The 44,056-nt window shown below is 71.9% G+C and carries 45 protein-coding genes (1 of these 45 running past the window's edge); 14 read left to right on the forward strand and 31 right to left on the reverse strand.

Annotation, left to right across the window (positions count from 1 at the left end):
• Positions 1 to 222, forward strand: the end of a protein-coding gene (locus tag LNK82_RS12555; RefSeq protein WP_230567124.1) for a hypothetical protein. It extends 1,161 nt beyond the left edge of the window; only the last 222 of its 1,383 coding nucleotides appear in the window; its start codon lies beyond the left edge, outside the window; its stop codon occupies positions 220 to 222.
• A gap of 85 nt (positions 223 to 307) precedes the next feature.
• Here LNK82_RS12555 and LNK82_RS12560 read toward each other — a convergent pair whose 3' ends face one another.
• Complete coding sequence (locus LNK82_RS12560; protein WP_230567125.1) at positions 308 to 2,080, reverse strand: sigma-70 family RNA polymerase sigma factor; 1,773 nt, start codon at positions 2,078 to 2,080, stop codon at positions 308 to 310.
• 68 nt (positions 2,081 to 2,148) lie between these two features.
• Positions 2,149 to 2,751 carry a LysE family translocator gene (locus tag LNK82_RS12565; RefSeq protein WP_230567126.1) on the reverse strand — a complete coding sequence of 201 codons (603 nt, stop codon included), beginning with the start codon at positions 2,749 to 2,751 and terminating at the stop codon, positions 2,149 to 2,151.
• Between the two features lie 59 nt (positions 2,752 to 2,810).
• Between LNK82_RS12565 and LNK82_RS12570 the strand changes: the two genes are divergently transcribed.
• Complete coding sequence (locus tag LNK82_RS12570; RefSeq protein ID WP_230567127.1) at positions 2,811 to 3,317, forward strand: Lrp/AsnC family transcriptional regulator; 507 nt, start codon at positions 2,811 to 2,813, stop codon at positions 3,315 to 3,317.
• An 11-nt stretch (positions 3,318 to 3,328) separates the two neighbouring features.
• Positions 3,329 to 4,714: an aminotransferase class V-fold PLP-dependent enzyme gene (locus tag LNK82_RS12575; RefSeq protein WP_230567128.1), complete on the forward strand. Its 1,386-nt coding sequence runs from the start codon at positions 3,329 to 3,331 to the stop codon at positions 4,712 to 4,714.
• On the opposite strand, the gene LNK82_RS12580 is transcribed toward LNK82_RS12575, so the two are convergent.
• Genes LNK82_RS12580 through pyk form a run of 3 tightly spaced genes read right to left on the reverse strand, consistent with a single transcriptional unit; the run spans position 4,704 to position 7,668 of the window.
• Positions 4,704 to 5,264, reverse strand: a complete 561-nt coding sequence (locus LNK82_RS12580) for a Uma2 family endonuclease (RefSeq protein ID WP_230567129.1) — start codon at positions 5,262 to 5,264, stop codon at positions 4,704 to 4,706. The two genes, LNK82_RS12575 and LNK82_RS12580, sit on opposite strands and share 11 nt — an antisense overlap.
• Before the next feature lie 47 nt (positions 5,265 to 5,311).
• Positions 5,312 to 6,235, reverse strand: a complete 924-nt coding sequence (gene tesB / locus LNK82_RS12585; protein ID WP_372470472.1) for an acyl-CoA thioesterase II — start codon at positions 6,233 to 6,235, stop codon at positions 5,312 to 5,314.
• Between the two features lie 8 nt (positions 6,236 to 6,243).
• The gene (gene pyk, locus LNK82_RS12590) at positions 6,244 to 7,668 is read right to left on the reverse strand and encodes a pyruvate kinase (protein ID WP_230567130.1); all 1,425 of its coding nucleotides are present in this window, start codon (positions 7,666 to 7,668) and stop codon (positions 6,244 to 6,246) included.
• Positions 7,669 to 7,774: 106 nt separating this feature from the next.
• Here pyk and LNK82_RS12595 point away from each other — a divergent pair, with 106 nt between their 5' ends.
• On the forward strand, positions 7,775 to 8,101 hold the full coding sequence (locus tag LNK82_RS12595) for a VanZ family protein (RefSeq protein ID WP_230567131.1): 327 nt from the start codon (positions 7,775 to 7,777) through the stop codon (positions 8,099 to 8,101).
• A gap of 91 nt (positions 8,102 to 8,192) precedes the next feature.
• Here the strand turns inward: LNK82_RS12595 and LNK82_RS12600 are convergent, their stop codons facing one another.
• Complete coding sequence (locus LNK82_RS12600; protein ID WP_230567178.1) at positions 8,193 to 8,849, reverse strand: DUF2461 domain-containing protein; 657 nt, start codon at positions 8,847 to 8,849, stop codon at positions 8,193 to 8,195.
• 92 nt (positions 8,850 to 8,941) lie between these two features.
• On the opposite strand from LNK82_RS12600, the gene LNK82_RS47660 reads away from it, so the two are divergent.
• Positions 8,942 to 10,894 (forward strand): helicase-associated domain-containing protein, encoded by a 1,953-nt coding sequence (locus tag LNK82_RS47660; protein WP_230567132.1) that lies wholly within the window; start codon positions 8,942 to 8,944, stop codon positions 10,892 to 10,894.
• 103 nt (positions 10,895 to 10,997) lie between these two features.
• On the opposite strand, the gene LNK82_RS12610 is transcribed toward LNK82_RS47660, so the two are convergent.
• The 3 genes from LNK82_RS12610 to dctA all read right to left on the reverse strand — a co-directional run bounded on the left by LNK82_RS12610 (position 10,998) and on the right by dctA (position 18,765).
• The gene (locus LNK82_RS12610; protein WP_230567133.1) at positions 10,998 to 12,503 is read right to left on the reverse strand and encodes a glutamate synthase subunit beta; all 1,506 of its coding nucleotides are present in this window, start codon (positions 12,501 to 12,503) and stop codon (positions 10,998 to 11,000) included.
• Positions 12,496 to 17,034 (reverse strand): glutamate synthase large subunit, encoded by a 4,539-nt coding sequence (gene gltB / locus LNK82_RS12615; protein ID WP_230567134.1) that lies wholly within the window; start codon positions 17,032 to 17,034, stop codon positions 12,496 to 12,498. The genes LNK82_RS12610 and gltB overlap by 8 nt, the downstream gene beginning before the upstream one ends.
• A 360-nt stretch (positions 17,035 to 17,394) precedes the next feature.
• Positions 17,395 to 18,765, reverse strand: coding sequence for a C4-dicarboxylate transporter DctA (gene dctA, locus LNK82_RS12620; RefSeq protein WP_230567135.1), 1,371 nt, complete (start codon positions 18,763 to 18,765; stop codon positions 17,395 to 17,397).
• Positions 18,766 to 18,905: 140 nt separating this feature from the next.
• Between dctA and LNK82_RS12625 the strand changes: the two genes are divergently transcribed.
• On the forward strand, positions 18,906 to 19,850 hold the full coding sequence (locus LNK82_RS12625; protein WP_230567136.1) for a TAXI family TRAP transporter solute-binding subunit: 945 nt from the start codon (positions 18,906 to 18,908) through the stop codon (positions 19,848 to 19,850).
• Between the two features lie 719 nt (positions 19,851 to 20,569).
• Here the strand turns inward: LNK82_RS12625 and LNK82_RS12630 are convergent.
• Positions 20,570 to 21,937, reverse strand: coding sequence for a sensor histidine kinase (locus LNK82_RS12630; RefSeq protein WP_230567137.1), 1,368 nt, complete (start codon positions 21,935 to 21,937; stop codon positions 20,570 to 20,572).
• A 76-nt stretch (positions 21,938 to 22,013) separates the two neighbouring features.
• Here LNK82_RS12630 and LNK82_RS12635 point away from each other — a divergent pair, with 76 nt between their 5' ends.
• Positions 22,014 to 22,547, forward strand: a complete 534-nt coding sequence (locus LNK82_RS12635) for an AMIN-like domain-containing (lipo)protein (RefSeq protein ID WP_230567138.1) — start codon at positions 22,014 to 22,016, stop codon at positions 22,545 to 22,547.
• Here the strand turns inward: LNK82_RS12635 and LNK82_RS12640 are convergent, their stop codons facing one another.
• From LNK82_RS12640 to LNK82_RS12675, 8 genes are all read right to left on the reverse strand, one after another.
• Positions 22,548 to 23,222 carry a response regulator transcription factor gene (locus LNK82_RS12640; protein ID WP_230567139.1) on the reverse strand — a complete coding sequence of 225 codons (675 nt, stop codon included), beginning with the start codon at positions 23,220 to 23,222 and terminating at the stop codon, positions 22,548 to 22,550.
• A 6-nt stretch (positions 23,223 to 23,228) separates the two neighbouring features.
• Positions 23,229 to 24,263, reverse strand: coding sequence for a prolipoprotein diacylglyceryl transferase (lgt, locus tag LNK82_RS12645; protein ID WP_230567140.1), 1,035 nt, complete (start codon positions 24,261 to 24,263; stop codon positions 23,229 to 23,231).
• Between the two features lie 5 nt (positions 24,264 to 24,268).
• On the reverse strand, positions 24,269 to 24,844 hold the full coding sequence (locus tag LNK82_RS12650) for a Uma2 family endonuclease (protein WP_230567141.1): 576 nt from the start codon (positions 24,842 to 24,844) through the stop codon (positions 24,269 to 24,271).
• A gap of 150 nt (positions 24,845 to 24,994) precedes the next feature.
• On the reverse strand, positions 24,995 to 25,780 hold the full coding sequence (gene trpA / locus LNK82_RS12655) for a tryptophan synthase subunit alpha (protein WP_230567142.1): 786 nt from the start codon (positions 25,778 to 25,780) through the stop codon (positions 24,995 to 24,997).
• A complete protein-coding gene (gene trpB / locus LNK82_RS12660; protein WP_230567143.1) occupies positions 25,777 to 27,000 on the reverse strand; it encodes a tryptophan synthase subunit beta in 1,224 nt (407 codons plus the stop codon). The genes trpA and trpB overlap by 4 nt, the downstream gene beginning before the upstream one ends.
• A gap of 21 nt (positions 27,001 to 27,021) precedes the next feature.
• A complete protein-coding gene (trpC, locus tag LNK82_RS12665) occupies positions 27,022 to 27,831 on the reverse strand; it encodes an indole-3-glycerol phosphate synthase TrpC (RefSeq protein ID WP_230567144.1) in 810 nt (269 codons plus the stop codon).
• Between the two features lie 210 nt (positions 27,832 to 28,041).
• Positions 28,042 to 28,521 carry a Trp biosynthesis-associated membrane protein gene (locus LNK82_RS12670; RefSeq protein ID WP_230567145.1) on the reverse strand — a complete coding sequence of 160 codons (480 nt, stop codon included), beginning with the start codon at positions 28,519 to 28,521 and terminating at the stop codon, positions 28,042 to 28,044.
• Positions 28,514 to 30,055, reverse strand: a complete 1,542-nt coding sequence (locus tag LNK82_RS12675; protein WP_230567146.1) for an anthranilate synthase component I — start codon at positions 30,053 to 30,055, stop codon at positions 28,514 to 28,516. Before LNK82_RS12675 ends, LNK82_RS12670 begins: the two co-directional genes overlap by 8 nt.
• A 96-nt stretch (positions 30,056 to 30,151) precedes the next feature.
• Between LNK82_RS12675 and LNK82_RS12680 the strand changes: the two genes are divergently transcribed.
• On the forward strand, positions 30,152 to 30,766 hold the full coding sequence (locus LNK82_RS12680; RefSeq protein WP_230567147.1) for a TetR/AcrR family transcriptional regulator: 615 nt from the start codon (positions 30,152 to 30,154) through the stop codon (positions 30,764 to 30,766).
• 4 nt (positions 30,767 to 30,770) lie between these two features.
• Here LNK82_RS12680 and hisI read toward each other — a convergent pair whose 3' ends face one another.
• Genes hisI through hisF form a run of 3 tightly spaced genes read right to left on the reverse strand, consistent with a single transcriptional unit; the run spans position 30,771 to position 32,271 of the window.
• Positions 30,771 to 31,124, reverse strand: coding sequence for a phosphoribosyl-AMP cyclohydrolase (gene hisI, locus LNK82_RS12685; protein WP_230567148.1), 354 nt, complete (start codon positions 31,122 to 31,124; stop codon positions 30,771 to 30,773).
• Positions 31,121 to 31,498: a hypothetical protein gene (locus LNK82_RS12690; protein ID WP_230567149.1), complete on the reverse strand. Its 378-nt coding sequence runs from the start codon at positions 31,496 to 31,498 to the stop codon at positions 31,121 to 31,123. Before LNK82_RS12690 ends, hisI begins: the two co-directional genes overlap by 4 nt.
• A complete protein-coding gene (gene hisF, locus LNK82_RS12695; RefSeq protein WP_230567150.1) occupies positions 31,498 to 32,271 on the reverse strand; it encodes an imidazole glycerol phosphate synthase subunit HisF in 774 nt (257 codons plus the stop codon). Before hisF ends, LNK82_RS12690 begins: the two co-directional genes overlap by 1 nt.
• A gap of 331 nt (positions 32,272 to 32,602) precedes the next feature.
• Here hisF and LNK82_RS12700 point away from each other — a divergent pair, with 331 nt between their 5' ends.
• From LNK82_RS12700 to LNK82_RS12710, 3 genes are all read left to right on the forward strand, one after another.
• Positions 32,603 to 32,806 carry a cold-shock protein gene (locus LNK82_RS12700; protein ID WP_033437808.1) on the forward strand — a complete coding sequence of 68 codons (204 nt, stop codon included), beginning with the start codon at positions 32,603 to 32,605 and terminating at the stop codon, positions 32,804 to 32,806.
• A 79-nt stretch (positions 32,807 to 32,885) separates the two neighbouring features.
• The gene (locus tag LNK82_RS12705) at positions 32,886 to 33,251 is read left to right on the forward strand and encodes a PPOX class F420-dependent oxidoreductase (protein WP_230567151.1); all 366 of its coding nucleotides are present in this window, start codon (positions 32,886 to 32,888) and stop codon (positions 33,249 to 33,251) included.
• Positions 33,252 to 33,300: 49 nt separating this feature from the next.
• Positions 33,301 to 34,026 (forward strand): Clp protease N-terminal domain-containing protein, encoded by a 726-nt coding sequence (locus LNK82_RS12710; protein WP_230567152.1) that lies wholly within the window; start codon positions 33,301 to 33,303, stop codon positions 34,024 to 34,026.
• On the opposite strand, the gene priA is transcribed toward LNK82_RS12710, so the two are convergent.
• Genes priA through LNK82_RS12735 form a run of 5 tightly spaced genes read right to left on the reverse strand, consistent with a single transcriptional unit; the run spans position 33,989 to position 37,496 of the window.
• Positions 33,989 to 34,723, reverse strand: coding sequence for a bifunctional 1-(5-phosphoribosyl)-5-((5-phosphoribosylamino)methylideneamino)imidazole-4-carboxamide isomerase/phosphoribosylanthranilate isomerase PriA (priA, locus tag LNK82_RS12715; protein ID WP_230567153.1), 735 nt, complete (start codon positions 34,721 to 34,723; stop codon positions 33,989 to 33,991). The genes LNK82_RS12710 and priA overlap by 38 nt on opposite strands.
• 9 nt (positions 34,724 to 34,732) lie before the next feature.
• Positions 34,733 to 35,368 carry an imidazole glycerol phosphate synthase subunit HisH gene (gene hisH / locus LNK82_RS12720; protein ID WP_230567154.1) on the reverse strand — a complete coding sequence of 212 codons (636 nt, stop codon included), beginning with the start codon at positions 35,366 to 35,368 and terminating at the stop codon, positions 34,733 to 34,735.
• 56 nt (positions 35,369 to 35,424) lie between these two features.
• A complete protein-coding gene (locus LNK82_RS12725; RefSeq protein WP_230567155.1) occupies positions 35,425 to 35,895 on the reverse strand; it encodes a hypothetical protein in 471 nt (156 codons plus the stop codon).
• A 9-nt stretch (positions 35,896 to 35,904) separates the two neighbouring features.
• Entirely contained in the window at positions 35,905 to 36,804 is a 900-nt protein-coding gene (locus tag LNK82_RS12730) for a transketolase family protein (protein WP_230567156.1), read from the reverse strand.
• Entirely contained in the window at positions 36,801 to 37,496 is a 696-nt protein-coding gene (locus tag LNK82_RS12735) for a thiamine pyrophosphate-binding protein (RefSeq protein WP_230567157.1), read from the reverse strand. The genes LNK82_RS12730 and LNK82_RS12735 overlap by 4 nt, the downstream gene beginning before the upstream one ends.
• Before the next feature lie 71 nt (positions 37,497 to 37,567).
• Here LNK82_RS12735 and soxR point away from each other — a divergent pair, with 71 nt between their 5' ends.
• Both soxR and LNK82_RS12745 read left to right on the forward strand, forming a co-directional pair.
• Entirely contained in the window at positions 37,568 to 38,011 is a 444-nt protein-coding gene (soxR, locus tag LNK82_RS12740) for a redox-sensitive transcriptional activator SoxR (RefSeq protein ID WP_268996310.1), read from the forward strand.
• A gap of 51 nt (positions 38,012 to 38,062) precedes the next feature.
• Positions 38,063 to 38,578: an RNA 2'-phosphotransferase gene (locus tag LNK82_RS12745; protein ID WP_230567179.1), complete on the forward strand. Its 516-nt coding sequence runs from the start codon at positions 38,063 to 38,065 to the stop codon at positions 38,576 to 38,578.
• On the opposite strand, the gene LNK82_RS12750 is transcribed toward LNK82_RS12745, so the two are convergent.
• From LNK82_RS12750 to hisD, 5 genes are all read right to left on the reverse strand, one after another.
• Complete coding sequence (locus LNK82_RS12750) at positions 38,550 to 39,140, reverse strand: TetR/AcrR family transcriptional regulator (protein WP_230567159.1); 591 nt, start codon at positions 39,138 to 39,140, stop codon at positions 38,550 to 38,552. The genes LNK82_RS12745 and LNK82_RS12750 overlap by 29 nt on opposite strands.
• A gap of 198 nt (positions 39,141 to 39,338) precedes the next feature.
• The gene (locus LNK82_RS12755; protein ID WP_181319930.1) at positions 39,339 to 39,494 is read right to left on the reverse strand and encodes a CG2302 family histidine operon protein; all 156 of its coding nucleotides are present in this window, start codon (positions 39,492 to 39,494) and stop codon (positions 39,339 to 39,341) included.
• Complete coding sequence (hisB, locus tag LNK82_RS12760; RefSeq protein ID WP_230567160.1) at positions 39,495 to 40,094, reverse strand: imidazoleglycerol-phosphate dehydratase HisB; 600 nt, start codon at positions 40,092 to 40,094, stop codon at positions 39,495 to 39,497.
• Positions 40,091 to 41,194: a histidinol-phosphate transaminase gene (locus tag LNK82_RS12765; RefSeq protein WP_230567161.1), complete on the reverse strand. Its 1,104-nt coding sequence runs from the start codon at positions 41,192 to 41,194 to the stop codon at positions 40,091 to 40,093. The genes hisB and LNK82_RS12765 overlap by 4 nt, the downstream gene beginning before the upstream one ends.
• Positions 41,191 to 42,507 (reverse strand): histidinol dehydrogenase, encoded by a 1,317-nt coding sequence (gene hisD / locus LNK82_RS12770; RefSeq protein ID WP_230567162.1) that lies wholly within the window; start codon positions 42,505 to 42,507, stop codon positions 41,191 to 41,193. Before hisD ends, LNK82_RS12765 begins: the two co-directional genes overlap by 4 nt.
• 171 nt (positions 42,508 to 42,678) lie before the next feature.
• On the opposite strand from hisD, the gene LNK82_RS12775 reads away from it, so the two are divergent.
• On the forward strand, positions 42,679 to 43,992 hold the full coding sequence (locus LNK82_RS12775; RefSeq protein ID WP_230567163.1) for a M14 family metallopeptidase: 1,314 nt from the start codon (positions 42,679 to 42,681) through the stop codon (positions 43,990 to 43,992).
• Positions 43,993 to 44,056: the final 64 nt, after the last annotated feature.

The following is a 44,056-nucleotide window of genomic DNA, read 5'->3' on the forward strand; positions in this document are numbered from 1 at the left end:
GGCCTGGACAGCTCGGGCCGCAGCCGCGGCGCGGTGAGCGGCGACCCGGCGTCGCACGGCGCGTACTGGCGGCAGCACGAGTACTTCGTGCACTCGGGCGGGATCGACGACAGCGCGAGCCGCGAGGTGGGCGTGTGGCTGCCGCCGGGCTGGCACCTGGCCGCGAGCGGCGGCTTCGACGGCCGGTGGCAGCCGCTGTTCGACGACCGGCCGACCGCCTGAGGGGTACCCGGCCCGCCGCTGCTCGACCAGCGGCGGGCCGGTACCGCGGAGCGCCCGCGCCGCACGACCGGCGGCGGGCGCTCGCCTAACCGGTGGCGCGATACGCCACGCCGGCCCGGTTCGGCGTCCCTCCCGGCACGTACAGCCCCGTGCCCGGTTTGTCGGCGGGGAGCGCGAACCACGCGTAGCGCTCCAGGTAGGGCAGGCCTTCGAGCATCCGGGACGACGCGCCGGCGAAGTCGGCCAGCTGCCGCTCGTCCGGGTAGCGCACGCCGCCGCCGGAGAAGTCCACCAGCGAGTACTCGGTCAGCCAGACGGGCAGGCCGTAGCGGGCGTGCACGGCGTCCAGGTAGTTCCTCAGGTGGCCGACGGCGGCCGGTCCGAAGTCCGAGCCGTACCAGTGCAGCGTGATGAAGTCGACCCTCAGCCCGCGCTGCCGTGCCCCGGCCAGGAACCGGTCGAGCCAGCCGCCCGCCTTGTCGGCGCTGTGCGCGACGGCCGGGCTGCCCAGGCGCATCCCGGTCGCCTGGAGCTGCGGCCACAGTTCCAGCGCCTGCTCCACGGTCATGTTCGACTGCTCCGCGAGGTCCGGCTCGTTGAAGCCGAGCAGGGTGGCGCCCTGGCCCTGCACCGCGGCCAGGTTCGCCGGGGTCACCGTCTTCGCGCCCCAGATCATCGGCACGTACTCGACGCCGGGCGGCGCCTGCACGTTCTCCCTGGTCGGGGCCCAGTTGTAGAACCAGCCCGCGCCCACGTCGGACAACGCCGCCGTGACGCCGTCGAAGTGCCAGGTGCTGACGCCCTTCTTGACGGACCTGGCGACCGGCTGCACGACCGGCGCCGGTTCGGTCGGTGCGGCCGGCGTTGTCGTGGTGGTGGTCGTGGTCGTAGTCGTCGTTGTGGTGGCCGGGACGGTCGAGGGCGCCCGGCTGGTGGTCGTCACCGCGACCGGGGCGGCCACCGGCGTCGGCGCCCGGTCGACGGGCAGCAGCACGACCGCGCCCGCCACCGCCGCGACAGCCACCGCCGCGATCAGCGGTTTGGTCGCCGCGTTCGCCCAGAAGCCCTTCTTCACCACCGCGATCACGGGCTCGGCGGCGGCCAGGTCGAACCCGACGGGCAGCGGCACGAGCGGGATCCTGGCCAGCAGGCCGTCCACCGCCGCCAGGTCGTCGAACCCGCGGGCGCAGCGGGCGCACTCGCGCGCGTGCCGCACGATCCGCTTGCGCCACAACGCGTTCGGCTGCCCGTCCCAGTCCGCGATCACCCCGGCCAGGTCACCGCAGCGCGGCAGGGCGAGCACCCGGACGACCACGCGCGCCCCGTCGAGCTGCGCCTTCATCCGCTGCACCCGCACCGCCGCGTGCTGCGGCGTGAGGCCGAGCGCCTCGGCGAGCTCGGCGCGGGTGATCCGGCCGACCTGCTCCATCCACCACAGCGACAGCAGCTCGCGCTCGTCGTCGCCGATCCACCGGGTGGCCGCGACGACCTCGCGGCGTTGGCCGGTGAGCTGCAGCCGGGTGATGGCCAGGTCGGCGAAGTCCGCGCCGGGGTCGGCGAGGTCGGCCGGCTCGGCGTCGGCGCGCGGCGGCCCGGTCCGGTGGTGGTCGCGCACCTGGTTCAGCGCGATGGCCAGCAGCCACGACCGGAACGCCTCGGGCTCGCGCAGCTTCGACAGCCCGTCCACCGCGCGGAGCATGGTCTCCTGCACCACGTCGTCGGTGTCCGGGTGGCCCGCCAGTGCGCGTCCCACCACGTTGTAGACCAGCGGCAGGTAGGCGGCCACCAGCGCGTCCAACGCGCCCGGCTCGCCCCGCTGCGCGGCCGTCACCGCCGCGGCGTCCCCTGGTGTGCGCATACCGTTCCTCTCGGCCGAGTCGGGCTTACCCCACCGGAGACTCCTCGGCCGCGACACGATAACGAGAATTACGCGGCGAGCACCGAAGCCGCCATGCCGATCAGGGCCGTGCCGCACAGCCGCTCGAACACCGGCCGCACCTTCGGCCGCGACAGCAGCGCCGCCAACCGGCCCGCCAAGGGCACAACCACCGCCCAGAAGCACGCGAACACGCCCACTGCGACCGCCGACAGCAGCGCGGCCTGCGGCAGCGGCGGCGACGCCGGGTCCATGGCCTGCGGCACGAGGCTGAGGAACGTCAGCATCACCTTCGGGTTGAGCAGGTCGCACAGCAGGCCGCGCAGGAACAGCGACCGGTCGGACTTCGGCGCCCGCCTGATCGGCCCGCCGCGCCGCGCCGCCAGCAACGTGGCGACGCCCAGGTGCACCAGGTACAGCGCGCCCACCGCCTTGACCGCCAGCAACGCCGCCGGCGCCGCCGCGACCAGCGCGGACAGCCCCACCGTGGCCAGCAGGGCGTGCACGAGCAACCCGGTCACCACGCCCGCCGCCGTCAGCGCCCCGTACCGCACGCCGCGCACGGCGTTGCCGGTGACCAGCACGAAGTCCGGGCCGGGCACGACGGTGATGACGACGAGGGCGAGCAGGAACGAGGTCCAGGCGATGTGCACGGCCGCATCCTGGGCGATCCGTTCGGGTGTATTCCACCCGACGGCTACAGTGTTCGGTTGTGAGCGAGACAGCCGAACTGGATTCGGTCGACTGGCTGATCCTGGAGGCGTTGCAGAACGACGCGACGCTGCCGAACCGGAGCCTGGCCGAGCAGGTCGGGATCGCGCCGTCGACCTGCCTGCACCGTGTGCGGCGGCTGCGCGACCTCGGGGTGATCACCGGGTTCCACGCCGTGGTCGACCCGCGGACCACCGGCCTGCCGCTGGAGGCCGTCGTCTCGGTCAACGTGCGACCGCACACCAGGCCGGTGGTGGCCGCGTTCCGGCGGTTCGTGATGGCGCAGCCGGAGACGCGGTCGTTGTTCCACGTCAGCGGCCAGGCGGACTTCCTCGTGCACATCGCGGTGGCCGACAGCACGCACCTGCAGGCGTTCCTGATGGACAAGATCGCCTCGCGCACGGAGGTGCGGAACCTGACCAGCTCGGTGGTGCTGGAACGGGTCGAGACGCGGGCGCTGACACCGCCCGACGATCAGCGGCCGACCCACCGCAGGCGACGCGTATAGATTGCCCGGGCATGGACCCTGACGAGTTCCGCCGGATCGGCCACGAGGTGATCGACTGGATCGCCGACTACCGCTCGCGCGTCGAGGACTTCCCGGTCTCCTCACCGGTCGAGCCCGGCTGGGTGCGTGGGCGGCTGGCCGGGCTGCCCGAGCGCGGCGAGGGTTTCGACGGGCTGCTCGCGGACCTCGACCGGGTCGTGCTGCCGGGGACGACGCACTGGCAGCACCCCGGGTTCTTCGCCTACTTCCCGTCGAACGCCTCGCTGCCGTCGGTGCTCGGCGACCTGCTGTCGTCGGGCCTGGGCGTGCAGGGCATGTTGTGGTCCACCTCCCCCGCCGCGACCGAGGTCGAGCAGCACCTGATGGACGAGCTGGTCGGGGCGCTCGGCCTGCCGTCGTCGTTCGTCGGCGGTGGGGTCATCCAGGACACCGCGTCGTCCGCGGCGCTGGTCGCGATGCTCGCCGCGCTGCACCGGGCGTCGGGCGGGGAGTGGCGGCAGTCCGGCGTGGACGGATCCGAGACCGTGTACGTGTCGTCGCAGACGCACTCGTCGCTGGAGCGGGCCGCCCGGATGGCGGGACTGGGCGGGCAGGCTGTGCGAGCGGTCGGGGTGGACTCCCGGCTGGCCATGCGGGTGGATGACCTGGCCTCGCTCGTCCGATCCGATGTGGACGCGGGCCGGCGGCCGGTGCTGGTGTGCGCGACCATCGGCACCACGGGCACCGGCGCGGTCGACCCGGTGCGCGAGATCGCCGCGGTGTGCGCCGAGCACGGGATCTGGCTGCACGTGGACGCGGCGTGGGCGGGCGCGGCGGCGTTGTGCCCGGAGTTCCGGCACCTGTTCGACGGCGTGGACCTGGCCGACTCGTTCACCGCGAACGCGCACAAGTGGATGCTGACCGCGTTCGACCTGTCCCTGTTCTGGACCGCGCACCCGGACGTGCTGGTGGACGCCCTCGCGATCCTCCCGGAGTACCTGCGCAACACCGCGACCGACTCGGGCGCGGTCGTGGACTACCGCGACTGGCAGGTCCCCCTGGGCCGCCGCTTCCGGGCCCTGAAGCTGTGGTCGGTGCTGCGGTGGTACGGCCTGGAGGGCATCCGCGACCACCTGCGCGGCCACGTCGAGCTGGCCGCCCTGCTCGAATCGTGGGTGGACGCGTCCGACGACTGGGACCTCGTCGTCCCCCGCTCCCTGTCCCTGGTCACCCTCGCGCACCGCTCCGGCGACGACGCCACCCGTGCCGCGATGGACCGCGTCAACGCCACCGGCGACGCCTTCATCACCCACACCGTGGTCGACGGCCGCTTCGCCATCCGCGTGGCGATCGGCGCGGAAGCGACCAAGGAACACCACGTGCGGGCGCTCTGGGACGCCCTGCGGATCAGGGGTTGATCAGCGTTGTCAGGTCCACGGTGATCGGGAAAGGCTCGGGAACCTCGATCTTGCCGCTCCCCTGTGCGATCTGCTTGTACCCGCCGGCGACCAGGCTGAACGCGATGAGCGTGGCCGGCTCGTCCAGCTCCACCACCCAGTAGTGCGGGATTCCCACCTTGGCGTACTCGATCGGCTTGAACACGCGGTCTGTCCGACCGGTTCCCGGCGACACGATCTCCACTGCCAAGTGCAGGTCATCGGGGTTGAACCGGCTCGGGTGCTCCCAGTAGCGCTCGGCAGGCACCACTACGACGTCGGGTGCGCGCAATGAGAGCGGAGGCCCCGGGTCGATCACGACGTCGACGTCCTGGACCGCCACCACCCCGGCGGGCAGTTGCTCTTTGAGGCAGCTCCGGAGGTTCGCCACCGCCACTTGGTGCTTCGGTGCCAGCCTTGGCGCCACCAGCAAGACTCCTTCGACCAGCTCGAAGTGGCGCGACTTGTCCTCTGGAAGCGCGTCCCACTCCTCAAGCGTGAGCAAGTGGTCAGGCCAGGGCAACGTGCTCATCGCGGCCACCTCTCTTGCTCCGTTGATCGCGCAGCGTAGCCGGTCGATTACAGGACCCGGAGCAGGCCCTCCTGGACCACGGTAGCCACCAAGTGGCCGTCCTGGCTGTAGAAACGGCCCGTCGCGAGGCCCCGAGCGCCGGAAGCCGAAGGTGAGGCGCAGTCGTAGAGGAACCACTCGTCGGCGCGGAACCGGCGGTGGAACCACATGGCGTGGTCCAGGCTCGCGCCCAGCACCTTGTCGGTTCCCCAGTACACGCCGTGCCTGACCAGCACCGAGTCGAGCAACGTCATGTCCGACGCGTACGCCAGCACGCACACGTGCAGCAGGTCGTCGTCCGGCAGCTCGCCGTCCGCCCTCATCCACACCTGGCTGCGCGCCTCGCCCGGCCCGTCCTCCCGCGCCCGCCACGGCGGCTCGGTCACGTACCGGATGTCGATAGGCCTCGGCAGCCGCGCCATGCCGACCTTCTCCAGGTACCCGGCCGCCGACTCGGCGTAGGTGGGCAGCGAGGACGGCGCCGGCACCGCCGGCATGGGCTCCTGGTGGTCGAGACCCGGCTCGTCCAGCTGGAACGACGCCGACAGCGCGAAGATCGCCTTGCCGTGCTGGACCGCGACCACGCGCCGGGTGGTGAACGAGCGCCCGTCGCGGATCCGGTCGACCTCGTACACGATCGGCACGGTCGGGTCGCCGCCGCGGATGAAGTACGAGTGCAGCGAGTGCACCCGGCGCTCACGGGGCACGGTGCGGCCGGCGGCTACCAGGGCCTGGCCGGCGACCTGCCCGCCGAACACCCGGACGGGCGACTCGGCGGGTGACACACCGCGGAAGATGTTCTCCTCGACGCGCTCCAGGTCGAGCAGCGCGACGAGTCGGTCGAGCACGGGCTGCCCGTGGGGCACGCCGTCGGCGTCCAGTGGAACGTCCGAGAACTCGGCGGTCGCCGCGGCACGGGCAGCCTCGGTCACGTCATCTCCTAAGCGTGGTCGTCCTCCCCCAGGCGGTGCACCCGGATGAGGTTCGTCGAGCCGATGGTGCCAGGCGGCGAGCCTGCCACGACCACGACGAGGTCGCCCGGCTGGTACCGGCCGATGTCGATCATCGACAGGTCCACCTGGCGGACCATCTCGTCCGTCGAGTCCACCTTAGGCACCAGGAACGTCTCGGTGCCCCAGGTGAGAGAAAGCTGACTGCGCACGCTGGGCTCCGGCGTGAACGCCAGCAGCGGCAGCGGGGTGTGCAGGCGGGCGAGCCGCCGCACGGTGTCGCCGGACTGGGTGAACGCGACCAGCGCCTTCGCGTTCAGCCGCTCGCCGATGTCACGCGCCGCGTAGGAGATCACGCCGCGCTTGGTGCGCGGGACGTGCGTCAGCGGCGGGACCACGGTGGACTCGGTCTCGACGGCCACGATGATGCGGCTCATGGTCTTGACCGACTCGATGGCGTAACGGCCGACCGAGGTCTCGCCGGACAGCATCAGCGCGTCGGCGCCGTCGAGCACGGCGTTCGCGACGTCCGAGGTCTCGGCGCGGGTCGGCCGGGAGTTCGTGATCATCGAGTCGAGCATCTGGGTGGCCACGATGACCGGCTTGGCGTTCTCGCGGGCGATCTGGATGGCCCGCTTCTGCACCAGCGGCACGTGCTCCAGCGGCAGCTCCACGCCCAGGTCGCCGCGGGCGACCATGACGCCGTCGAAGGCGAGCACGATCGCTTCGAGGTTGTCGACCGCCTCCGGCTTCTCGATCTTGGCGATCACCGGCTTGCGGCCGTGGCCCACGCGGTCCATCACCTGGTGGACCAGGTCGATGTCCGCGGGCGAGCGCACGAACGACAGGGCGATGAAGTCCACGCCCAGGTTGAGGGCGAACTCCAGGTCCTCGATGTCCTTCTCGGACAGCGCGGGCACGGACACGTCCATGCCGGGCAGCGAGAGGCCCTTGTTGTTGCTGACGGGGCCGCCCTCGGTGACCTCGCAGACCACGTCCGGCCCGTCGACCTCGGTGACGGTCAGGCCCACCTTGCCGTCGTCCACCAGCAGCCGGTCGCCCGCCTTGGCGTCCTGCGCCAGCTGCTTGTAGGTGGTGGAGACGCGGTCGTGGGTGCCCTCGACGTCCTCGACGGTCACCCGGACGATGTCACCGGTGCGCCACTCGACTGGGCCGTGGGCGAACCGGCCGAGGCGGATCTTGGGGCCCTGCAGGTCGGCCAGGATGCCGACCGCGCGGCCCGACGCTTCGGCCGCGTTGCGGACGAGGTCGTAGACCTGCTTGTGGTCGGCATGGCTGCCGTGGCTGAAGTTCATCCGGGCAACGTCCATACCGGCCGCCACCAGCTCGTTGACCTTGTCCTCGGTCGCGGTGGCAGGACCCATCGTACAGACGATCTTCGCGCGTCGACTCACGTCTAGTCAGAGTAGTCCCTGTCACTGGACCGATCAGGATGTACCGGGAAGTAATCTCCGCGAAACAGGCAGAATCTGCACCGTGGGCCCCAGAATCCTTCCGTTCGTGGTCACGGTGTTGCTCAGCGTCATCGTGCTGTTCACCCCGGCGTCAGGTGTGCCCACCGCACCCCCGGGCACCGACAAGGTGGTGCACTTCGTGCTGTTCGCCCTGCTCATGGGCGCCGGGAGGTACGCGCGACTGCCGTCCGGACCACTGGTCATCGTCCTCTTGGGTTACGCCGCGGTCTCGGAAGCGTTGCAGTGGCTCATCACCGCGCTGAACCGCGGCGGGGACGTCCTGGACGCCCTCGTGGACGTGGCCGGCATCGCCTTCGGCGCCCTGGTCGCGCGGTCGACGGCCCGAAAACGCCGCACCCCTCTGGGGGAGTGAGAACAGGCCGGCCGCACCCGGCTGGAGCCGTCGATCGGCCGGACCGAGCCGCCCTGCCCGAAATCGTGCACCTTCACGGGCGACACCCTGGTCAGCGCCGGAAGCCGACCTCGGTGAGCCCGATGTGGTCGGCGCACCAGTCCACGAACGGCGTGATCTGCCGCCAGCCCTCGCGGACCCGGTCCAGGCAGCCCGGCTCGTGCAGCACGTCGTCGGGCGGCCACACCTTCGCCACGTAGAGGCGCTTGTGCTTGAGCAGCTCGATCCGGGGGTGCTCCGGGTCCAGCCCGCGCGGCGCGCGCTTGAGCTTGTCCCCGCGCAGCTCCCAGCCGGCCTTGGCGAGCTTCGCGAGCAGCTTCTCCAGCGCACGCCCGCGCACGTCGTCGGCGACCGACTCGCGGTAGCGCGCGAGCTGGTCGGACGCCATGGCGAACGACCCACCGGCCACGAACAACCCTTCGGTCCCGATCTGCACGTAGTGCGCGCCACCGCCGCGACCGAGCTCGACCACGCCGCCGCAGTGGTCTTTGTACGGCGTCTTGTCCTTGCTGAACCGCACGTCCCGATAGGGCCGGAAGACCTTTCCTTTGCCGAACTCGGGCTCGAGCGCGGCGAGCAACGTCTCCATCGGGGTGCGCACATCGCGCTGGTAGACGTGCTTGTGGTCGTCCCAGTAGGCCTTGGAGTTGTCGGCGACGAGCCCGTCGTAGAAGTCGATGGCGTGTTCGCCGAACCCGGTGAATTCCACGGCGCACAGCTTACGTTCGTCCATTCGTGGCTCATTCGAACGCTCTATCGCAACGCATCACCGAGCGGTCACGTTCTGTGCATAATCGCCGGGTGGGTAGGAAAACGGCGCTGGCCGGCTGGCTGCGCGAGCTCGACGCGGTGGAGCTCCGGGACATCTTGGCGCTGCGCAAGGACGCCGCCGATCGCAGGCCCCACTCGTTGCGGGCGCTGGCGGACGAGCTGACCACGACGGCGTCGCTGCGCGCGGCGGTCGACGGGCTCGACCAGGCGTGCCGGGACGTGCTGGACACCGTGCTGCGGCTGGGTGACGAGGCGGGTGTGGAGGCGCTGGCGGAACGGTTGCGCTGCAACGGGAAGGCGTCGCGAGCGGAGCTGAAGCGGGCGTTGGGCCAGTTGCGCGCGCGGGCGCTGGTGTGGCCGGCGGCCGGGCGGTTGGTGAGCTCGCCCGGGTTGCGGCTGCTGGAGGAAGAACCGCCGCGCCGCATCACGCCCGCGCCGCGCACGCCCCGCCGCGCGCCGCAGAACCGGGGTTTCGCGGACCGGGCCGCGATCACGCCCGCTACGTCCACTGTGGACGGTGTGACGCGGCTGGTCGACCTGTGCGACGTGGAGCAGGTGACGTGCCGCGCGGTGCTGGGGTTGCGGGAGCTGCGGCGGCTCGCGGGCGTGCTGCGGTCGGACGAGGGCCGGACGCGGTTGTGGGTGGGGTTGGCCGTCGAGGCGCGGTTGCTCGCGGTGGACGACGGCAGGCTGGTGCCGACCGTCGGCGCGGACGCGTGGCGCGCCGCGTCGCCCGCGGAGCGGCTGACCGCGTTGGCGCGCGCGTGGCCGCGGCTGACGTGGACGCCGGGCAAGCAGCGTCCCGCGTCGGCGGAAGCGTCCTCGTCGGACTCGGGCGACCGGACCAGGCGCGGCCTGCTGGAGGGGTACGCGCGGCTGGACGAGGACGAGGCGTTCGAGCACCGGCACGAGGTGGTGGCCGAGCTGGTGTGGACGCGGCCCGCCGTGCACGGGCGTGCGGCGACCGAGGCGGCGCTGGTGGAGGCCGAGTCGGTGGGGTTGGTGGCGTTGGGCGCGGCGACCGCGCTGGGCCGCGCGGTGCTGGCGGGCGGGGTGGACGAGGTGGCGGGTCGGTTCGTGCCGCCCGAGGCGGTCACCGCGCACCTGCGGCCGGACCTGACCGCCGTGGTGGCCGGGCTGCCGTCGCGCGAGCTGAGCGGGGTGCTGGAGCTGGCGGCGGACGGCGCGGCGGGCGGGTGGCGGTTCAGCGGCGCGAGCGTGCGGCGGGCGTTGGACGCGGGGCACGAGCCGGACGCGTTGCTGGCCCGGTTGGCGTCGGTGGCCGAGCACGGCGTGCCGCCGACGTTGGCGCACCTGGTGCGCGAGGTGGCGCGGCAGCACGGGCGGATCACGGTGACGCCGGTGGCGTGCTGCGTGCGGACCGAGGACCCGGTGCTGCTGGGCGAGATCGCCGCGCACCCGTCGTTGGCGCCGCTGTCGTTGCAGCCGCTGGGGCCGACGGTGCTGGCGTCGGCGAAGCCCGCCGCGGAGACGTTGGCGTTGCTGCGGGCGGCCGGTTACGCGCCGACGACGGCCGCCGTGGACGGCATGGCGGTGGTGGAGCGGGTGCCGCGACGTCGCGTCGAGCCGCCGCCCGTGCGTGCGGCGACGGGCGGGTGGCGCACGCCGTTGACCGGGCACGAGGTGGCGAAGCTGGCGGCGGCGCTGGTGGAGCGGGAGCGGCCGAGGCCGCGGTTCGTGCTGCCGCCGGTGGAGTCGCAGCGGATCGGCACGGTGCGGCTGCTGCGCGACCAGTCGCTGGTGCTGCCCGACTCGGAGGTCGTGCTGCTGGCGGACGCGCTGGTGAGCCGGACGTCCGTGGAGATCGCGGTGGCGAACGGCCCGCGGAGCACGGTGAAGCACGTGATCACCCCGGTCGACCACGCCGCGGGCAACCTGAAGGCCAACTGCGCGCCCCGCGGCGAGCACCGCGAGTTCCTGGTCAGCCGCATCCGCTCGGTGCGCGCGGTGACCGGCGTCTGACAGCACGCGGCCCTGGTCCGCGGGTCGGGGTCGCGCGAGCAAGAGGCCGCCCCGACGTCGTTGTCGGGGCGGCCGGGCATCCAGCGAACGGCGGTCTAAGGGGTCACACCACGGCCAGCGGCAGCATGTTGGGGATGACCGGGGACGGCAGGTCGGACGAGCCGGTCAGGTAGCGGTCCACCGCGTTGGCCACCGAACGGCCCTCGGCGATCGCCCACACGACCAGCGAAGCGCCCCGGTGCGCGTCACCGCAGACGAACACGCCGGGCGACTGCGTCTGCCAGTCCGAGCCGCACGAGATCGTGCCGCGCGAGGTGAGCTGGATGCCCAGCCCGTCCAGCAACGGCATGTGCTCGACGCCCTCGAAGCCGATGGCCAGCAGCACCAGGTCCGCCGGCAGCACCTCGACCTCCTCGGACGTCGGCACGACCTGGCGGCGGCCGGAGGCGTCCTTCTCCACCCGCACCTTGCGCAGCTGGATGTGGCGCACGTGCCCGTCGGAGTCGCCGACGAACTTCTCCACCGCGACCGCGAACTTCCGCTCCCCCGCCTCCTCGTGCGCGGGGTAGGTGCGCAGGATCCACGGCCACACCGGCCACGGCGACTTGCCGTTGTCCCGAGTGGACGGTGGCATCGGGTACTGGTCCAGCTGCAGCACGGAAGCCGCGCCCTGCCGGGACGCCGTGCCGTAGCAGTCCGCGCCGGTGTCGCCGCCGCCGATGATCACGACGTGCTTGCCGGCCGCGTCGATCTCCGCCGGCCCGTCGCCCTCGCAGGCGCGGTTGGCGGGCACGAGGTGCTCCATCGCCAGGTGGATGCCCTGCAACGAGCGCCCCGGCGTGGTCGTGTCGTCACGGCCGCGCAGCGCGCCCACCGCGAGCACCACCGCGTCGAACTTCGCCCGCAGCTCCTCGACGGTCAGGTCGACGCCGACCTCGCAGCCGGTGACGAACTTCGTGCCCTCCTTGCGCAGCTGCGCGAGCCGCCGGTCGAGGACCTTCTTCTCCATCTTGAACTCGGGGATGCCGTAGCGGAGCAGCCCGCCGAGCCGGTCGTCCCGCTCGAACACGGTGACCTCGTGGCCCGCGCGGGTGAGCTGCTGCGCCGCCGCCAGCCCGGCCGGACCGGAACCGACGACCGCCACCCGGCGGCCCGACGACACCTGCGACTGCGACGGCCGCACGAGCCCCTGCTCCCACGACACGTCGGCGATGGCCTGCTCGACCCGCTTGATCGCGACCGCGCCGCCCGCGTCGTGGCTGATCGACAGCACGCACGCCGCCTCGCACGGCGCGGGGCACAGCCTGCCGGTGAACTCGGGGAAGTTGTTCGTCGCGTGCAGCCGGTCCGACGCCGACTCCCAGTCGCCCCGGCGCACCAGGTCGTTCCACTCGGGGATCAGGTTGCCCAGCGGGCACCCGGCCGACCCGGAGTGGCAGAACGGGATGCCGCAGTCCATGCACCGCGTCGCCTGCGTGCGCACCTCCGCGTCCCGCTGCTCGGCGGGCACGTCGAGGTACACCTCGTCCCAGTCGCTGAGCCGCTCGGCGGCGGGCCGCTTCTTCGGCTCGGAGCGGGAGTGCTTGAGGAAACCGTACGGGTCAGCCACGGGAGGCCTCCATGATCGCCTGGTCGACGTCCCTGCCTTCCGCGCGGGCGAGCCTCATCGCTTCGAGCACGCGCTGGTAGTCACCGGGCATGACCTTGGTGAACGACGCGGAACGCCGGGGCCAGTCGCCGAGCAGCGACGCGGCCACCGCCGAACCGGTGAGCTGGTGGTGGCGTTCCACCACTTCGCGCAGCCAGCGCAGGTCTTCCGCACCGGGCCGCTGCAACTCGACCATCGCGGTGTTGACCGCCGCCGGGTCGAGTTCCAGCACGTACGCGATGCCGCCGGACATGCCCGCGGCGAGGTTGCGGCCGGTCGGCCCGAGCACCACGGCCCGGCCGCCGGTCATGTACTCGAACGCGTGGTCGCCGACGCCCTCGGCCACGGCCAGCGCGCCCGAGTTGCGCACGCAGAACCGCTCGCCGACCCGTCCGCGCAGGAAGATCTCGCCGGACGTGGCGCCGTAGCCGATCACGTTGCCCGCGATGACCTGCCGCTCCGCCGCGAACGGCGCGTCCGGGTGCGGTCGCACGACGATCCTGCCGCCGGACAGGCCCTTGCCGACGTAGTCGTTGGCGTCGCCGATCATCTCCAGCGTGACGCCGCGCGGGATGAACGCGCCCAGCGACTGGCCGGCCGAGCCGGTGAACGTCACGTGGATCGTGTCGTCGGGCAGGCCGTCGCCGCCGAACCGGCGCGTGACCTCCGCGCCGAGCAGCGTGCCGACGGTCCGGTTGACGTTGCGCAGCGGCAGTTCCAGCCGCACCGGGCGGGCGTCGTTCAGCGCCGCGTCGGCGAGCTGGAGCAGCGTGCGGTCCAACGCCTGCGCCAGGCCGTGGTCCTGCTCGCGGACCTTGCGCTTCGCCGTGCGGTAGGGCGTCTCGGGCACCTCGAACACCGGCGTCAGGTCGAGGCCCGCCGCCTTCCAGTGCTCGATGGCCTCGTCGGTCTTGAGCAGCTCGGCGTGGCCGACGGCCTCGTCGATCGTGCGGAAACCCAGCGACGCCAGCAGTTCCCGGACTTCCTGGGCGATGAAGTGGAAGAAGTTCACCACGTGGTCGGCCTGACCGGTGAACCGCTTGCGCAGCTCGGGGTTCTGCGTGGCGATGCCGACCGGGCAGGTGTCCAGGTGGCAGACCCGCATCATCACGCAGCCCTCGACGATGAGCGGCGCGGTCGCGAAGCCGAACTCCTCCGCGCCGAGCAGCGCGGCCACCACCACGTCGCGGCCGGTGCGCATCGCGCCGTCGACCTGCACGGTGATCCGGTCGCGCAAACCGTTGAGCAGCAACGTCTGCTGGGTCTCGGCGAGGCCGATCTCCCACGGCGTGCCCGCGTGCTTGAGCGAGTTCAGCGGCGACGCGCCGGTGCCGCCGTCGTGGCCGGAGATCAGCACCACGTCCGCGTGCGCCTTCGCCACGCCCGCCGCGACCGTGCCGACGCCGACCTCGCTGACCAGCTTCACGTGCACGCGGGCCTGCTCGTTGGCGTTCTTCAGGTCGTGGATCAGCTGCGCCAGGTCTTCGATCGAGTAGATGTCGTGGTGCGGCGGCGGGGAGATCAGGCCGACGCCCGGCGTGGAGTGCCGGGTCCGCGCGATCCACGGGTACACCTTGTAGCCGGGCAGCTGACCGCCCTCGCCCGGCTTCGCGCCCTGCGCCATCTTGATCTGGATGTCGCTGGCGTTGACCAGGTACTCGGAGGTGACGCCGAACCGGCCGGACGCGACCTGCTTGACCGCGCTGCGCCGCTCCGGGTCGTACAGGCGCTCAGGGTCCTCGCCGCCCTCGCCGCTGTTGGACCGGCCGCCGAGCCGGTTCATCGCGATGGCCAGCGTCTCGTGCGCCTCGGCCGAGATCGACCCGTAGGACATGGCGCCGGTGTTGAACCGCTTGACGATCGAGGAGATCGGCTCGACCTCGTCGATCGGGATCGGCGTGCGGCCCTCCGCGTTGAACGAGAACAGGCCGCGCAGCGTGCCGCCCTGCCGGGACAGCCGCTCCACCTCGTCGGTGTAGCGCTTGTACACGTCCTGCTTGCCGGTCTTGGTGGCGTGCTGGAGCAGGAACACCGTCTCCGGCGTGAACAGGTGCAGCTCGCCCTCGCGGCGGTAGGCGTACTCGCCGCCCACCTCGAGCCTGCGGTGCACGCGGTCGGTCGGGTTGTCGGGGTGCGCGCGGCGGTGGCGCAGCGCGACCTCCTCGGCCAGCACGTCCAGGCCCGCGCCGCCGAGCTTCGACACCGTGCCGGTGAAGTACTCGCCCAGCAGCTCCTCGGACAGGCCGACGGCCTCGAACACCTGCGCCGCCGTGTACGCGCCGACGGTCGAGATGCCCATCTTCGACATGATCTTCAACGTGCCCTTGACCAGCGCGGTCACGTAGTTCCGCACGGCCTTGCGCGGCTCGATGCCGGTCACCGCGCCGGTGCTGATCATGTCTTCGATCGTCTCGAACGCGAGGTACGGGTTCACCGCGGCGGCGCCGTAGCTCAGCAGCGCGGCGATGTGGTGCACCTCGCGGGCGTCACCGGTCTCCACGACCAGCGCCACGCGCAGCCGCTCCTTGGTGCGCACCAGGTGGTGGTGCACCGCGGAGACCAGCAGCAGCGACGGGATCGGCGCCATCCGGTGGTCGGAGTCGCGGTCGGACAGCACGAGCGTGCGGGCGCCGTTCGCGATCGCCTCGGACGCCTCGCGGCGCACCCGCTCGATCGCCGCCGCGAGCGCCGCGCCGCCACCGTCCACTTCGTACAGTCCGGACAGGACGGTGCACGCGAAGCCGGGCAGGTCGCCGTCGTCGTTGATGTGGATGAGCTTGGCCAGCTCGTCGTTGTCGATCACCGGGTAGGTCAGCTTGATGTGCCGGCAGCTGACCGGGCCGGGCTCGAGCAGGTTCTGCTCCGGGCCCATCACCCGCGACATGCTGGTGACGATCTCCTCGCGGATCGAGTCCAGCGGCGGGTTCGTGACCTGGGCGAAGTTCTGCACGAAGTAGTCGTAGAGCAGCCGGGAGCGCTGCGAGAGCGCCGCCACCGGCGTGTCGGTGCCCATCGAGCCGAGCGGCTCCGCGCCGTTGGTGGACATCGGGGCGAGCAGGATCCGCAGCTCTTCCTCGGTGTAGCCGAACGTGAGCTGGCGGCGCACCACGGACTCGTGGCTCTGCACCACGTGCTCGCGGTCGGCCAGGTCGGCCAGCTCCAGCAGGCCCGCGTGCAGCCACTCGTCGTAGGGCAGCTCCTCGGCCAGCTTCGACTTGACCTCGTCGTCCTCGACCAGGCGGCCCTCGACCGTGTCGACCAGGAACATCTTCCCGGGCTGCAACCGGCCCTTGGCCACGACCTGGTCGGCGGGCACGTCGAGCACCCCGGTCTCCGAGGCCAGCACCACGCGGCCGTCGGCGGTCTGCCACCAGCGGGCCGGGCGCAGGCCGTTGCGGTCGAGCACCGCGCCGACCAGCGAGCCGTCGGTGAACGTCACGCACGCCGGGCCGTCCCACGGCTCCATCAAGCTCGCGTGGAACTCGTAGAACGCGCGGCGCTTCGGGTCCATCGAGGTGTGGTTCTCCCACGCCTCGGGGATCATCATCAGCACCGCGTGCGGCAGGCTCCGGCCGCCCAGGTGCAGCAGCTCCAGCACCTCGTCGAAGCTCGCCGAGTCCGAGCCCTCCGGGTGGCAGATCGGGAACAGCCTGGTCAGGTCGCCCGGGATCAGGTCGGAGGCCAGCAGCGCCTCGCGGGCCCGCATCCGGTTCCGGTTGCCGCGGACGGTGTTGATCTCACCGTTGTGGGCGACGTACCGGAACGGGTGCGCCAGCGGCCACGACGGGAACGTGTTGGTGGAGAAGCGGGAGTGGACCAGGGCGATCGCGCTGGCCAGCCGCTCGTCGCGCAGGTCGGGGAAGAACGCGGGCAGCTGGCCCGTGGTCAGCATGCCCTTGTAGACGATCGTCCGGGACGACAGCGACGGGAAGTACGTGCCGACGTCCGCCGCCGCGCTCTCGTGCTCGACCCGCTTGCGCAGGGCGAACGTGAGGCGGTCCAGGGCGACGTCGCGCCGGTCGGTCTCGCCCTTGACGAGCAGCATGGCGAAGTGCGGCATCACCGACCGGGCGGTCGGGCCCACGCCGGCGTGCTCGGGCGCGGTCGGTACGTCGCGCCAGCCCAGGACCACCAGGCCCTCTTCGGCGGCGATGCGCTCGGTCAGCGCGACGGCCTTGGCGCGCGGCTCCTCGTCGGAGGGCAGGAACGCGATGCCCGCCGCGTACGCGCCCGGCTGCGGCAGCTCGAAGTCCAGCACCTGCCGCAGGAACGCGTCCGGCAGTTGCAGGAGGATCCCGGCGCCGTCGCCGCTGGTCGGCTCGGCGCCGGCGGCGCCTCGGTGCTCCAGGTTGGCCAGCGCGGTGAGCGCGTCGACGACGATGTCGTGCGAGCGCCGGCCTCGGATGTCGGCGACCATCGCCACACCGCAAGCGTCACGTTCCGCGGCGGGGTCGTAGAGCCCCTGCGGGGACGGGATGGCGGAGAAGATCACTGCGCAGACCTCCTTCGTCGTCCTTGGTGAAAGAACGAGTCCTCGTGTCCAGGTCCTGGAATCCGGGTGCTGGGCACGGGACGACGATGGCCCGCGTGTTGACGAGACTTTAACAGTCGCGAAACGGATCCACACCATCCTTCGGGTGATCTCGATCGGCGACCGGTAACGATTCGGCCGGTTCGAGCGATACCCCGGCCGGCTTGTTACGCGTTGTTAAGCATAACGGAGGGACCGCCCTCGCGCGCGCCGGTGAGATTCGGCCGACACTGCGCCCTCCGCCACGATTCCGGACGAACTCGCAGGTGAGCCCCCGTGCCGCCGCCTCGTGGGCGACGACCGGGGGCTCAGGTGCGCGTCTCAGCGGGTGCCGGCGCCCACCGGCTCACGCTCCGTGACGTAATCGTCACCGTGCTGCTGTTCCATCAGGGCATCCACGTCCACCTGCCCGGGGTTGTCCATCACTTCGCGCAACCGGTCGCGGTCCAACTGGCCCTGCCAGCGCGCCACCACAAGGGTGCCGACGCCGTTGCCGATGACGTTCGTGATCGCCCGCGCCTCGGACATGAACCGGTCGATGCCCACGATCAGCGCGATGCCGACCGCCGGGATCGCGCTGTTGCCCTCGAACGCGCTCAGCGACGCCGCCAGCGTGACCAGGCCCGCGCCCGTGACGCCCGCCGCGCCCTTGCTGGCCAGCAGCATGAACAGCAGCAGCCCGATCTGCGTGCCCAGGCCCACCTCCGTGCCCGTCGCCTGGGCGATGAAGATCGCGCCCATGGTCAGGTAGATGCACGTGCCGTCCAGGTTGAACGAGTAGCCGGTCGGGATCGTCAGGCCCACCACCGACTTGTCCGCGCCCGCCGCCTCCAGCTTCACCAACATGCGCGGCAGCACGGTCTCCGACGACGACGTGCCGAGCACGATCAGCAGCTCGTCCTTGATGTACCGGAGGAACTTGAAGATCGAGAACCCGGCGTACAGCGCCACGCCGCCCAGCACCACCAGGATGAACAGCAGGCACGTCGCGTAGAACGAGCCCATCAGCCACGCCAGCTTGCCCAGGATCGAACCGCCGAACTTGCCGATCGTGTAGGCGATGCCGCCGAACGCGCCGATCGGCGCCGCGTACATGACGATCTTGATGACGCCGAACATCACCTTGGCCGTGGTGTCCAGCGCGGACACGACCTTCTCGCCGCGCTTGCCCATGCCCGCCACGGCCACCGCGACCAGGATCGCGACCACCAGCACCTGGATCAGCTGGCCGTCGGTGAACGCGCCGAGGAACGACTTCGGCACCAGGCCCAGGATGAAGCCCGTGACGCCGGTTTCGGCGGTCTTGGCGTCGGCGAGCGTCTTCTCCGCCGCGCCGTCGTTGATCGGGATGGACGCGCCGTGGTGGCCCGGCTGCACCAGGTTGACCACGATCAGGCCGATCGCCAGCGCCACCGTCGTCATCGCGGTGAAGTACAGGATGGTCCGCAGCGCCAGGCCGCCCGCCTTGGCGAGGTTGCCGAGGCCCGCGATGCCGACCACGACCGTGCAGAAGATCGTCGGTGCGATGACCACCTTGACCAGCGCGATGAAGAAGTCGGCCATCCACTTCATGCCCGACGCCTGCGCCGGGAAGGCGTACCCGACGACGACGCCGAGCACGATCGACACCAGCACCCAGAAGTAGAGGTGCTTGTAGATCGGTTTGCGCTCACGGGCTTGCGCGCTGACCACGTCTCCTCCAAGGGGGACCGTTGGGAGTTGGTTCGTGATCCTGAGCACAGGCCGTCGTCGCGACAAGGAGCGCGCCGGAAACTTCAGATCCCTCTGACGTAACACTCCGTTCACCCGGTGGTGGGGTTACCCTGCTGTTCGTGCGGGTGTCCCGGCGTTCGGTGCTGCGATCCGCCCTGGCGGCGGGCGTGCCGGCGTGGCTGTCGGCCTGCACGTCGAGCAGCCCGCCCGCGCTCGGCGAACTGGTGCTCGCGACCGGGCCGGACGGTGCGGTGTTCCGCGAGATCGGCGGCGCGCTGGCGGCGGCGCTGGCCGACGAGCTGCCCACGACCCGGGTGGTGGAGCGCCAGACCGGCGCGTCGGTGGAGAACGTGCGCCTGCTCCGCGAGGGCGAGGTCCACCTTGGACTGTCCTCTTTGGATCCGCTGGTGGCCGGTGCCCTGCTCAGCGCCGAAGACCCGGGCGGCATCAGTGCGGTGGGCCGGCTCTACGACAGCTTCATGCAGATCGCCGTGCCCGCCGACTCGCCGCTGCGGACGTTGTCGGACCTGGCCGGGCGGACGGTCTCGTTCGGGCCGTCGGAGTCGGGCACGGAGTTCACCGCGACCAGGCTGCTGTCGTTGCTGGGCATCGAGGTCGACGCGCGCCGGATGGCGCACGCCGACGCGGCCGAGGAGCTGACGACGGGTTCGCTCGACGCGTTCCTCGCGCTGACCGGCATTCCGACGCCGGCCATCGCCGACACGCTCGCGGGGTTCCCGCTGCGCCTGCTCGACCTGCCCGCCGAGGCGGAACGCCTGGCCGAGGCCTACCCGGGCCCGTACGTGCCGGCCACCATCCCGGCCACGACCTACGGCAACCTCGGCCCGTGCCGCACGTTCGCCGTGCCCAACCTGCTGCTGGCGCGGACGTCGTTGGACGAGGACGTGGTCGAGGTGGTGACGCGGACGGTGTTCACGCAATCGGCCCGGATCGCCGCGGGCCACCCGGAGGCCAGCAGGATCAACGTGAGGACCGGCATCGCCACCGGCCAGGTGCCGCTGCACAAGGGCGCCGAACGCTGGTTCCGAGCGACCAAGCGCTGACCAGCCAAAACCTCCTCCCGCCGCCCATGGCCGGGGCTGCACCGGCGTCCCGATGATCACCCGATAGAGCGAACTGCCCGTCAATGGAGAAACTTTCGGCAGACCATTGACGTTGCCGGGATAGAAGGAGGCGGCACCCACGGCGAGCGTCAGCGGACCAGGCAGGCGACCAGTCAGGCGGTCAGGCGAACGCCAGGCAGACGGTCAAGCAGCAGGCGGGCACTGGGCGCGCGGCGGGCAGGCACCAGGCGGTGCGAACAGGCACCACGCGGCCGGGCGGACAGGCACCGGGCGGGCGTGGTCGGGGCACCCCGCGGTCGGGCACCGGCCGGGCAGACACGCGGTCGGGCACCGGACTGACGCCGGACCGCGATCGGGCGGCACCGGGCAGCACCGGGCAGCCGGCTGGCTCCGCGAGGTATCGGCTGGGTCCGTGGGCACCGGGCTTGATCCGCGCCAGCAGCACGCGGCGGGCGCAGTCCGGCAGGCGGCAGGCTGGTCCGCGGGGGCATCGGGCTCAATCTGCGGGGATCGGGCTCGGTCCGCGAGACACCGGGCTCGATCCGCGCCAATCCGCACCCGATCAGCATCGGCAGCAGGCGGCGCGCCAGCCGCAGGCGGGTCAGGCGGCGGGGCAGGCGGCGGGGCAGGTCACCAGGCGGTTCGGGTCGGCAGGTGGGTCGGGTCGGCAGGCGGTTCGGGTCGGCAGATGGGTCAGGTCAGGTGGCGGCTCGCGCGCTGAGGTGGACGACGGCGTCCAGGCCGTGCGGTTCGACGGGGTGGAGGGCCAGTTCGCCGCCGGCCGACTCGATCAGCTCGGCGCAGATGGCCAGTCCCAGCCCGGTGCCCGCGATGTTCTGATGGCGCGGTGCGCGCCAGAACCGGCTCAGTGCGTCGGCTCGCTCGTCGTCCGACAGGCCCGTGCCGTCGTCGGTCACGTGCAGTTCCACGCCGCCGTCCGCGGCCCTGCCCCAGACCTTCACCCGTGTGCCGCCGGAGAGGCGGATCGCGTTGCCGACGAGTTCGTCCAGCACGCTGCCGAGGCCGCCGGGTGGTTCCAGCGCCCGCAGGCCGGGTGGGACGGACACCTCCAGGCGAATATCGCCCGCCAGGGCGCGCCAGCCGGGAACGTGCGTGGCCAGCAGGGTGTCCACGTCGACCGGTTCGGCGGCGGAGGTGCTGTCCAGCCGAGTGGCGGCCAGCAGGGTGTCCAGGACGCGGCCCATCTCCTCGGCCTCGTCCACCGCGATGCGTTGCGCCTCGCGGCCCGCGTCGTCGGTGACGTGCGGCTCCAGGTTGTCCACGGCCAGGCGGAGGCTGGCCAGCGGGTTGCGGAGTTGGTGGGAGGCGTCCGCCACGAACGCCCGTTGCCTGCGCAGGGCGCGGCCGACCACGTCGACCATCACGTTGAAGCTCGCGGCGAGTCTGCGCAGCTCAGGAGGCCCGCCGAGCTCATCCGCACGGACGTCCAGCCGGCCGCCCGCGACGGCGGCGGTGGCCTCGTCCAGGGTGCGGACCGGGCGGAGGACCCAGCGCGACATCGGCCACGCGACCGCCACCACGCCCAGCATGGGCACCAGGCCGATCAGCGCCAGCACGCCCCACTGGCGGAGGATCGCCGCCCTGAGGCCGTCGGTCGGGGAGATCGTCACCACGGCGGCCACCACCTCGCTGTCCCGGCCCACCGGCTCGACCACGACGAGGTTCACGCGCTCCCACGGCCACACCGACTGGTCGGTTTCGCCGCGGTACCCGCCGAAGGCCGCGTTCAGGCCCACCTCGACGTGCGGGTCGTCCAAGGCGAACGGGCGGCGTGACGATTCCAGCACGGTGCCGTCGGTGCCGACGAGGGCGGCTGAGATGCCGTAGAGCTGGTCGTAGCGGACCAGTTCCTCGCGCAGCGCGGTGAGCCGGTCCGACGCCAGGGCGCTCTCCGCCAGCGACGCGAACCGGCTCGCGTCACCCAGGCGGTCGAGGTAGGTCTCCTGGCTCTCCCGCTGCACGACGGCGAACGCGAGCGGCACGCCGAGGGCCGCGACCAGGGCGACCAGCAGCGGCACGATGAGGACCAGCAGGCGGCGCAGCACGCGGAGGCAACCTCCCGTGGGTGACGTGCGTCATGTCGGCTGCGGGCTGTTCCGGCCCGACGAAGGGGGAATGAGCATGTTACGCAAGGTTGCGTTGGTACTCGCGGCGATGACGGCCATCGCGGTGGTCGCGCCGGTGACCGCGTCCGCGGCGCCCACCGCCTGCACGCCGGTCGACTGGGGATCGGGGCCGAAGGCCGCGTCCCAGACCACGACCGGGCTGCTGGCGAACATCCGCGCCGGTCAGCAGGAGTGCTACGACCGGTTGGTGTTCGACTTCACCGGCGGCGAGAACGACGGCTACACGGTGCAGTACGTGCCCGAGGTGACCCACGAGGGGTCGGGCAAGCCGGTGCCGTTGCGCGGCGCGGGCAAGCTGCAGATCACGGTGAACTCGCCGTCCTACGACCAGGACGGCAACCCGACCTACACGTACCCGAACGGGTCGGAGCTGGTGAACGTCACGGGCTACCAGACGTTCCGGCAGGTCGCCTGGGCCGGGTCGTTCGAGGGGCAGACGACGGTGGGCCTGGGTGTGCGCGCGGTGCTGCCGTTCCGGGTGTTCACGCTCCCCGGCCGGGTCGTGGTGGACGTCGCCCACGTCTGGTGATCAACGATCGGTGGTGTGGGCTGCCACCCGGTAGCCCACACCGCGGATCGTCTCGATGCGCAACGCGTCGCCGAGCTTGCCGCGCAGGGCGGCGATGTGGGTGTCCAGGGTGCGTGACGGCGCCTCCCAGTGCGCCTGCCAGACCTGGTCCACGATCAGGTCGCGGCTGACGACGGTGCCCGCGCGGCCGACCAGCAGGGCGAGCAGGTCGAACTCCTTGCGGGTCAGCGGCACCGGTTCGCCGTTGATCCTGGCCTCGCGACCGGCCGGGTCCAGGGTGAGCGGGCCCAGCGTGATCTCGTGCTCACGTGCGGCGGCACGGGCCGCGCGGGTGCGGCGGAGCACGGCTTCGATGCGGGCCAGCAGCTCGGCAGTGCCGAACGGCTTCACCACGTAGTCGTCCGCGCCCAGCCGCAGGCCGAGCACCCGTTCCCGCTCCTCGCCGCGCGCGGTCACGGTGATGATCGCGGTGCCGGTGCGGTGGCGGAGTTCGCGCAGCACGTCGAGGCCGTCTCCGTCGGGCAGGCCCAGGTCGAGCAGCACGACGTCCGCCGGCGGCGCGGTGAGCGCCGCGGCGGCCGTGCCCACCCGGTGCACTTCGTAGCCCGCGTGCCGCAGCGCCGTGAGCAGTCCGCGCGCCACCCGGTCGTCATCTTCGACGACGAGGATGCGCACGGCGGCCTACTGCTCCGGCTTGTCGCCGGTGTCCGCGGGCTTGTCGGGCGCGGCCTTGGTGTCGGGGACGGTCGTCTCCTCGTCGTCCGCCGCCGGCTTGTCCTCGTCCGTGCTCGCGTAGCCGGACTCGGTCGGTTCGGCGGCGGCGGGCTCCTCGCGCACGATGACCTCGCGGTCGCCCTTCTTCCCGGCGAGCACGAAGTAGACGACCGCACCGAGGAACACCACGACCGACGTGATGACGTTGATCCGCAGCCCGAACACCTGCGTGGCGTAGTCGGTACGCATCTGCTCGATCCAGAACCGGCCGGCCGTGTAGCCCGCGACGTACAGCGCGAACACCCGGCCGTGGCCGAGCCGGAACTTCCGGTCCGCCCACACGATGATCAGGACGACACCGAGGCTCCACAGCATCTCGTAGAGGAACGTCGGGTGCACGATCTCGATCGGCGTGTGGTCCACCGCCACGCCGCCGAGGTCGTCCTCGAAGCCGGTCTCCGGGTCCTCCCGCTCGTAGATCTCCAGACCCCACGGCAGCGTGGTGGGACCGCCGTAGAGCTCCTGGTTGAAGTAGTTGCCGAGGCGGCCGACGGCCTGCGCGGCGAGGATGCCGGGCGCGAGCGCGTCCGCCATCGCGGGCAGCGGGATGCCCTTGCGGCGGCACCCGATCCACGCGCCGACGCCACCGAGCGCGATGGCGCCCCAGATGCCGAGGCCGCCGTTCCAGATGGCCAGGGCTTCGAGCGGGTTGCGACCCTCCCCGAAGTACTTGTCGTAGTCCGTCGCCACGTGGTACAGCCGCCCGCCGATCAGGCCGAACGGCACCGCGAACACGGCGATGTCGGTGACCTCGCCCTTCAGGCCGCCGCGGGCCACCCAGCGGCGCTCACCCCACCAGATGGCCAGGATGATGCCGAGGATGATGCACAGCGCGTAGGCGCGGATCGGGATCGGTCCCAGGTGCCACACGCCCTGGTCGGGGCTGGGGATCGTCGCGAGGTAAGTCGTCACCACGGCCACCACCGTAGTGGGTGCGGCCATCTGCCCTACGGCGACAGCGCGATTGTTACCGGGAAGGGTCGTTCGAGCTTCAAGAACCCGCCTTCGCTGCGGGCGGTCTCCACGTACTTGCCTTCTTCCAACTCGAGCACCGTCGCCACGGGCTCACCCTCCGCGGGGTCGATGAGCAGGTAGAACGGCACTCCGCCCGCCGCGTACAGGTCTCGCTTGAGCGTCAGATCCTGCTGTCGCGTGCTCGGCAAGAGCACTTCACCGGCCAGGATCAGGTCCTCGACGGGCAGCACCAAGCCGGTGCGTCCGCGAACGACGACGCCGAAGTCGGGGATGAGCATCCGGCTGGGCGACAGGCCGAGGTTGAAGCCGGGCAGCACCTTGTAGTCAGGTGGGCAAGCAGTCCTCAAGCCGAAGTACACGTCGCCGACGAGGCTCTGGTGCGGGAGGTTTCCGAGACGGCTCACGATCAGCGCCCCGTCCACCAGCTCGACCCGCTGCGACAGGTCCTCGGGTAGTGCGAGGACTTCGTCGAGGGTCCAGGGTCCCTCGTGGCGGAACCAGGGAGCGGGATGACCGACGTCGTGTTCGTAGTCCGCCTGCAGAGCCATGCGCTATCACCTCCGGGGGCAGCCCGACGCACCGCAGTGCCGCACGCCGGGTCGTGGATGAGCTTGATCACGAGCCCAGGATGCCGACGCGCACCGACAATTCCGACGCCCGGAAGCCGCCGGACGGACTAGTTCACTCGAACGTGCGTGCTACACGGCCGCTGCCGCTTGGCGCACCCCACCGGCCAACTCCTCGGTCAACGCCGCCACGGTGTCGTCCTGCACGGCCGACACGAACGCCGAGCCCACGATCACACCGTCCGCGAACGCCGCCAGCTCCGCCGCCTGAGCGCCGCTCCGCACGCCCAGACCGACGCCGATCGGCATGTCCGTGTGCTCACGCACCCGCTTGACCAGCGCCGGGGCCGCCGACGACACCACGTCGCGCGCGCCCGTCACACCCATCACCGACGTCGCGTACAAGAACCCCCGCGACGACCGGGCCGTCAACGAGATCCGCTCCTCCGTCGACGACGGCGCGACCAGGAAGATCCGGTCCAGGTCGTGCGCGTCCGTCGCCGAGATCCACTCGGCACCCTCGTCCGGCACGAGGTCGGGCGTGATGACACCCAGCCCACCGGCCGCCGCCAGGTCGCGCGCGAACCGGTCCACCCCGTAGGCCAGCACCGGGTTCCAGTACGTCATCACGACCGCGCGCCCACCCGCCGCCGCCACCGACTCGACCACGCCGAACAGGTCGCGCACCCGGAACCCGCCCCGCAACGCCTGCTCGGCCGCGCACTGGATGGTGACGCCGTCCATCACCGGGTCGGAGAACGGCAGGCCGACCTCCACCAGGTCGCACCCGGACGACACCATCGTCCGCAGCACGTCCTTCGAGCCCTCGAGCGTGGGGTACCCGGCGGGCAGGTACCCGATCAGGGCCGCCCGCGACTCCGCCCGACAAGCCGAGAAAACCGGATCAAGCCTGCTCACGACTCCACCCCCAGCCCGAACCACTTGATCGCGGTGTCCATGTCCTTGTCGCCGCGCCCGGACAGGTTGACCAGGATCAGCCCCTCCGGCCCGAGCTCGCGGCCGAGCACCAGCGCGCCGGCCAGGGCGTGCGCCGACTCGACCGCCGGGATGATGCCCTCCTCCCGCGACAGCAGCGCGAACGCCTCCATCGCCTGGGCGTCGGTCACCGGCCGGTACTCGGCCCGTCCGCTGTCCTTCAGGAACGCGTGCTCGGGCCCCACGCCGGGGTAGTCCAGCCCCGCCGAGATGGAGTGCGCCTCGGCGATCTGCCCGTCGGAGTCCTGCAGCACGTACGACATGGCGCCGTGCAGCGACCCGGGCGTGCCCGCGGTCAACGTCGCGCCGTGCCGGGAGGTCTCGATGCCGTCGCCGCCGGGCTCCAGGCCGACCAGCCGCACGGACGGGTCGTCGATGAAGCCGTGGAAGATGCCGATGGCGTTCGACCCGCCGCCGACGCACGCGGCCACCACGTCGGGCAGCCGACCGGCCTTCTCCAGGATCTGCTCGCGCGCCTCGATGCCGATGATCCGGTGGAAGTCGCGCACGAGCACCGGGAACGGGTGCGGCCCGGCGGCGGTGCCGAGCAGGTAGTGCGTGTCGTCGACGTTGGCGACCCAGTCGCGCAGCGCCTCGTTGATGGCGTCCTTCAACGTGCGCGAGCCGGTCTTCACCGGGATGACCCGCGCGCCGAGCAGCCGCATCCGGGCCACGTTGAGCGCCTGCCGCTCGGTGTCGACCTCGCCCATGTAGACGACGCAGTCCAGGCCCATCAGGGCGCAGGCGGTGGCCGTGGCCACGCCGTGCTGGCCCGCGCCGGTCTCGGCGATGACCCGCTTCTTGCCCATGCGCTTGGTCAGCAGCGCTTGGCCCAGCACGTTGTTGATCTTGTGCGAGCCGGTGTGGTTGAGGTCCTCGCGCTTGAGGAAGATCCGCGCGCCGCCCGCGTGGGCGGCGAACTTCGGCGCCTCCGTGAGCAGCGACGGCCGCCCGGCGAAGTCGCGCAGCAGGCGCGCGAACTCGTCGAGGAACTCGGGGTCGACCCGCGCCTTCTCGTAGAACGCGGCGAGCTCGTCCACCGCGGCGATGAGCGCTTCCGGCATGAACCGGCCGCCCCACGGCCCGAAGTGGCCCCGCTCATCCGGGTCGTGGGGTGTCGGAGCCAACTGGCCGCGCGCCATGCGCTCTCCTCCTACGGGGTCTTACCGGCTCGGCCGGGGACACGCCGGGTGGGACCCGGCCGTCACCAGCTTGTTCACCGCGACCTTGGGGTCGCCGCTCGTCACCAGGCTCTCGCCGACCAGCACCGCGTCGGCGCCCGCGCCCGCGTACGCCATCAGATCACCCGGTCCGGTGACACCGGACTCGGCGATCTTGATGGTGTCGAAGGGCAGGCCGGGCGCGATCCGCCCGAAGACGTCCTTGTCCACTTCCAGGGTGTGCAGGTTGCGCGCGTTCACGCCGATGACGCTCGCACCCGCCTCCAGCGCGCGGTCGGCCTCTTCGGCCGTGTGCACCTCGACCAGGGCCGTCATGCCGAGCGACTCCACCCGGTCGAGCAGCGACACCAGCGCGTTCTGCTCCAACGCCGCCACGATCAGCAGCACCAGGTCGGCGCCGTGCAGGCGCGCCTCGTGCACCTGGTACGGGCTGACGATGAAGTCCTTGCGCAACAGGGGGACGCCCACCGCCGCGCGCACCGCGTCGAAGTCCTCCAACGACCCGCCGAACCGGCGCCCCTCGGTCAGCACGCTGATCGCCCGCGCGCCGCCGAGCTCGTACTGCGCGGCGAGCTCCGCGGGCTCCGGGATGTCGGCCAGCTGCCCCTTGGACGGGCTGCGCCGCTTGACCTCGGCGATCACGCCGACGCCCGGTCCGCGCAGGATCGACATCACGTCCTGCGGCGGCGGCACCTTCGTCGCCTTCTCCCTGAGCACGTCGAAGGGCAGTGCCGCCTCGCGCTCGGCGAGGTCCTCGCGGACGCCTTCGATGATCGACTCGAGCACGGTCATCCGCGCACCTCGCTCGACTCCGTCAGACCTTCCGGTTCAGTCGCAAGCTCCCGCACGTCATGCTCCCCTTCCCGCCACGAGGATGCTAACCCCGCAGCGAACCCCGTCGGGCCACCGGGGTAGGCCCGTTCGCCCAGTTGACCAGGGCCCTTGCGAGCCGACGTGCGCAAACGTGCGGAGCCGGCGCGTCAGCCGGCCGTCAGCACGGGGTCAGTCCCGCTCCGTGGGATCGTCGCCGCGCTCCAGCGCGTTCCACAGCTCCCGCTCGGGGTCGGCGGTCCGCTTGGCCGCGCCGGGCGTCTGGTAGCCGCCGCCCAAGCGCGGCATGGCCGATCCGCGCACGACGAGCAGCACGCCCGCCGCGACCGCGAGCGCCGCACCGAGCAGCACGAGGCCGCGGCCGGTCACGGGCCCGTCGGCGTCCACTCCCTGGAACGCCGCCGCCACGCCCGCCAGCAGCACCACGACGCCGAGCACCCGCCGCACCCAGCCGCTCAACGCCACCACGGCGGCGATCGCGGCCAGGCACAGCAACGCCAACGGGGTCAGCGCGGGCACGACGTCGCCGCCGCTTCGGTCCGCCGAAGCGCCCCAGGCCATGGCGGACGCACCCCACAACGCCACCGCGGCGAGCAGCAGCAGCGCCACCACGATCCACAGTGGACGCCTAGCCGCCGACTTCTCAGACACGGGCCGGGTCCACCGCCGGGGCCATGGTCTGCGCGGTCGCGATCGCCGAGAGCACCGCGCCCGCCTTGTTCAGGCACTCGTTGTCCTCGGCGACCGGGTCGGAGTCGGCCACGATGCCGCCCCCCGCCTGCACGTACGCCACGCCGTCGCGCACCAGGGCGGTGCGGATGGCGATGGCGGTGTCCGCGTCGCCGGCGAAGTCCAGGTAGCCGACGACGCCGCCGTACAGGCCGCGCCGCGTGGGCTCCAGCTCCTCGATCAGCTCCATCGCGCGCGGCTTGGGCGCGCCGGACAGGGTGCCCGCCGGGAAGCACGCCGCGACCGCGTCGAACGCCGTGCGACCCTCCGCGAGCTCGCCGGTGACCGTGGACACGATGTGCATGACGTGGCTGTACCGCTCGACCTTGAAGAAGTCGACCACGGTCACCGAGCCGGGCTTGCACACCCGGCCCAGGTCGTTGCGGCCCAGGTCGACCAGCATGAGGTGCTCGGCGCGCTCCTTGTGGTCGGCCAGCAGGTCCTTCTCCAGCAAGGCGTCTTCCTCGTCGTCGACGCCCCTCCACCGCGTGCCCGCGATCGGGTGAGTGGTGGCCTTGCCGTCGCGCACGGTCACCAACGACTCCGGGCTGCACCCGACGATGTCGAAGTCATCCAGCCGCAGCAGGTACATGTACGGGCTCGGGTTGGACGTCCGCAGCACGCGGTAGATGTCGAGCGGGTCGGCGGTGGTGCGCATCTCGAACCGCTGCGACAGCACGACCTGGAACGCCTCACCGGCCCGGATGGCCTCCTTGGCCTTCTCCACGACCGCGTAGTGCTCCTGCTGCGAGCGGCGGCGCACGAACTCCGGCTTGGGCCGGGCGAACACCGCGGCGGTGGGCGGCGCGGCGCTCTGCAGGTCCTGCGTCATCGCGTCGAGCCTGGCCACCGCGTCGTCGTACGCCGCGTCCACGCGTTCCGGCGAGTCGTCCCAGTTGATGGCGTTGGCGATGAGCGTGACGGTGCCCTCGTGGTGGTCCAGCGCGGCCAGGTCGGTGGCCAGCAGCATCACCAGCTCCGGCACCTCCAGGTCGTCCTCGGCCAACGACGGCAGCCGCTCCAGCCGCCGCACGGCGTCGTAGCCGATGTAGCCGACCATCCCGCCGGTCAACGGCGGCAGGCCGGGCAGCGGGTCGGTGCGCAGCACCTCGATGGTCTCGCGCAGCGCCACCAGCGGGTCGCCGCCCTCGGGCAGGCCCACGGGGTGCGGCCCGAGCCAGAACGCCTCGCCGCCGGTCGCGGTCAGCGCGCCCGCGCTGCGCGCGCCGACGAACGACCAGCGCGACCAGGAGCGGCCGTTCTCGGCCGACTCGAACAGGAACGTGCCCGGCCGGTCCCCCGCGAGCTTGCGGTACAGCCCGACGGGCGTCTCCGCGTCCGCCAGCAGCCGCCGCACCACCGGGATGACCCGCCGTTGGGCGGCGAGCTCGCGGAACTCCTCGCGCGTCGGGCTGACCTCGCCCAGACCCGCACCTGCACCGATGACGCTCACCATGGGCGACATTGTGCAGGTTGCACCTATACGGATGTACGGCCGGGCCCTATTTCAACGCACGTTGAAAAAAGGTGCGTCTTACCGCATGATGATGGCGTGGACACCGGCACGAACCAAACCGAACCCAAGCGCCGCGGCCGACGCGCGGGCGGCGAGGACACCAAGGCCGCGCTGCTGGCCGCCGCCCGCGCGATCTTCGTCGAACGCGGCTACGAGGGCGCCACCGTGCGGTCCATCGCGGCGCGGGCCGGTGTGGACGCGGCCATGGTCAACCACTGGTTCGGCGGCAAGGAGGCCCTGTTCGCCAAGGCCGTGCTCCAGGTGCCGGTCGACGTCAACGCGCTGGTCGAGCGCATCCTCGACGGTCCGGACGAGGGGATCGGCGAGCGGATGGTGCGCAACTTCATCGGCATCTGGGACCCCATCGGCGGCGGCCAGTTCGCCGCGCTGGTGCGCAGCGTGACGGCGCACGACCAGGTCGCCGAAGTGCTGCGGGGCTTCTTCGTGGGCACCCTGCTCAAGCGGATCGTCGGGCACCTGGACGTGCCGGACGGGGAGCTGCGCGCCACCCTCGTGGCCAGCCAGATCTTCGGCATGGGCATGGTGCGGTACGTGGTGAAGTTCGAGCCGTTCGCCTCGGCTGACGTGGAGACGATGGTCAAGGCCATCGCGCCCAACCTCCAGCGCTACCTGACCGGCGACATCGACTGAGCCGTCAGCCCTCCGGGCCGAGCAGCACGGTGGCGTCGAAGCACGTGGCGTCACCGGTGTGGCAGGCGGCGCCGACCTGGTCCACGACGAGCAGCACCGTGTCGCCGTCGCAGTCCAGCCGCACCTCGTGCACGTGCTGCGTGTGCCCGGACGTCTCGCCCTTCACCCACAGCTGCTGCCGGCTGCGCGAGTAGTACGTGGCGCGGCGGGTGGTGAGCGTGCGGTGCAGGGCCTCGTCGTCCATCCACGCCACCATGAGCACCTCCCCGGTGCCGCGCCGCTGCGCCACGGCGCACACCAGCCCGTCGGCGGTGCGCTTGAGCCGTGAGGCGATGGACGGGTCGAGCGCGCTGGTCAACGCTGTCCTCCGAGGAAGTGGATCCGGGCGGGCTTGGTGTTGAGCATCACCACGCCGAAGACGTGGACCGCGGACAGCAGGCCGGAGACCACGCGGATCCACGCCGGCCCCTGGTTGAGCACCGCGAGCAGGTGGACCAACGCGACCAGGCCGAACACGAGCGCCGCCGTCAGCCGGGCCGGGCGCAGGCCCGCCACCAGGCCGCCGACCGCGAGCAGCTCCAGCACGGCGACGATCACCGGGAACCTGATCCAGCTCGGGTCGTTCTCGACCTGCCACTGGATCAGGCCCATGAGCACGAACGCCAGGCCGCCGGCGGCGCCGATCAGGGTCGCGAGGCGCACCTCGGGGGGCGCGTTGCGCGCGTTCGGCATCAGCGCACCACCACGCCCGCGTCGCGCAGGCCCTGCTTCACGTCGCCGATGCGCAGCGTGCCGAAGTGGAACACGCTGGCCGCGAGCACCGCGTCCGCGCCCTCGGCCACGGCGGGCGGGAAGTGCTCCACCGCGCCCGCGCCGCCGCTGGCGATCAGCGGCACGTCGACCACCGCGCGGGTGAGCCGGATCAGCTCCAGGTCGAACCCGGCCTTGGTGCCGTCGGCGTCCATCGAGTTCAGCAGGATCTCGCCGACGCCCAGCTCCTGGCCCCGGGCCGCCCACTCGACCGCGTCGATGCCGGTGCCCTTGCGCCCGCCGTGCGTGGTGACCTCGAACCCCGACGGGGTGGGCTGCTCACCCTCGGGCACGCGCCGCCCGTCCACCGACAGCACGATGCACTGGGCGCCGAACCGGCGGGACAGCTCGCCGAGCAGCTCGGGCCGGGCGATCGCGGCCGTGTTCACGCTCACCTTGTCCGCGCCCGCCCGCAGCAGCTTGTCCACGTCGTCCGCGGCGCGCACGCCACCGCCCACCGTGAGCGGGATGAACACCTGCTCCGCCGTGCGCCGGACCACGTCGAACGTGGTCTCGCGGTCGCTGGACGACGCCGTCACGTCGAGGAACGTCAGCTCGTCCGCGCCCTCCGCGTCGTAGGCCCGCGCCAGCTCGACCGGGTCACCCGCGTCGACGAGGTTGGTGAAGTTCACGCCCTTCACGACCCTGCCCCGGTCGACGTCCAGGCAGGGGATCACGCGTACCGCGACTGACATGGCCAAAAGCCTACGTGGACGCCCCTGAGCGGCCGACTCCCGGTGCCTGAGCGTTCAACTCGGGGGTCGTGAACGTAGGACACACGCGACCTGAACGTAGGACTCGCGCGTTCTGGACGTGGGACACGCGACACCTGAAAGTGGGATTCGCGGCCGTTGGTGGGCGACGTGGCGGCGAAAGTGTGGTTCACTTGAGGAGGTCGCAAGTTTTGTGTTCGTGTCATCCACGCTCGCGAAACATTGTTTGAGCGTGTGATTCCTCAGGGTCAGCGTTTGGACCGGCCCCAGCGGGTGCGTTCGCCCCGTTGGTAGCTGTATGAGGAGTACAAAGATGGCGCAGGGCACCGTGAAGTGGTTCAACTCGGAGAAGGGCTTCGGCTTCATCTCCCCCGAGGATGGCGGCGCGGACGTGTTCGTCCACTACTCGGAGATCCAGAGCGGCGGCTACCGCAGCCTGGAGGAGAACCAGCGGGTGAGCTTCGATGTCGGCCAGGGCGCCAAGGGCCCCCAGGCGACGAACGTGACGGTCATCTGACCCAGCGTTGCTCGTGAAGAGCCCCGTTCCCCTCGTGGGAGCGGGGCTCTTCCGCATGTCGCGGCTAACGTTGCCGGTCATGGACCTCGCAGCCGCCAAGTACCTGTTGTTGACCACCTTCCGCAAGGACGGCACCGCCGTGCCGACACCCGTCTGGGTGGCCGGCGCCGAGGGCACGCTGTACGCGTGGTCGGCCGCCGACGCGGGGAAGGTCAAGCGCATCCGCCGCAGCGGCGACGTGCGCGTGGGACCGTGCGACTTCCGGGGCCAACCCACCGGCGAGCAGATCCCGGCCACCGCGCGGCTGCTCGACGGGCGCGGCAGCGACCGGGTGCGGTCCCTCATCGCGAAGAAGTACGGCGTGATGGGCAGGCTCACCCTGCTCGGCAGCCGGATCCGCCGCGGGCGCGACGGCACGATCGGCATCGAGATCACGCCCGCCTAGCGTCAACCCGGAGTTGACCCGTCGCGTTGCGTCAACCTACAGTTGACGGGTGGTAGCTCCCCCGGTCCAGCTCACGGACCTGATCGTCACCGTCGCGGCGGAACACACCGACGTGCTGGGCAGGCTGGCCGCCGCCGTGCAGCTGAGCGGCCAGCTCGACGAGTTGGGCGATCACCTCATCGGGCACTTCGTGGACGAGGCGCGGCGCGCGGGCGCGAGCTGGGCCGAGATCGGCGAGAGCCTCGGCGTCACCAAGCAGGCCGCGCAGAAGCGGTTCGTGCCCAAGGTGTCGCCGGACCTGAAGCCGAGCTTCGACCGCTACACCGACCGGGCCCGGCGGGTCGTCGTGCTGGCCCGCCACCACGCCCGGTTCAGCGAGCACATCGGCACCGAGCACCTCCTGCTCGGCCTGCTCGACGAGTCCGGCGGCCTGGCCGCCAAGACCATCGCCAAGCTGGAGGCGTCGGAGGGCACCACGCGGATGGCGGTGCTCAGCGAGCTCGACGGCACGGTCCGGCAGCGGCCCGACCCGCAGCCGTTCACCGCGCACTGCAAGAAGGCGCTGGAACTGGCCGTGCGGGCGTCGCTGCGCCAGGGCCACGCGTTCGTCGGCACCGAGCACCTGCTGCTCGGCCTGCTCGCCGAGAAGGAAGGCGCCGCGGCCAAGGCCCTCGAACGCACGGGCGTCACCGAGGCAGCCGCGGAGGCCTACATCGTCCGCGAGATCGAGGACGCGATCAGCCGCGGACCGCGGCCAGCGCCTCCGGGAGCGTGAACGCGCCCGCGTAGAGCGCCTTGCCCACGATCGCGCCCTCGACACCGTCTCGGGACAACGCCGCCAGCGCGACCAGGTCGTCCACACTGGACACGCCACCCGAGGCGATGACCGGCGCGTCGGTGCGCGCGCACACCTCGCGCAGCAGGTCCACGTTCGGGCCCTGGAGCGTGCCGTCCTTGCCGACGTCGGTGACCACGTAGCGGGCGCAGCCGTCGCGGTCCAGCCGCTCCAGCACCTCCCACAGGTCGCCGCCGTCCTTCGTCCACCCGCGCGCGGCCACCCGGTGGCCCTGCTCGGTGATCCGCACGTCGAGGCCGACCGCGATCTTGTCGCCGTGCTCGGCGACGACCTTCGCGCACCACACCGGGTCCTCCAGCGCGGCCGTGCCCAGGTTCACCCGCGCGCAGCCGGTCGCGAGCGCGGCGGCCAGCGACGCGTCGTCGCGGATGCCGCCGGACAGCTCGACCCGGACGTCCAGCTCGCCGACCACGCGGGCCAGCAGCTCGCGGTTGCTGCCGCGGCCGAACGCGGCGTCGAGGTCGACCAGGTGCACCCACTCGGCGCCGTCGCGCTGCCAGGCGAGCGCGGCGTCCAGCGGGTCGCCGTAGTTGGTCTCGGTGCCGGCCTCGCCCTGCACGAGCCGAACGGCCAGGCCATCGGCCACGTCAACAGCCGGGAGCAGCGTGAAAGTCACGCGTTCAGCCTAGTTGAAGCTCTTGAGCCAGTTCTCCAGCAGGTGCGCGCCCGCGTCGCCGGACTTCTCCGGGTGGAACTGGGTCGCCCACAGCGGACCGTTCTCCACCGCCGCGACGAACTCGTCGCCGCCGTGCTCGGCCCACGTCACCAGCGGCGCGCGGAGCGCGTCGGACTCCGGCAGCTCCCACTTGCGCACGCCGTAGGAGTGCACGAAGTAGTACCGGGTGTCCGGGTCGAGGCCGGCGAACAGCCTGGTGTCCTCGGAGGTGCGGACGGTGTTCCAGCCCATGTGGGGCACGACCGGGGCCTCCAGCCGCTCCACCGTGCCCGGCCACTCGCCGCAGCCCTCGGTGAGCACGCCGTGCTCGATGCCCCGTTCGAAGAGGATCTGCATGCCGACGCAGATGCCGAGCACCGGACGTCCGCCGGCGAGCCGTTGGCCGATGAGGCGGCCGCCCTTGATCGCGTCCAGCCCGGCCATGCACGCGGCGAACGCGCCGACACCGGGCACCACCAGGCCGTCCGCGTCGAGCGCGGCCCGGTGGTCGGACGACACCTCCACGTCGGCGCCGACGCGCTGGAGGGCGCGCTCGGCGGAGCGGATGTTGCCGAATCCGTAGTCCAGCACAACGACCTTGGGCACCCATCCAGCGTAGTCGCCACGCCGCACGCCAGGAGCGTGCGGTCCGCCACGACCCCTCAGGCCAACCCGCCCTGCGTCACCGGGACCACCGGCAGGACCGTGTTGATCGGCAGGCCGGCGCGGTTCGGCAGGGCGGTCACCCAGGTGTCGGCGCGGCCCTCGTCCACCAGCGCGCGCACCTCGGCGACGTCGGCGGGCAGGTCGGCGGGCCGCGGTCGGGCGTCGAGCCGCCACCAGCGCAGCAGGCCGACCAGCCGGCGCGCCGAGCCCGTGGAGCCTGCCCGCTCGCCGTCGGTCCACACCTCGGCGGTGGGAGACCAGCGCAGCAGCAACGCCGCCGCGCCGGTCTCCCGCACCTGCTCGGCCAGCCGGAACGCCGCCGGGAACCCGATCTGCCTGCGCGGCAGCAGCACCGTCCCGGACGCGACCGGGACGAGTGCCGCGGGCCCCGCGGCGGCGCGGTGCAGGTTCAGCTGCAGCTCCGCGGTCGGCGCGGGTGTCCAGATCAGGGTTCTCGGCACGCTCACAGGCAGAGATCATGCCGCAGCGGCCGGGTGCCCGAACATCCGACGCACAGCCGCGGCGACGCCGAGCACGTCGAGGTCGTGCGCCGAATCGTGGTCCTCGGCCGTGCCGTAGGCCCGCAGCTCGGAGTCTCGCCGCACGCCGAGCGACCGCAGCCGGTGCGGCACGTCCGCCAGCGCCTCGGCCGCCAGGTGCGCCGACGTGCCCTCCAGGTACGGCTCGACCAGCAGCACGTCCGCCCGGTCGGCGCGGCGCACCGCCGCTTGCAGCCCGGCCGCGTCGAACGGCCGCACGGTGGTCGCGTAGAGCACCGTCACGTCCGCGTCCCGGGTGGCCTCCAGCACGGTGTCGAGCATCGGCCCGACCGCCACCACCACGCCCTGCCCGCCGCGCCGCACCTCGGTGAACCCCTCGACCACCGGGTGCGGAGAGGTGTTCTGCCGCAGGGAGAGCCGGATGTAGACCCGGTCGTCACGCGCCAGCGCGTCCCGCACGATCGGCCCGACCTCCTCCGGGTGGCCCGGCACGCGCACCGTCCACCCGGGCAGCGTGCCGAACAGCGCCACGTCACCGGGCGCCTGGTGCGTGCGGCCCCACACCGGGTCGTCGTAGGAGCCGCCGATGCTGACCAGCACCCCGCCCAGGTCCTGGTGGCCGAAGTCCAGCTTGATCTGCTCGAACGGCCGCTCGACCAGGAACGGCGCGTAGGTGTGCACGACCGGCCGCAGCCCGCTCAACGCCAGCCCCGCGCCCACGCCGACCATCGCCTGCTCGCGGATGCCGACGTTGACCACCCGCTCGTGCGGCGCGAACGCGTCCCGCGAGATCTCCGCCAGCACGACGGCGACCCGCGGGTCGTGCCGCATCACGTCCTCGACGGTGTCCACGAACACCTGGCGCATCGACGTCATCCCCGCTCCCCCTTGCCGATCTCCGCCACCACGACCAACGGACGGCCGGGGTGGTCCTGCGTGAACGCCTCGTGGAGCGCGCCGTGGTCACGTCCGTCCACTGTGGACGCCTGCCAGCCCTCGACCTCGAACCTCTTAGCCACCCCGCCGGGCCAGCCGTGCGTGCCGGAAGCGTTGTCCACCACGACGGTGACGAGCCGGTCCAGGCCGAGCCGACCGGCCAGCGCGATGGCCTCGTGGTTGCTGCCCTCGTCCAGCTCCGCGTCCCCGACCAGCACGAACGTCCGCGCGGTCCGCCCCTGCACGCGCAGGCCGAGCGCGGTGCCGACGGCGATCGGCAGGCCGTGCCCGAGCGAGCCGCTGCTGATCTCGACGCCGTTGACCAGCACGCGGTCCGGGTGCTGGCCCAACGGCGAGTCCCACGCGGTCCAACTGTCCAGGGTGGACGGATCGAGGAAGCCCTTCGCGGCCAGCACGGCGTAGTACGCCATCGGACCGTGCCCCTTGGACAGCAGGAACCGGTCGCGGTCCGGGTCGTCCACCCGGTCCGGCGCGACGTCCAGCACCCTGTCGTAGAGCACCCACAGCACGTCCAGCGTGGACGCCGCCGCCCACTCGTGCTTCTCGTCCCCTGTCATCCGCCGGAACAACGCGGGGATGTCCGCGAAGCCCGACTTGTCCTTGACTGCCATGAACCCACGAAACAACTTCGACTTAGGTCGAGGTCAAGACATAGGATGGGCACGTGAGCAAGTTGCCGGAGATGTTGACCATCGGCCAAGTGGCCGAACGCAGCGGGGTGCCACACACCGCGCTGAGGTTCTACGAGGAAAGAGGGTTGATCACCTCCGAGCGCACGGCGGGCAACCAGCGCCGGTACCCGAGGCACGTGCTGCGGCGGCTGGCGTTCATCCGCACCGCCCAGCGGGTCGGACTGTCGCTGGAGGACGTGCACGACGCGCTGGCGACCCTGCCGGACAACCGCACGCCGACCAAGACCGACTGGAGCAGGCTGTCGGCGAGCTGGCAGGTGGAGCTGGACGCCCGGATCGACGCGTTGCGGCGGCTGCGCGACCGGCTGACGTCGTGCATCGGGTGCGGGTGCCTGTCGCTGCGCAGCTGCACCCTGCACAACCTCGACGACGAGCAGGCCGCCGACGGGCCCGGCGCGCCCAAGCTCAAGCCCGCCCTGGAAGGCGGCACGTGAAATCCGGTTGTGCCGCGTGCTGCACTGGAGGTCGTGCAAGAGAAGAAGCAGATGGTCCGCTTGTCGAAGCGGATGGCGAAGACCCTGCGCCACGACCCGCAACGGCTGGGGCTGACCCTGGACCCGGCGGGATGGGTGGACCTGGAGGAGTTCGTGCGCGCCCTGGGTGTGACCGAGGCGCAGGTGCTGGAGGTCGTGGCGGACAACGACAAGCAGCGGTTCGCGATCGAGGACGGGCGCATCCGGGCCAACCAGGGCCACACCGTGGAGGTGTCGTTGGACCTGCCCGTGGCCGAGCCGCCCGCCGAGCTGTACCACGGGACGGTCGGCCGGTTCCTGCCCGACATCTTCCGCGACGGGCTGCGGCCGATGGCGCGGCACGACGTGCACCTGTCCGCGACCGTGGAGACGGCCGTCCGGGTCGGGTCGCGCCGGGGCAAGCCGGTGGTGCTGGTGGTCGACGCCGCGGCCATGGCCGCCGACGGCCACGAGTTCCGCGTGAGCGCCAACGGCGTGTGGCTGACGGCCGCCGTGCCGCCTAACTACCTGCGAGAACACGTCTCGTGAGCCAGTCGAGGCCCGCGACCACCTCGTCCGGGCCGAGGCCGCGCACCTGTCTTTGGTACTGGTAGACCTCGGGGGCGAGCGGCGCCATCAAGGCGTCCACCACGGCCGCGGGCGCGCCGTCCACCAGCGAGGCGACGTGCCGCCGCCAGAAGCCGTAGGCGCCCGCCCGGAACCGCGCCCGGCCCGTCTCGGCGCCGAGCACCAGGTGCAGGTGCCGTTCCAGCAGGCCGACCATGGTCCGGTAGAACGCGGCCAGCCGTTCGTCGGGCGACGCGCCCGGGCCCAGCGGCGGCGGGCCGGTGAGGATGCGGTCCTGGATGTCGGACTCGTGCTCGTCCAGCAGCGCCTGCGCGATCGACGTCGTGTCCGGATAACGCCGGTAGAGCGTCGCCCGGCCCACGCCGGCGGCACGCGCGATGTCCTCCATCGTCACGCCGACCGCCCCGCCCGCGGCGGCGAACACCTCCTCCGCGGCGGCGAGCACGCGGGCCCTGTTGCGGGCGGCATCGGCCCGCTCCCGAGTGCGACCGGTGGTGGTGGCGGCCTCGGCCGGTGACGACATGTGACCAACCATACGCAGACAGCCAAACCGCCCGCGCCCAACCGCCCCGAACGTCGAACTCGCGGGACCTGAGCGTTCGACACGCGGGACCTGAGCGTTCGACACGCGGGACGCGAACGTTCGACACGCGCGTGTGTCCTACGTTCGGAACGCGCGTGTCCTACGTTCGGAATGGCCGAGTTGAACGCTCGGTGCAGGTCAGAGGAGCCAGGCGAGGGCGGCGCCCACGGCGACGACGGTCAGGACCAGCAGCACGACCGCCAGGCCCCGGGCCGTCTTCCACGTGCTGTAGACGCCGCCACCGAGGAACCCGGCCAGCGCGATCAGGCCGATGACCACGTACTCCTTCGGCATCTACAGGACACCCTTGGTCGACGGCACGCCGCCCACCCGCGGATCCGGCTCGACGGCCGCGCGCAGCGCCCGCGCGATCGCCTTGAACTGCGCCTCGGCGATGTGGTGCGGGTCACGCCCGTACTCCACCCGCACGTGCAGCGCGATCCCCGCGTGGAACGCCAGCGAGTCGAAGACGTGCCGGTTCAGCACGAACGGGTAGTTGCCGCCGATCGTGAAGGTGTTGAACTGCTCCGGCTCGCCCACGTGCACGCAGTACGGCCGCCCGGACACGTCCACCGCCGCGTGCGCCAGCGTCTCGTCCATCGGGATCCACGCGTCGCCGAACCGGCGGATGCCCGCCTTGTCGCCCAACGCCTCCCGCAACGCCTGCCCGAGCACGATCGCCACGTCCTCCACGGTGTGGTGCGCGTCGATCTCCACGTCCCCGGTCGCCCGGACGACCAGGTCCAACGACCCGTGCACGCCCAGCGCGGTGAGCATGTGGTCGTAGAACGGCACTCCCGTGCCGATCTCGACCTGCCCGGTGCCGTCGAGGTCAACCTCGACGTACACCGACGATTCCCTGGTGGTCCGCTCCACCTTGCCGACCCGGCTCACCGGTCAACCTCCTTGCTCGCCGCGAGGAACGCGTCGTTCTCCTCCGGGGTGCCGACCGTCACCCGCAGGTGTCCGGCGATGCCGACGTCCCTGATCAGCACACCGCGTTCCAGGTACGACCGCCACGTGGCGTGCGCGTCCTCGAACCACCCGAACAGCACGAAGTTCGCGTCGCTCGGCACCACCGAGAAGCCCAGACCGGCCAACGAGTCCGCCACCCGGTCCCGTTCGGCCGCCAACCGGGCCACCGACCCGAGCGTCTCCGACGCGTGCCGCAACGACGCCCGCGCCGCCGCCTGCGTCAACGCCGACAGGTGGTAGGGCAGCCGCACGAGCTGCAACGCGTCCACCACGGCGGGCGCGGCGGCGAGGTAGCCCAACCGGCCACCGGCGAACGCGAACGCCTTGCTCATGGTCCGGCTGACGATCAGCTTCGCCGGGTAGTCGTCCAGCAGCACGACCGCGCTCTGCCGCGACGAGAACTCCGCGTACGCCTCGTCCACCACGACCATCCCGGGCGACGCCTCGATCAGCACCCGCAGGTCGTCCACCGGCAGGCTCTGCCCGGTCGGGTTGTTGGGGCTGGTCACGAACACCACGTCCGGCGCGCGTTCGGCGACGATCACGGCCGCGCGCTCCACGTCCAGCGAGAAGTCCGCGCGGCGGGGCGTCGGCGCCCACTCCGTGCGGGTGCCCGCCGCGATGATCGGGTGCATCGAGTACGACGGCTCGAAGCCCAGCGCCGACCGGCCCGGCCCGCCGAACGCCTGCAGGATCTGCTGGAGCACCTCGTTCGACCCGTTCGCCGCCCACAGGTTCGCCGAGGTCAGCGGCACGCCCGTGGACGACGCCAGGTAGGCGGCCAGGTCCTCGCGCAACGCCACCGCGTCCCGGTCCGGGTAGCGGTGCAGCTCGCCGGCGACGGCGGCCACCTCCCGCACCACGTCCTCCACCAGGGCGGGCGTGGGCGGGTACGGGTTCTCGTTCGTGTTCAACCGGACGGGCACGTCCAGCTGCGGCGCGCCGTACGGCGTGCGTCCGCGCAGGTCCTCCCGCAGGGGCAGGTCCGTGATCTCGACCTTCGCTCCGATGGGCCTCATCCGCGGAACCTCGCCATCACGGCCTGGCCGTGCGCGGGCAGGTCCTCGGCGTTCGCCAGCGCCACGACGTGCGGCGCGACGTCGCGCAGGGCGTCCTCGCTGTAGTCGATCACGTGGATGCCGCGCAGGAACGTCTGCACCGACAGCCCCGACGAGTGCCGCGCGCACCCGCCGGTGGGCAGCACGTGGTTGGAGCCCGCGCAGTAGTCGCCCAGCGACACCGGCGAGTGCGCGCCCACGAAGATCGCCCCGGCCGCGCGCACGCGTGCGGCGACCTCGCGGGCGTCGGCCGTCTGGATCTCCAGGTGCTCGGCGGCGTAGGTGTCGACCACCCGCAGGCCCTCGTCGAGCGTGGACACCAGCACGGTGCCGGACTGCTTGCCCCGCAACGCCGTCCGCACGCGCTCGTGGTGCTTGGTCGCGCCGGTCTGGCGGTCCAGCTCCTCGTCCACCGCGTCCGCCAGCTCCGGCGACGTGGTCACCAGCACGCTCGCGGCCAGCGGGTCGTGCTCGGCCTGGCTGATCAGGTCGGCGGCCACGTGCACCGGGTCGGCCGTGGCGTCGGCCAGGATCGCGATCTCGGTCGGCCCGGCCTCGGAGTCGATCCCGATCAGGCCGCGCAGCAGCCGCTTGGCCGCAGTCAGGTAGATGTTGCCGGGACCCGTCACCAGGTCCACCGGCTCCAGCGCGCCGCCGTCGGTGTCCGTGCCGCCGTGCGCGAGCAGCGCGACCGCGAGCGCGCCGCCCACGGCCCACACCTCGGTCACGCCGAGCAGCGCGGCGGCGGCCAGGACCGCCGGGTGCGGCAGGCCGCCGAACTCCACCTGCGGCGGCGAGCACACCACCAGCGACTCGACGCCCGCGATCTGCGCCGGCACCACGTTCATGACCACGCTGGACGGGTAGACGGCCAGGCCGCCGGGCACGTACAGGCCGACCCGGGACACCGGCGCCCAGCGCTCGGTCACCGTGCCGCCGGGCACGACCTGGGTGGTCGTGTCGACCCGGCGCTGGTCGGCGTGCACCTTGCGGGCCCGCGCGGTGGACTCCTCCAGCGCCGCCCGCACGGCCGGGTCGAGCTCGGACAGCGCGCGCTCCAGCTCGGACGCGGGCACGCGGATCGACGACGGACGCACCTTGTCGAACTTCTCGCCGTGCTCCAGCACGGCCTCGACGCCCCGTTCGCGCACGTCGTCCACGAGCGGCCGGACCTGATGCAGCACCGCGTCCACGTCGACCTCGGCGCGCGGCAGCGCGGCGCGCAGTTCGGCGGCTGACGGGACACGACCTCGCAGGTCGATGCGGCTGAGCATGCCCACAAGGGTAAGGCGTCGCCAATTCCGTCAACTGTCAGCCCGGGTCCCGAGTGGTGAACCCGACAAACGGGGGCTACCTCGATCCGTGATCGACGGGCCACGCTGCGTGTGCACCTCTTGCGGGTGTTCCCCATCTCCGTCGCAACCCCTGCTGATGATGGAGGCTTGATGTTCACCAAGCGGCGCGGCCTCGTGGCCGCCGCGCTGGTCGCGAGCGTGGCCCTGGTGCTCCCCGCGCACCCCGGCTCGGCGCAACCGGCGACCGCCCAAACCCCCGATCGGACCGTGTTCGAGGTCACCGCGACCTCACCCGAGGCGAGGACGAAGGTCGCCCGGACCGGGGTCGACGTCCTCGGCCAGAACGGCGACACGCTCACCGTGATCGCCGAACCCCGCCAGCAGTGGCTGCTGCGCGCCACCGGTCTGCCGATGAGGAACGCCGGTGACGCGGACGCCCAGCTCGCGGGCCTGGGCAAGGCGGACTTCGCCGACCCCCAGCTCGGCGCGCAGGACTTCCCGTCCGGCTACACCGGCTACCACAACTACGCCGAGATGGTCGCCGAGCTGAACCAGACCGTCAGCGACCACCCGAACCTCGTCACGCTGCGCAGCATCGGCAAGTCGTACCAGAACCGCGACCTGTGGATGATCAAGATCAGCGACAACCCGGCGTCCGACGAGTCCGAGCCCGAGGTGCTGTTCACCTGCAACCAGCACGCGCGGGAGCACCTGACCGTGGAGATGTGCCTGCACATCATCAAGCGGTACACGGACAACTACGCGTCCAACGCGGCCATCAAGGGCGCGGTCGACAGCCGGGAGATCTGGGTCATCCCCAGCGTCAACCCGGACGGCGCCGAGTACGACATCGCGACCGGCTCGTTCCGGGCGTGGCGCAAGAACCGGCAGCCGAACTCCACCGCGACCGGCACGGACCCGAACCGCAACTGGGGCCACCAGTGGGGCTGCTGCGGCGGTTCCAGCGGCAGCGGGTCGAGCGACACCTACCGCGGCCCGTCGGCGTTCTCCGCGCCGGAGGTCGCGCGGGTCCGCGACTTCGTGAACGGCCGCGTGGTGGGCGGTGTGCAGCAGATCAAGTCGCACATCGACTGGCACACGTTCTCGGAGCTGATCCTGTGGCCGTACGGCTACACCTACAACGACACCGCCGCGGGCCTGGACGCCACCCAGGCCAACGTCTTCCAGACCATGGGCAGGCGGATGGCGTCGTTGAACGGCTACACGCCGCAGCAGGCCAGCGACCTCTACATCACCGACGGCAGCGTCGACGACTGGATGTGGGCCGCCCACAAGATCTGGAGCTACACGTTCGAGATGTACCCCAGGTCGGCGAGCGGCACCAGCGGCTTCTACCCGCGCGACACGCTGATCGCCGCGCAGACCTCGCGCAACGACACGGCGGTGCAGTTGTTCCTCGACTACTCCGACTGCGTCCCGCGCATCACCGGACGCACCTGCTGACGGCCTCCACGGCCTGATCGACCAGGCGCGGGCTCGCCGAGGTGGGGTGACACCCTCACCACCT

The organism is Saccharothrix luteola (genome assembly GCF_020859565.1).
GTDB lineage: Bacteria > Actinomycetota > Actinomycetes > Mycobacteriales > Pseudonocardiaceae > Actinosynnema > Actinosynnema luteola.

Bases quoted from the DNA above. Each gene is read 5' to 3' on its own strand.
- LNK82_RS12690 (WP_230567149.1), bottom strand. From the start codon at position 31,498: ATGCCGAACGCGCGCAACGCGCCCCCCGAGGTGCGCCTCGCGACCCTG.
- hisF (WP_230567150.1), bottom strand. From the start codon at position 32,271: ATGTCAGTCGCGGTACGCGTGATCCCCTGCCTGGACGTCGACCGGGGC.
- LNK82_RS12675 (WP_230567146.1), bottom strand. From the start codon at position 30,055: ATGGTGAGCGTCATCGGTGCAGGTGCGGGTCTGGGCGAGGTCAGCCCG.
- LNK82_RS12735 (WP_230567157.1), bottom strand. From the start codon at position 37,496: ATGGCAGTCAAGGACAAGTCGGGCTTCGCGGACATCCCCGCGTTGTTC.
- LNK82_RS12745 (WP_230567179.1), top strand. From the start codon at position 38,063: ATGGTCCGCTTGTCGAAGCGGATGGCGAAGACCCTGCGCCACGACCCG.
- LNK82_RS12705 (WP_230567151.1), top strand. From the start codon at position 32,886: ATGGACCTCGCAGCCGCCAAGTACCTGTTGTTGACCACCTTCCGCAAG.
- LNK82_RS12750 (WP_230567159.1), bottom strand. From the start codon at position 39,140: ATGTCGTCACCGGCCGAGGCCGCCACCACCACCGGTCGCACTCGGGAG.
- LNK82_RS12765 (WP_230567161.1), bottom strand. From the start codon at position 41,194: ATGAGGCCCATCGGAGCGAAGGTCGAGATCACGGACCTGCCCCTGCGG.
- trpB (WP_230567143.1), bottom strand. From the start codon at position 27,000: ATGGCGCGCGGCCAGTTGGCTCCGACACCCCACGACCCGGATGAGCGG.
- LNK82_RS12575 (WP_230567128.1), top strand. From the start codon at position 3,329: ATGGACCCTGACGAGTTCCGCCGGATCGGCCACGAGGTGATCGACTGG.
- soxR (WP_268996310.1), top strand. From the start codon at position 37,568: ATGTTGACCATCGGCCAAGTGGCCGAACGCAGCGGGGTGCCACACACC.
- LNK82_RS12560 (WP_230567125.1), bottom strand. From the start codon at position 2,080: ATGCGCACACCAGGGGACGCCGCGGCGGTGACGGCCGCGCAGCGGGGC.
- lgt (WP_230567140.1), bottom strand. From the start codon at position 24,263: ATGGCCGCACCCACTACGGTGGTGGCCGTGGTGACGACTTACCTCGCG.
- LNK82_RS12635 (WP_230567138.1), top strand. From the start codon at position 22,014: ATGTTACGCAAGGTTGCGTTGGTACTCGCGGCGATGACGGCCATCGCG.
- LNK82_RS12755 (WP_181319930.1), bottom strand. From the start codon at position 39,494: ATGCCGAAGGAGTACGTGGTCATCGGCCTGATCGCGCTGGCCGGGTTC.
- LNK82_RS12730 (WP_230567156.1), bottom strand. From the start codon at position 36,804: ATGACGTCGATGCGCCAGGTGTTCGTGGACACCGTCGAGGACGTGATG.
- LNK82_RS12580 (WP_230567129.1), bottom strand. From the start codon at position 5,264: ATGAGCACGTTGCCCTGGCCTGACCACTTGCTCACGCTTGAGGAGTGG.
- hisD (WP_230567162.1), bottom strand. From the start codon at position 42,507: ATGCTCAGCCGCATCGACCTGCGAGGTCGTGTCCCGTCAGCCGCCGAA.
- LNK82_RS12650 (WP_230567141.1), bottom strand. From the start codon at position 24,844: ATGGCTCTGCAGGCGGACTACGAACACGACGTCGGTCATCCCGCTCCC.
- LNK82_RS12775 (WP_230567163.1), top strand. From the start codon at position 42,679: ATGTTCACCAAGCGGCGCGGCCTCGTGGCCGCCGCGCTGGTCGCGAGC.
- trpC (WP_230567144.1), bottom strand. From the start codon at position 27,831: ATGACCGTGCTCGAGTCGATCATCGAAGGCGTCCGCGAGGACCTCGCC.
- LNK82_RS12700 (WP_033437808.1), top strand. From the start codon at position 32,603: ATGGCGCAGGGCACCGTGAAGTGGTTCAACTCGGAGAAGGGCTTCGGC.